This window comes from Agrobacterium sp. InxBP2 (genome assembly GCF_026191755.1).
In the GTDB taxonomy this organism is placed as follows: Bacteria; Pseudomonadota; Alphaproteobacteria; order Rhizobiales; family Rhizobiaceae; genus Agrobacterium; species Agrobacterium pusense.
In genome coordinates this window covers 56,237-113,907 of sequence record NZ_JAINDY010000019.1, presented here as the reverse complement: position 1 = coordinate 113,907, position 57,671 = coordinate 56,237, and the positions used below count along the sequence as shown (strand labels likewise).

Annotated in this window: 50 protein-coding genes (2 of these 50 running past the window's edge); 16 read left to right on the top strand and 34 right to left on the bottom strand. The window is 60.4% G+C overall.

Going from position 1 to position 57,671, the window contains the following annotated elements; translation table 11 throughout:
• The 6 genes from argE to K7A42_RS02670 form a co-directional block, all read left to right on the top strand.
• Positions 1–564, top strand: partial view of an acetylornithine deacetylase gene (gene argE, locus K7A42_RS02695; RefSeq protein ID WP_035208573.1) — the 3' portion only. Its footprint begins 561 nt before the window's first position; only the last 564 of its 1,125 coding nucleotides appear in the window; its start codon lies off the left edge, out of view; its stop codon occupies positions 562–564.
• 21 nt (positions 565–585) lie between these two features.
• Positions 586–1,509, top strand: a complete 924-nt coding sequence (locus K7A42_RS02690; RefSeq protein WP_112555507.1) for a 2-hydroxyacid dehydrogenase — start codon at positions 586–588, stop codon at positions 1,507–1,509.
• 30 nt (positions 1,510–1,539) lie between these two features.
• Entirely contained in the window at positions 1,540–1,896 is a 357-nt protein-coding gene (locus K7A42_RS02685) for a cupin domain-containing protein (RefSeq protein WP_004438300.1), read from the top strand.
• A 191-nt stretch (positions 1,897–2,087) separates the two neighbouring features.
• Positions 2,088–3,551 carry an aldehyde dehydrogenase family protein gene (locus tag K7A42_RS02680; RefSeq protein WP_035208479.1) on the top strand — a complete coding sequence of 488 codons (1,464 nt, stop codon included), beginning with the start codon at positions 2,088–2,090 and terminating at the stop codon, positions 3,549–3,551.
• 13 nt (positions 3,552–3,564) lie between these two features.
• Positions 3,565–4,608 carry a tartrate dehydrogenase gene (locus tag K7A42_RS02675; RefSeq protein ID WP_111813441.1) on the top strand — a complete coding sequence of 348 codons (1,044 nt, stop codon included), beginning with the start codon at positions 3,565–3,567 and terminating at the stop codon, positions 4,606–4,608.
• 15 nt (positions 4,609–4,623) lie between these two features.
• Positions 4,624–6,081, top strand: coding sequence for an NAD-dependent succinate-semialdehyde dehydrogenase (locus K7A42_RS02670; protein ID WP_112555505.1), 1,458 nt, complete (start codon positions 4,624–4,626; stop codon positions 6,079–6,081).
• 115 nt (positions 6,082–6,196) lie between these two features.
• Here the strand turns inward: K7A42_RS02670 and K7A42_RS02665 are convergent, their stop codons facing one another.
• From K7A42_RS02665 to K7A42_RS02635, 7 genes are all read right to left on the bottom strand, one after another.
• On the bottom strand, positions 6,197–6,823 hold the full coding sequence (locus K7A42_RS02665; protein WP_006698657.1) for a dual specificity protein phosphatase family protein: 627 nt from the start codon (positions 6,821–6,823) through the stop codon (positions 6,197–6,199).
• A gap of 32 nt (positions 6,824–6,855) precedes the next feature.
• The gene (locus K7A42_RS02660) at positions 6,856–7,785 is read right to left on the bottom strand and encodes an inositol monophosphatase family protein (RefSeq protein WP_162719230.1); all 930 of its coding nucleotides are present in this window, start codon (positions 7,783–7,785) and stop codon (positions 6,856–6,858) included.
• A 61-nt stretch (positions 7,786–7,846) separates the two neighbouring features.
• Positions 7,847–8,935, bottom strand: coding sequence for an ABC transporter substrate-binding protein (locus tag K7A42_RS02655; protein WP_161794453.1), 1,089 nt, complete (start codon positions 8,933–8,935; stop codon positions 7,847–7,849).
• A gap of 83 nt (positions 8,936–9,018) precedes the next feature.
• Positions 9,019–10,158: an ABC transporter substrate-binding protein gene (locus K7A42_RS02650; protein ID WP_113381957.1), complete on the bottom strand. Its 1,140-nt coding sequence runs from the start codon at positions 10,156–10,158 to the stop codon at positions 9,019–9,021.
• A gap of 23 nt (positions 10,159–10,181) precedes the next feature.
• On the bottom strand, positions 10,182–11,306 hold the full coding sequence (locus K7A42_RS02645; RefSeq protein WP_086132794.1) for an ABC transporter substrate-binding protein: 1,125 nt from the start codon (positions 11,304–11,306) through the stop codon (positions 10,182–10,184).
• Between the two features lie 33 nt (positions 11,307–11,339).
• On the bottom strand, positions 11,340–12,473 hold the full coding sequence (locus K7A42_RS02640; RefSeq protein WP_035208474.1) for an ABC transporter ATP-binding protein: 1,134 nt from the start codon (positions 12,471–12,473) through the stop codon (positions 11,340–11,342).
• Positions 12,473–14,326 (bottom strand): ABC transporter permease, encoded by a 1,854-nt coding sequence (locus K7A42_RS02635; RefSeq protein WP_112555501.1) that lies wholly within the window; start codon positions 14,324–14,326, stop codon positions 12,473–12,475. Before K7A42_RS02635 ends, K7A42_RS02640 begins: the two co-directional genes overlap by 1 nt.
• A 504-nt stretch (positions 14,327–14,830) precedes the next feature.
• Here K7A42_RS02635 and K7A42_RS02630 point away from each other — a divergent pair.
• Positions 14,831–15,817 carry a LacI family DNA-binding transcriptional regulator gene (locus K7A42_RS02630; RefSeq protein ID WP_044459769.1) on the top strand — a complete coding sequence of 329 codons (987 nt, stop codon included), beginning with the start codon at positions 14,831–14,833 and terminating at the stop codon, positions 15,815–15,817.
• Here K7A42_RS02630 and K7A42_RS02625 read toward each other — a convergent pair.
• From K7A42_RS02625 to K7A42_RS02610, 4 genes are all read right to left on the bottom strand, one after another.
• Complete coding sequence (locus tag K7A42_RS02625) at positions 15,814–17,457, bottom strand: Na/Pi cotransporter family protein (protein ID WP_112555499.1); 1,644 nt, start codon at positions 17,455–17,457, stop codon at positions 15,814–15,816. The two genes, K7A42_RS02630 and K7A42_RS02625, sit on opposite strands and share 4 nt — an antisense overlap.
• An 82-nt stretch (positions 17,458–17,539) precedes the next feature.
• Complete coding sequence (locus K7A42_RS02620; protein ID WP_112555497.1) at positions 17,540–19,225, bottom strand: metallophosphoesterase family protein; 1,686 nt, start codon at positions 19,223–19,225, stop codon at positions 17,540–17,542.
• Positions 19,219–19,827, bottom strand: coding sequence for a dual specificity protein phosphatase family protein (locus K7A42_RS02615; protein ID WP_006698666.1), 609 nt, complete (start codon positions 19,825–19,827; stop codon positions 19,219–19,221). Before K7A42_RS02615 ends, K7A42_RS02620 begins: the two co-directional genes overlap by 7 nt.
• Positions 19,828–19,875: 48 nt before the next feature.
• The gene (locus K7A42_RS02610; protein ID WP_035208568.1) at positions 19,876–20,715 is read right to left on the bottom strand and encodes an inositol monophosphatase family protein; all 840 of its coding nucleotides are present in this window, start codon (positions 20,713–20,715) and stop codon (positions 19,876–19,878) included.
• A 232-nt stretch (positions 20,716–20,947) separates the two neighbouring features.
• Between K7A42_RS02610 and K7A42_RS02605 the strand changes: the two genes are divergently transcribed.
• Positions 20,948–21,244 carry a PRC-barrel domain-containing protein gene (locus K7A42_RS02605; RefSeq protein WP_004438228.1) on the top strand — a complete coding sequence of 99 codons (297 nt, stop codon included), beginning with the start codon at positions 20,948–20,950 and terminating at the stop codon, positions 21,242–21,244.
• A 164-nt stretch (positions 21,245–21,408) separates the two neighbouring features.
• On the top strand, positions 21,409–22,929 hold the full coding sequence (gene proP / locus K7A42_RS02600; RefSeq protein ID WP_004438219.1) for a glycine betaine/L-proline transporter ProP: 1,521 nt from the start codon (positions 21,409–21,411) through the stop codon (positions 22,927–22,929).
• A 104-nt stretch (positions 22,930–23,033) separates the two neighbouring features.
• On the opposite strand, the gene K7A42_RS02595 is transcribed toward proP, so the two are convergent.
• The 12 genes from K7A42_RS02595 to K7A42_RS02540 form a co-directional block, all read right to left on the bottom strand.
• Positions 23,034–23,759, bottom strand: coding sequence for an SDR family oxidoreductase (locus tag K7A42_RS02595; protein ID WP_006698669.1), 726 nt, complete (start codon positions 23,757–23,759; stop codon positions 23,034–23,036).
• Positions 23,760–23,815: 56 nt separating this feature from the next.
• On the bottom strand, positions 23,816–25,426 hold the full coding sequence (locus tag K7A42_RS02590) for an FGGY-family carbohydrate kinase (RefSeq protein WP_112555495.1): 1,611 nt from the start codon (positions 25,424–25,426) through the stop codon (positions 23,816–23,818).
• Between the two features lie 88 nt (positions 25,427–25,514).
• Entirely contained in the window at positions 25,515–26,246 is a 732-nt protein-coding gene (locus tag K7A42_RS02585; RefSeq protein ID WP_004438213.1) for an SDR family oxidoreductase, read from the bottom strand.
• A 39-nt stretch (positions 26,247–26,285) separates the two neighbouring features.
• Positions 26,286–27,263: an ABC transporter permease gene (locus K7A42_RS02580; protein WP_004438211.1), complete on the bottom strand. Its 978-nt coding sequence runs from the start codon at positions 27,261–27,263 to the stop codon at positions 26,286–26,288.
• On the bottom strand, positions 27,253–28,755 hold the full coding sequence (locus tag K7A42_RS02575) for a sugar ABC transporter ATP-binding protein (RefSeq protein ID WP_112555494.1): 1,503 nt from the start codon (positions 28,753–28,755) through the stop codon (positions 27,253–27,255). The genes K7A42_RS02580 and K7A42_RS02575 overlap by 11 nt, the downstream gene beginning before the upstream one ends.
• Positions 28,756–28,826: 71 nt before the next feature.
• Positions 28,827–29,738, bottom strand: a complete 912-nt coding sequence (locus K7A42_RS02570) for an ABC transporter substrate-binding protein (RefSeq protein ID WP_004438208.1) — start codon at positions 29,736–29,738, stop codon at positions 28,827–28,829.
• Positions 29,739–29,835: 97 nt separating this feature from the next.
• On the bottom strand, positions 29,836–30,720 hold the full coding sequence (locus K7A42_RS02565; protein WP_004438205.1) for an AraC family transcriptional regulator: 885 nt from the start codon (positions 30,718–30,720) through the stop codon (positions 29,836–29,838).
• A gap of 374 nt (positions 30,721–31,094) precedes the next feature.
• Positions 31,095–32,132: an NAD(P)-dependent alcohol dehydrogenase gene (locus K7A42_RS02560; RefSeq protein WP_004438202.1), complete on the bottom strand. Its 1,038-nt coding sequence runs from the start codon at positions 32,130–32,132 to the stop codon at positions 31,095–31,097.
• A gap of 306 nt (positions 32,133–32,438) precedes the next feature.
• The gene (locus K7A42_RS02555) at positions 32,439–33,500 is read right to left on the bottom strand and encodes an ABC transporter ATP-binding protein (protein WP_034498388.1); all 1,062 of its coding nucleotides are present in this window, start codon (positions 33,498–33,500) and stop codon (positions 32,439–32,441) included.
• A complete protein-coding gene (locus K7A42_RS02550; protein WP_006698675.1) occupies positions 33,497–35,728 on the bottom strand; it encodes an ABC transporter permease in 2,232 nt (743 codons plus the stop codon). The genes K7A42_RS02555 and K7A42_RS02550 overlap by 4 nt, the downstream gene beginning before the upstream one ends.
• Before the next feature lie 85 nt (positions 35,729–35,813).
• Positions 35,814–36,839, bottom strand: coding sequence for an ABC transporter substrate-binding protein (locus K7A42_RS02545; protein WP_003503939.1), 1,026 nt, complete (start codon positions 36,837–36,839; stop codon positions 35,814–35,816).
• A 114-nt stretch (positions 36,840–36,953) separates the two neighbouring features.
• Complete coding sequence (locus tag K7A42_RS02540; RefSeq protein WP_037091000.1) at positions 36,954–37,952, bottom strand: ABC transporter substrate-binding protein; 999 nt, start codon at positions 37,950–37,952, stop codon at positions 36,954–36,956.
• Between the two features lie 239 nt (positions 37,953–38,191).
• Here K7A42_RS02540 and K7A42_RS02535 point away from each other — a divergent pair, with 239 nt between their 5' ends.
• Positions 38,192–38,932, top strand: a complete 741-nt coding sequence (locus tag K7A42_RS02535; RefSeq protein ID WP_112555492.1) for a response regulator transcription factor — start codon at positions 38,192–38,194, stop codon at positions 38,930–38,932.
• Positions 38,929–41,037 carry a sensor histidine kinase gene (locus tag K7A42_RS02530; RefSeq protein WP_112555490.1) on the top strand — a complete coding sequence of 703 codons (2,109 nt, stop codon included), beginning with the start codon at positions 38,929–38,931 and terminating at the stop codon, positions 41,035–41,037. The genes K7A42_RS02535 and K7A42_RS02530 overlap by 4 nt, the downstream gene beginning before the upstream one ends.
• Positions 41,038–41,076: 39 nt before the next feature.
• Here K7A42_RS02530 and K7A42_RS02525 read toward each other — a convergent pair whose 3' ends face one another.
• The gene (locus K7A42_RS02525) at positions 41,077–41,670 is read right to left on the bottom strand and encodes a TetR/AcrR family transcriptional regulator (protein WP_004438189.1); all 594 of its coding nucleotides are present in this window, start codon (positions 41,668–41,670) and stop codon (positions 41,077–41,079) included.
• Positions 41,671–41,790: 120 nt separating this feature from the next.
• Here K7A42_RS02525 and K7A42_RS02520 point away from each other — a divergent pair, with 120 nt between their 5' ends.
• Positions 41,791–43,017: an MFS transporter gene (locus K7A42_RS02520; protein WP_112555489.1), complete on the top strand. Its 1,227-nt coding sequence runs from the start codon at positions 41,791–41,793 to the stop codon at positions 43,015–43,017.
• A gap of 93 nt (positions 43,018–43,110) precedes the next feature.
• Here K7A42_RS02520 and K7A42_RS02515 read toward each other — a convergent pair whose 3' ends face one another.
• The 9 genes from K7A42_RS02515 to K7A42_RS02475 form a co-directional block, all read right to left on the bottom strand.
• Positions 43,111–43,872 carry an SDR family NAD(P)-dependent oxidoreductase gene (locus tag K7A42_RS02515; protein ID WP_034498395.1) on the bottom strand — a complete coding sequence of 254 codons (762 nt, stop codon included), beginning with the start codon at positions 43,870–43,872 and terminating at the stop codon, positions 43,111–43,113.
• A gap of 3 nt (positions 43,873–43,875) precedes the next feature.
• On the bottom strand, positions 43,876–45,627 hold the full coding sequence (locus K7A42_RS02510) for an SMP-30/gluconolactonase/LRE family protein (protein WP_174151624.1): 1,752 nt from the start codon (positions 45,625–45,627) through the stop codon (positions 43,876–43,878).
• Positions 45,555–46,535, bottom strand: a complete 981-nt coding sequence (locus K7A42_RS02505; RefSeq protein ID WP_044459759.1) for an NAD-dependent epimerase/dehydratase family protein — start codon at positions 46,533–46,535, stop codon at positions 45,555–45,557. Before K7A42_RS02505 ends, K7A42_RS02510 begins: the two co-directional genes overlap by 73 nt.
• A complete protein-coding gene (locus tag K7A42_RS02500; RefSeq protein ID WP_022563544.1) occupies positions 46,532–47,614 on the bottom strand; it encodes an ABC transporter ATP-binding protein in 1,083 nt (360 codons plus the stop codon). Before K7A42_RS02500 ends, K7A42_RS02505 begins: the two co-directional genes overlap by 4 nt.
• Positions 47,615–47,616: 2 nt before the next feature.
• Entirely contained in the window at positions 47,617–48,447 is an 831-nt protein-coding gene (locus tag K7A42_RS02495) for a carbohydrate ABC transporter permease (RefSeq protein ID WP_112555486.1), read from the bottom strand.
• Positions 48,448–48,457: 10 nt separating this feature from the next.
• Entirely contained in the window at positions 48,458–49,384 is a 927-nt protein-coding gene (locus tag K7A42_RS02490; RefSeq protein ID WP_112555485.1) for a carbohydrate ABC transporter permease, read from the bottom strand.
• Between the two features lie 66 nt (positions 49,385–49,450).
• A complete protein-coding gene (locus K7A42_RS02485; protein WP_004438170.1) occupies positions 49,451–50,722 on the bottom strand; it encodes an ABC transporter substrate-binding protein in 1,272 nt (423 codons plus the stop codon).
• Positions 50,723–50,746: 24 nt separating this feature from the next.
• Entirely contained in the window at positions 50,747–51,913 is a 1,167-nt protein-coding gene (locus tag K7A42_RS02480; RefSeq protein ID WP_044459757.1) for a mandelate racemase/muconate lactonizing enzyme family protein, read from the bottom strand.
• Entirely contained in the window at positions 51,910–52,818 is a 909-nt protein-coding gene (locus K7A42_RS02475) for a dihydrodipicolinate synthase family protein (RefSeq protein ID WP_004438166.1), read from the bottom strand. The genes K7A42_RS02480 and K7A42_RS02475 overlap by 4 nt, the downstream gene beginning before the upstream one ends.
• Before the next feature lie 116 nt (positions 52,819–52,934).
• Here K7A42_RS02475 and K7A42_RS02470 point away from each other — a divergent pair, with 116 nt between their 5' ends.
• Positions 52,935–53,846, top strand: coding sequence for a 2-dehydro-3-deoxygalactonokinase (locus K7A42_RS02470; RefSeq protein ID WP_112555483.1), 912 nt, complete (start codon positions 52,935–52,937; stop codon positions 53,844–53,846).
• A 55-nt stretch (positions 53,847–53,901) separates the two neighbouring features.
• Positions 53,902–54,528 (top strand): GDSL-type esterase/lipase family protein, encoded by a 627-nt coding sequence (locus K7A42_RS02465; RefSeq protein ID WP_112555481.1) that lies wholly within the window; start codon positions 53,902–53,904, stop codon positions 54,526–54,528.
• A gap of 30 nt (positions 54,529–54,558) precedes the next feature.
• Here the strand turns inward: K7A42_RS02465 and K7A42_RS02460 are convergent, their stop codons facing one another.
• Positions 54,559–55,893: an aspartate aminotransferase family protein gene (locus K7A42_RS02460; RefSeq protein ID WP_112555479.1), complete on the bottom strand. Its 1,335-nt coding sequence runs from the start codon at positions 55,891–55,893 to the stop codon at positions 54,559–54,561.
• Between the two features lie 103 nt (positions 55,894–55,996).
• Between K7A42_RS02460 and K7A42_RS02455 the strand changes: the two genes are divergently transcribed.
• On the top strand, positions 55,997–56,845 hold the full coding sequence (locus tag K7A42_RS02455) for a LysR family transcriptional regulator (RefSeq protein WP_044459754.1): 849 nt from the start codon (positions 55,997–55,999) through the stop codon (positions 56,843–56,845).
• Between the two features lie 454 nt (positions 56,846–57,299).
• On the top strand, positions 57,300–57,671 hold the start of the coding sequence (locus tag K7A42_RS02450) for an EAL domain-containing protein (RefSeq protein WP_112555475.1). The gene runs 1,224 nt beyond the window's last position; 372 of the gene's 1,596 nt are visible here — the first part of the coding sequence; its start codon is at positions 57,300–57,302; its stop codon lies beyond the right edge, outside the window.

The following is a 57,671-nucleotide window of genomic DNA, read 5'->3' as shown; positions in this document are numbered from 1 at the left end:
TCTTCACGGCCCGATCAGGGAGTGAACGCCATTCATCTGATGGCAGGCATCATCGCGACGGCGGTGGAGGCGGCAGACGCGTTGACCCGGGGTCCTTTAGAGAAGACCTTCGAGCCGCCCTACTCTTCCCTGCAGATCGGTACCGTCAACGGCGGACAGGCGATCAACATCATTCCCGATCATTGCGCCATCGAACTGGAGGCAAGGGCTATTTCAGGTGTCTCGCCAATCGACCTGCTGGAGCCGGTACGACGTAGCGTGGAGGCGCTCACCGCGACAGGTGTCGATATCGAATGGCTGCCGATGAGCGCCTATCCGGCGCTGTCGCTTCTCGCCGAGGCCCCGCTTGCCTCGCTTTTGGAGGAACTGACCGGCACTCCCGGTCTCGCGGCCGTCAGCTATGGCACGGAGGCCGGGCTCTTTCAGGCTGCGGGCATCGACGCCATCATCTGCGGCCCCGGCGATATCGGCCGCGCCCATAAACCGGACGAATTCATAACAGCGGGCGAACTTTCCGCCTGCCAGTCGATGCTGGAAATGCTCGGCCGGCGCTGCACGGCATGAACCCTCGAGACCACGGATCAGATGACATTTCTCTTTAACTCCGACGCCAGACGCGGCGAAATCTTCCGGCAGGCCCTGGCTGACGAATTGCCGGATCTCCCCTTCGCAATGGATGCCTCCAAGGTCGATCCCGATGCAGTCCGTTACCTCATCACCTGGACGGTGCCGGAGGATATAGCGCGTTATCGTAACCTCGAAATCCTCTTTTCGATCGGGGCCGGTGTGGACCAGTTTCACATCGATACGGTCCCGCAGACGGTGAAAGTCGTACGCATGGTGGATGAGGGGATCATCCGCATGATGCAGGAATATATCTGCCTCGGCGTGCTCGCCCTTCACCGCAATCTCCCCGCCTATCTGAAACAGCAGCGGCAGCAGTTGTGGAAGGCGCTGCCGCAACGGCAGGCAGAAGACTGCCGGATTGGCGTCCTTGGCCTCGGCATGCTGGGCGTCGCAGCGCTGGAGCGGTTAAGAACTTTCGGCTTTCCGCTCGCCGGCTGGAGCCGGTCGCCGCGCGAGATCGATGGCGTCACCTGTCACCATGGCGATCACGGGCTGAAAGCCATACTCTCCACCAGCGACATCCTCATCTGCCTGCTGCCGCTGACGGACGAGACCACCGGACTTCTCAACGCCCAGCGCCTGAGCCTTTTACCCGATGGCGCGGGACTTGTTCACGCCGGACGTGGCAGACAGCTCGATCACGGCGCACTCCTCGATGCGCTCGATAAAGGCCGGCTCTCGGGTGCAGTGGTCGACGTTACGGATCCCGAACCGTTGCCCGAAGACCATCCTTTCTGGACCCACCCCAAAATTCTCCTGACGCCGCATATCGCCAGCGTCACTCAGCCCCATTCCGCGGCACGCACCGTTGTCGAAAACATCAAACGCCACGAGTCCGGTCTTCAACCGCTCGGCCTTGTCGACCGCCGCCGCGGATATTGATCATCACGCCTGTTTCAGAAAGGAAAATCCATGCCGCTTCTCAAGCCCATCGATACCAACCCCGATTTCGAGCCCAAGGCCTCCAAGGCGCTGCCAGAACGCCTCATTGCAGGCGACCCGTCGTTCAAGACCTGGGCGCTTGACGAAGCTCGCGACGGAACCGTGAAGACAGGCATTTGGGAAGCGACACCGGGGGAAAGCCGTTCCATCAAAGGTGAGACCTTCGAGTTCTGCCATATTCTGGCCGGCGTCATCGAAATCACCCCTGATGGCGGCGAACCGCAGCGTTATACGGCGGGCGACAGTTTCGTAATGAAACCCGGTTTCGTCGGCGTCTGGAAGACCATCGAGACGGTGCGCAAAATCTACGTCACAGTGAACGGATGAGGCGTATCTCGCCGGTTTTCCAGGTTGCCCGCGACAACGGAACCGGCGAGAGACCACAGGCAGCACGCACCAAAGATTGCGCTGTCTGGCAACGGTAAAACGGGATTTTCGTTCACTGCCACGGCTGCAGTCGGTCGATTTCGCTTGCCGACAGGAATTAGCTTTGAGGGCATATTCAAAGGGGATTTCCCATGACGCTCAGCTTCGATCCAGACAGCCTGTCCCTGCCAATCGGCCACTTCATCGGCAGCAGGCTCGTCACCGCTGAAAACGGTATCGACATGCACCGCCCATCGGACGGGGCCCCATATGCCGGGTGCCCGAAGGCGGATGCAGCCCTGGTGGATGAAGCGGTGCAAACGGCCAAGGCCGCACTGAAAAGCAGCAACTGGGGCGGGGTGCGCCCGCGCGAGCGCACCCGGGTCCTGCAACGCTGGGCTGACCTGATAGAGCAGGAAGCCGAGACGCTGGCAAAGATCGAGGCGCTGTCCTCGACCCGGCCGGTGGGCCAACTGATCGCCGGCGATATCGCCGTGACCGCCGAGCAAATCCGCTTCTTCGCCGAATTCGCCGACAAGGAAGGCGGCGATCTGGTGCCGACCGACGACACGAGCCTCGGCATGATCATGACGGAGCCATATGGCGTGGTGGGTGCGATTACACCGTGGAATTTTCCGGTCTCCATGGCTGGCTGGAAGCTCGGCCCGGCGCTTGCGGCAGGCAATGCCGTGGTGCTGAAACCTTCGGAGATGACGCCCTTCTCCAGTATTTTCATGGCGCAGCTGGCGATCAAGGCCGGGTTACCCGCCGGCCTCATCAACATCGTGCTGGGCGACGGTCCCGTCACGGGCAACGCCATCACCGGCCATCCCGAGATTTCGAAGGTGAGCTTCACCGGCTCCACCGCCGCGGGAGCCGCCATCATGGCCAATATCGCCCGTACAGGGATCAAGCCCATGACGCTGGAACTTGGTGGCAAGAGCCCACAGATTGTCTTCGCCGATGCGGATATCGAAAAGGCGGCGACGGCCATCGCCGGCAATATTCTCTCCAATGCCGGGCAGGCCTGTGTGGCCGGCTCGCGCATCCTCGTGGAGGACAGTGCGGCAGATGCCCTCTCCGCCGCAATCATCGCCCGCATGAAGGCGGTGAAGCCCGGGCCCACCTGGGACGAGACAACACAATATTCGCCTATTATCTCCGAGGTGCAGCGCAAGCGCATCGACGGCATCGTGCAGGCAGCGGTCTCCCATGGCGGCCAATGCCTCACCGGCGGCGCGATCATGGACGGCCCCGGCTATTTCTACCAGCCGACACTGATCGCAAACGTCGACCAGACCTCCCCCGCCGTGACCGAGGAAATCTTCGGGCCGGTGCTGACGCTGCAGACCTTCCGCACGGAAGAAGAGGCTCTTTCGCTTTCCGATCATCCGACCTACGGTCTGGCGGCGGGTCTTTTCAGCCGTGACGTCTCACGCGTCATGCGCCTGTCCCGCGCCATCCAGGCGGGTACGATCTGGGTCAACCGTTACGGCCGCTCGCGCGACCACATTCTGCCTACCGGCGGCTACAAACGTTCCGGCATCGGCAAGGATCTCGGACGGGAAGCCTATCTCGCCAACCGCAAGAGCAAGAGCGTCCTGATTGGACTGTGACAGGGGAAATTTCTTGAAAACGCATCGCATCGCACTCATTCCCGGCGACGGCATCGGCAAGAGCGTCACTCATGCCGCATGGCAGGTCCTCAATGCCGCCGCCAGAACCTCCGGTTTTGCGCTTGAAGGAACGGAGTTCCCCTGGTCCTGCGCCTTCTATCAGGAAACCGGCGCGATGATGCCCAAGGACGGTATTGAGACCCTGCGCGGTTTCGACGCCATACTCCTCGGGGCCGTAGGCTGGCCGGCCGAAGTTCCGGATTCGGTATCTCTGCACGGCCTGCTGCTGCCGATCCGCAAGGCCTTCGTGCAATATGCCAATATCCGACCGCACCGATTGCTTCCCGGTGTCGAAGGTCCGTTGAAGGCGGATCGATTCGATATCCTCTGCATTCGCGAAAATACCGAGGGCGAATATTCCGGCGCCGGTGGCCGGGTCCATCAGGGCACGGACGATGAGGTGGCCGTGGAAACCTCGATCTTCACCCGGACGGGCGTGGAGCGCATCCTGCGTTTCGGCTTCGAACAGGCGCAGAAACGTCGCGGCAAGCTGGCCTCCATCACCAAGTCGAATGCCCAGAAATATTCGATGGTGTTCTGGGATGAGGTAACGCACAGGCTTGCCGCCGAATATCCCGGTGTCGAGGTTTCCAGCTACCACATCGACGCCATGGCGGCGCGCATGGTGATGGCGCCGGAAAGCCTCGATGTCGTCGTCGCCTCCAATCTCTTCGGCGATATTCTGACCGACCTGGGCGCGGCCATTCAGGGCGGTCTCGGATTTGCCGCCTCCGCCAATATCAATCCCGACCGCAGCGCGCCCTCCATGTTCGAGCCGGTGCACGGTTCAGCGCCTGACATCGCCCATCTCGGCATCGCGAACCCAATCGCCGCCATCTGGTCGGGGGCGATGATGCTCGAGCATCTCGGGGAAAAGAATGCCGCGGCTCGGATTATGGCCGCACTGGAAACGACGACCGGCCGGGGTATCGGCACCGTGCCGGGCAGGGATGAGACGGACGCCATAACGGCTGCAGTTCTCGCAGCGCTCGACTGATTTCGGAGACAGATGATGCAAGGTTTGAAGGATAGGGATCTCTTTCGCCAGGCCGGCCTGATCGGCGGCGCATGGAAGGCAGCGGCATCGGGCAAGGCGGTCGACGTGATCGACCCGGCAACGCAGGCAGTCATCGGCAGCGTGCCGGATATGGGCGGAGGGGAAACCCGGGCGGCGGTCGAGTCCGCCGATGCGGCCTTCGGCCCCTGGAGAAAAAAGACCCATGCCGAGCGGGCGGCCCTTCTCGAAAAATGGTTCGCCCTGATGATCGAGCATATGGACGATCTTGCGCTGATCCTGACCACGGAACAGGGCAAGCCGCTTGAGGAGGCGAAGGGAGAAATCCGCTATGGCGCATCCTTCGTCAAATGGTTCGCGGAAGAAGCTCGCCGTATTGGCGGCAGCACCATCCCTTCACCGACACCGGACCGGCGCATCGTGGTGCTGAAAGAACCGGTCGGCGTCTGCGGCATCGTCACCCCGTGGAACTTCCCGAACGCGATGATCACGCGCAAGGTTGCACCCGCGCTTGCCGCCGGCTGCACCGTCGTCATCAAGCCTTCCGAATTCACGCCCTATTCGGCACTGGCGCTCGGTGTTCTCGCCGAACGGGCCGGTATTCCCGCTGGCGTCATCAACATCGTGACGGGCATGCCGACCGATATCGGCAACGAAATCATGGCGAATGAGACGGTGCGGAAAATTTCCTTCACGGGCTCAACCCGCGTTGGCTCACTCCTGATGCGAGGCGCTGCCGACAGTGTAAAGCGGCTCTCGCTGGAACTGGGCGGCAACGCGCCCTTTATCGTTTTCGACGATGCCGATCTCGATCTGGCCGTGGAAGGCGCGCTCGTTTCGAAGTTCCGCAATGGTGGGCAGACCTGCGTCTGCGCCAACCGCATTCTCGTTCAGGCAGGCGTTTATGACGCCTTTGCAAAAAAACTGGCGGATCGCGTTGATGCCATGCGGGTCGGTCCCGGAACGGAGGCCGGTGTGTCCATCGGCCCGATGATCAATGAGCCGGCCATAACGAAGATCCGCGCCCATGTGGAAGATGCCGTGGCCAAAGGTGCGAAGATCATCACCAGACCCCGCCCTCTACCGGAAGGTCCGCAATACACCGCCCCCATTGTGCTGATCGGCGCAACGACCGGCATGCGTCTGGCAAGCGAAGAGACCTTCGGCCCGGTCGCTCCCCTCTTCCGTTTTGAAACGGAAGAAGAGGCGATCGCCATCGCCAACGGTACCCCGTTTGGGCTTGCGGCCTACTTCTACACTGAAAGCCTCAGACGCGCCTGGCGCGTGGGTGAAGCGCTGGAATTCGGAATGGTGGGCCTCAACACCGGCGCGATTTCCACCGAGGTCGCGCCTTTTGGCGGGGTCAAGCAATCCGGCCTTGGCCGCGAAGGCGCGCAGGTCGGCATCGAAGAATATCTGGAAATAAAGACGTTCCATATCGGCGGACTTGCCTGATACTTCTTTCCCATCCCCGACTAAAGGGTCGCCCAGCGACCCTTCTTTTTTGCAGATCGACAAGAAACGAGATGCCTGTGCGGAATGGGAAGCGCGGCCCGAATGAGCGCCTTCTTCAGTGGGCCGCGTCGATCATCGCGATCCAGCCGGCAGCCCGCCGAGCGGCTTCGGCCAGGACGGGTTTCGGAGCCTTATACCACTCATTTTCCGGCAGTTCTCGTTTCAGACGAACGAAGCTTATCGCGTCGTCCAGGGTCGGAAACTCCGCTGGCAGTGTGAGATGGAGGAAGAGCGCGACGACGGCGACAGAGCGGGAACGGCCGCCCCGGCAATTGATGAGCACATTGCCGCGCTCCCGGCGGGGGTAAGATGGTTTTTCCGGCAGAATCTGCTCCAGCGCCGCCCGCAGAATATAATGGGCTGCCACCATCTGAGTATCAGGATTTCCGGCCCCGTCGATCAGACCGATCTTGTAATATCGGATTTCGCCCGGCCCATAGACGCTGCCTTCATGATCTGAAACCACATCGGACTGTTCCACGAAATTGAAGTCCAGATTGACGGCGCAATTGACGACGGTGGTGATGCCGTTCTGACGCAGAAGATTGAGATCGCTCGCACCCTCTTTGCCCGAAATGAAGAGATCGACACCATAAAGCGGATGCCGTTCATAGATGCGGCTGAGCTTCGGCAGTTCGCCGCTCTCCTGCTCTCGGGCTATGGTCTGTTGCGGTTGCGGCATGTCATGTCTCCCCGGCACCGGTACGGCAGCCGTCATATCTTTGCTTTTTCAGTTTCTGCGGCGGTTGGCCCGTGTTGCACCGACGTCTTGGCGCTGCGGCTTGCGGATATGGCTCGTGCCACCCGCTGCAATGTCGGATAGTTGGCCCCCTCACCCGTGGCTATATAACCCGGGCAAAGGAATTCGGCGGCGCCTTCCGCCACCTTTCCAAGAGTGAGAGGTTCATAGGTGCCGCCGGCATTTTTGAGAATGAGGATGGCGGCTGCCACATCCCAGGCGTTGACGCCGAAACCAGCGGCCGCATCCGTCCAGCCCGCCGCGACGTGAGCAATGCTGAGCGCAGCGCTGCCGGGCCGGCGCAATGTAGAAAAGGTCTCAGTAAGAGTACCGAAATTGGCCAGCGCCGCTTCCCGCCCATCCAGCCGGAAATCGCGCGAGACGGGATAGCCGGTGATGAGCGTCGCCCGTGTCTCGTCCGAGACGCTACGCGAGCGCAGCCTTTCGCCGTTCAGATAAGACGCCTGGACATCGGCCGAAAACATCTGCTCCGCGACAGGGTCATAAACCACGCCGGCAACAACCTTCCCGTCGATAACGGCGGCAATGGACACGCACCAGAAGGCAAGGCCGCGGGCGAAATTTGCCGTGCCGTCGATGGGGTCGACATACCATTGCACCTCACCGCTACCGATCTGGCCGCCCTCCTCACCCATGATGGCCGAGTTGGGTTCCCGTTCGAGAATGATGGTGCGAATGGCGACCTCAGCGCGCTTGTCGTGGATAGTCACGATATCGTGGAGATCGACCTTGTAGTCCACTGTCATATCCGATCGGAATGCCGCAAGCAGAGGATCGCGCACGGCACGCGCCGCTGTTTCGGCGATTTTCATCAACCGCACGGAGCGGGAAAATGCGCCCTCATCTCCAGGATTTCGTTCGCTCAATGAGGTCTGCATCGGCATGTCCATTCCGTTCATTCGCAAAAAGGAGGAGGCGGCGCGGCCAGGACCGCGCCAGCCGGGATTACTTCGTGTAGTTGACGCGCCAGAAATCCTGCCATTCCTCGCGCCGATCGAAATCATCGAGACCCGTAGCAGAATTGTATCCCATCAGCCGGTCGGCAACCTTCATCAGCCCCGAAGGCTCATCATCCGGCATCTTGATGTCGGTATTGGTCGGCAGCTTACCGTCCTTCATCTGCGGGGCGATGCCCTCTTCCGTCAGGATATAGTGGATAAAGAGCTTGGCCGTGTTCGGGCTTTTGGTCTTGGAGGCCATCAGGCCGAGCTTGATATAGGTCCAGCCGACCCAGGGATCGAGGTCGGTGCAGAGGCCGAGCTTGTAGCCCTTGTCGGCATTGTCGCGAAATTTGGCTGAACTTAGCAGGCCGAAGAAGGGCTGGTTCTGGCCGGGCGCGCCGACCGCTTCCGCAACCGGGTCGTCGCCGTCGGTGGCGAGCGGGCCATTCGCAGCCAGCGCCTTTATCCACGCAGCTGCCGCACTCTTTTCCTCCGTCTCCCTGCCGAAATGAGCCTTATAGGCCGCCGCTATCTTTTCATTACCGTGGGCTTCAAGCTGGTTGAACCAGTCGGTATAGGTGCTCTTGCTGAGCGGATCGACCATGGCGACCTTGCCTTTCCATTTCGGCTCGGTCAGTTCCCAGATATTCGTCACCGGGCATTTGTCATAGGCTTCGGTATTATACGCCCAGACGTTGGCGTTGGTGGAAATGGCCAGTGGGTTTTGAAACTGCGCCGGAATTTTCGAGGTCATGTCGCCCGGCAGGTAATTTTCCACAAAACCCGCCGGCAGAAGCTGGGCAAGTGCAGAGGGCGCATCGGTAATCAACACCACATCCCCCTGCACATTGTTCGACTGGCTTTCGCGGATGATCATCTCCAGCTGGCTATTGGCGGAGACCTTTACGCCCGTCGCCTTCAGCCCGTATTTGGCGCTGAATTTATCCGCCATCTCAACGATCTTGCCGGTGCTGTCATAGATGTTGATCGGCTTCTCCTGCTTTGCCGCCGCAAGGACAGCGTCGAGATCGAAGGGCTCTTCAGCCGCGGCGGGCAGAGCGGAAGCGCCTATAATCATTGCACCTGCGGCCATGGCCGAGGCAGCCCTCAATTTCATTTTTCGCATCGTTTCCCCTCCCAAGGAAAAGACAGGCGGGTTTGCACCCCGCCTTCCGTTTATTTTTTGTAATTCACACGCCAGAAATCCTGCCAGCCTTCGCGCTTGTCGAGATCGTCGGCCGCCGTTGCGGCGTCGAAAGCCATCAGCTCATCGAGATGATCGGCGACCCTCGAAGGCTCATCCGCCGGCAGGGCGATTTTCATATTGCCGGAAAGCTTGCCGTCAGCGGTCTGAGGCGCGATGCCTTCTTCCGTCATCAGATAATGCAGGAAGAGTTTCGCGGCATTCGGGCTTTTCGTTTGCCCGGCAATCAGGCCGAAACCGGGATAGAGGAATCCGGAAAATGGCTTTACACCGCTGCAAAGACCGAGCTTCAGCCCCTTGGCTTCATTGTCACGATACTTCGCGACCGAGGTGATGACGAAGAAGGGATCGGTCTGTCCCGGAGCACCGGCAGCGTCCGCCACCGAACTGGAATCCGTCAAGAGCGGCGCATTTTCGGCAAAGGCTTTCACCCAGGCAGCCGTTGCGCTTTTTTCGCCCGTTTCCAGCTTCTTGCCGTAGAGGTCCTCGTAGGCTTTGGCGACATCGGCATCGTGGTGGGTTTCGATTTGGTTGAACCAGTCGGCATAAAGCGGTTTGTCGAATAGATCGAGCATGGCAAGCTTGCCCTTCCAACGCGGCTCCGTTAGCTGCCAGATGTTGGTGACCGGGCATGTGTCGTATTTCTCGGTATTGTAGGTCCAGACATGCGGGTCTGAGACGACCACGAGCGGATCCCGCAGCTTCTGCGGAATATCGCCTTCGATATCAGGCGGCGTCCAGCTGGTAGCGATACCTGCCGGCAGAAGCTCGCCCATGGCGGAGGCAACATCCGTGGCCACGCTCACATCGCCGACGACATTGCCAGCCCGATGTTCGCGGATCATCAACTCGACCTGCGTCGCCTCGTTCACCTTCTTGCCGCTGGCCTGCACGCCATACTTGGCCGTAAACGCCTGCGCGGTATCCACGATCTTACCGGTCACCGCATAAACCGTAATCGGCTTTTCCTTCTTCGCGGCAGCGATGAGCTCATCGAGATTGAAGGCTTCCTGCGCATGCGCGGCCCCGCCAAGTGCCAGCGAGACGCCGAGGCAAAGTGCGGAGGCGGTCCCCCGCCGCCTGCGCTCGTTGCCATTATTATTCCTAGCCATGATCGTCACGAGTTGACCCCCCATTATTTTTTGTAGTTCACACGCCAGAAGTCCTGCCAGGTTTCACGCGCATCCCAGTCTTCAAGACTGGTCGCCATGCTGTAGGGCAGGATGTTATCGAGGACGGCGCCAATACCCGATGGCTCGTCGGCGGGCAGACTTACCTCCCTGTTGGTCGACATTTTGCCGTCGATCGCCTGCGGCGCGATGCCTTCGGCAGTCATGATGTAGTGAATGAAAAGCTTCGCCGCATTCGGGCTGTTCGTGCCCTTGGTGATCAGCCCAACGCCCGGATAGAGCCAGCCGACCCAGGGTTTCAGCTCCTTGCAGAGGCCGAGTTTCGTGCCCTTCTCGGCATTGTCGCGGAACTTGGCCGAGCTGATGAGGCCCATGAAGGGTTCTTTCTGACCGGGAGCACCAACGGCTTCGGCAGCAGCCGCATCGGCGTCGGTCAGAAGCGGAGCATTGGCGGCAAGCGCCTTCACCCAGGCTGCCGTCGCGCTCTTTTCCCCGGTTTCGAGGTCCTTGCCGTAAAGCGCCTTATAGGCCGCTTTCACTTCACCGTCGCCGTGGCTGGCCATCTGGTTGAACCAGTCGACATAGGATGCCTTGCCGAGCGGATCCTGCATCGCCACCTTCCCCTTCCACTTCGGGTCGGTCAGTTCCCAGATATTGGAAACGGGGCATTTGTCGAAGAGTTCGCTATTATAAGCCCAGACATTGGCGCTGGTGACGACGGTCAGCGGGTCCTGATACTCCGGCGGAATATTGCCGGCCATATCCGGCGGCAGCCAGCTTTCGACAAAACCGAGCGGAATAAGCTGCGCCATCGCGGCTGGCGCATCGCTGATGATCGAGACGTCGCCCTGAATATTGTTGGCGCGCGCCTCGCGGATGATCATCTCCAGCTGGGCGGAGGCCTTCACCTTCGCGCCCTCAGCGCCGACACCGTATTTCGCGGCGAAGTTCTTCGCCATTTCAACGATCTTTCCCGTGCTGTCATAGACGGTGATCGGTTTTTCCTTTTTCGCCGCCTCGATCAGGGCATTGAGGTCGAAAGGCTCTCCCGCTTTCGCCACGCCGCCAAGCGTTGCGGCAATCGCCGTTGCGCATAAGAGCCGGCTCAGGCCCGCTATTGTCCGCTTCATCCTGCTTCTCCTTCAGCCGTCTCGGCGGCGTTTTCAGTTGTAGGTGCTGTGGCGCAGAACGGCGTCCGCCTCGGTGATCCTCTGCCCCCTGGCATCGAAGGCGTGAAGGGCTTCGGGCGGCACGTGAAAGAACACGCGGTCGCCGCTGTCGATACGCGGCAGGGAGTGGGTGGTCAGGAACAGCGTGTGGTTCTCGCTTCTGAGTTCGAGAATCCAGCTGCCGCCGGTCGGCAGCACGCCGGTCACCGTCATCTCGCCGGCGAAGCTGCCTTGCGGCACATCCTCGGACTTCATCACATAGCCCATGGCTTCCGGCCGCATGCCGATCGAGGCAATGCCGCGCAGTTGCGGATAACGGGTTGCGAAATAGGCTTCCGCCCTGTCCGCTATGTCCGACACCCCGGGCTGGCCGAAAGTCAGTATGTTGATCGGCGGGCTGCCGACGAATTCGGCGACGAAACGATTGGCCGGACGGTCGTAGATATCGTTCGGCGTGCCCATCTGCTGCAGCGTGCCTTCGTTCATGACGGCAATGGTGGTGGCAAGTGTCATGGCTTCCCACTGGTCATGCGTCACGAAGACGATGGTCGTCTTGAATTCCTTGTGCAGCCGCTTCAGCTCGGCGCGCATTTCAAGCCGCAGCCGGGCATCCAGATTGGAGAGCGGCTCATCGAGAAGCAGAACGCCCGGATTGACGGCGAGCATGCGGGCAAGCGCCACACGCTGCTGCTGACCACCGGAAAGCTGCGACGGATAGCGGTCGCGATATTTGGCGATGTCGAGCGCCTGCATGACGCGCTCGACACGGGCTTCACGCTCGGCCTTCGGCAGCTTGCGCAGGCGCAGGCCGAAATCGGTATTGCGCTCGATGGTCAGATGCGGCCATAGCGCGTAGCTCTGGAAAACAAGGCCCATTTCACGTTTTTCCGGCGGCACGAAAATGCCTTCGGTCACGGAATCGATCACCCGGTCGCCGACGCGGATCTCTCCGCCCGAGAGGTTTTCGAGGCCAGCTATCATGCGAAGCGTGGTGGTCTTGCCGCAGCCGGAAGGCCCGAGCAGGCACATGAACTCGCCGTCGCGGATTTCGAGATCGAGATCAGAAACCGCATTCGCGGAATTCACGCCGTAGTTTTTCTGCGCACCGCGCAGGTTGATGGTAGGCATCAGCTTCCAAGTCCTTCTGCAAGATTTGTGCGGGTCAGCTTCTGGGCCAACAGCGTGCCGAAATAGGCAATGGCGGCGATGATCAGCACCACGGCGTTGGCAGCCTGCGTGTAGTGGTAGTCGACCAGCCGCAGCGAATAGGTGGTCAGAACATCCGTGCTCGGCACGGCGAGGATCACGAAGAGGCTGAGACCCTTGATGCCCGAAATGAAGGGCAGGAGAACCCCGGTCACCAGCGATCCTTTCTGGATCGGGATGACGATCGAGATCATGCGGCGGAACCAACCTGCACCGGCGATCTGGGCAGCCTCTTCCGGGTCCTTTCCAAGCTGCGTCATGGCGGAAATGCCGGCTCGCGAAGCGTAGGGCATCTGGTCAGCGATCAGCGCCAGGATGAGGATCGTCACCGTACCATAGAGCGCCGGCATCGGCCCACGCGGAACGGCAAAGAGCGACAGATAGGCGGCGGCAAAGGCAATGCCGGGCACGAGATAGGGCAGGAACGTCACCTGTCGCAGGTAGACGGACAGGGCACGCACCGGCGTGCGGATGACGACATAACCGACGAGCAGGCCAAGAATGCCCGATGTGAGCGAGGCAAGCCCGACGATCATCATCGTGTTTTTTGCTGCAGCCCATAGGTCGGGGCTCAGGAGCACGCCGGTCTGCAAGGCGACGGTATTGAGGTTGCTGCCAATCCAGTAATCGAGGGTGAAGTTGTCGAACGTGAAGCGGGCCGGCATTTTCATGACCGTCGAGAGCGCCAGGGTCAGAAGCGGCAGGCCGACACTGAGAACGAAGATGGCAGCCGCGAAGCCCGTCGCCAGAAGCCGCATCTTGCCGAGACGGCTCTGTCTGTTCATCGAGCCTTTCGAACCAATGGTCACGAAACGGCGGGCTTCGCGAACGAGGCGGGCGTCGATCATGAGCGTGATGATGCCGATGAGCATGATCGAGGCCGCGACGACACCGGCAACACCCGTCTGGCGCGACGCAATGCTGCGGAACAGCGATGTGGAGAGAACCTCGAACTTCACGGGCAGCCCGAGAACATAGGGTACGCCGAACTCGCCAAGGCATTTCGCAAAGATCAGCACCATCGAGGACAATAGCGCCGGGCGCATCAGCGGCAGGATGACCTGCAAGGCGACCTGATAACGATGGGCACCGAGAATGCGGGCGGAATCTTCAAGCTGCGAGTCGAAGCGGCGAAGCGCCGAGCCGAACAGCAGGATGACGAAAGGCGTGTAATGCAGGGCAAGGATTATGGTGATCGGGAAACGCCCGTAAGCCACCCAATCCGGCGGCGTGAGGCCTATCGCCTCGAACCAGCCGGGCTGGCCGCCAACGGTGCGATTTTTAAACAACGTCGTCCAGGCGAGCGCGAAGGTCCAGGCCGGCAGCATATAGGGCACGATCAAGGCGGTGGCGAACCAGCGGCGGCCGAACATGTCCGTTCTGCTGATAAGCCAGGCAAGAACGGTGCCGATGACGAGCGAAAGCGCAATCGCCCCGAATGCGACGGTCAACGTATTGAAGAGCGGACGCCAGAAAAGATCCGATGCAACGGGCGAAAAAAACGCCCTGTCGAGATAATAAAGCGTGAGATCGCCGACATCCTTGCCGAGGCGCCGTTCGTGGCCGAACTGGACGCGGACGGCATCGAGAATGATCGAAATGATCGGAACGACGATCAGATAGGTGAAAAGCAGAGCCGTCAGAACGCCGATCAGCGTCGTCGGCTCCCTGAGTGCGACCTTGAGACGATACCGCCAGGCCTGCCATGCCGAAGGCGCGGTCGTCGGGGGACTTCCCAGCGCCTCCGCCTTCGTCGATTCGCTTAAAAGAGCCATTCTCTCTCCCCATATGGCCACGCTTTGCCCTCACGCGCCGGCAAAAACCTGCCTTCGCGCGACCCGTAGAACAGGCGGCGCGTGCGTAACCTTCAGCAATGCATCAGTGCTTCAGAAGCGGGCGATTCACCCACTCACAACGATGATCCCAGCTCCTCCCGAAAACATCGCCGGCAAAGCGATTATGGAATAAAAATTCCATATCTCGCTCTACCTTGGAATGCATGATCCGTCTTAAACGACATTTTGTCAATGAAAAAATGCACACGTGATCATTAAGTTATTTATTTGTTTTCAAACGTGTTTTTGTCGCAAAACTGTAATTTTTGAACGGCGCCGGGCAGGAATTTTTTTTCCTGTCCCGACGCCTGTGGAACGGATTGGATATTTCCTGAAACGCCAGAGAGCTTTTCTCAAGGGTGACGGGGTGCTGGTGAAATTGGAATAGCCGACATCCCGTAGCCTGTGATATCAGGCATTGGATTTCGGAACCGGGGGAGTCGGATGGCAAGAGGGTTCGTGACGGCCGAAGAGGTGGCGAAAAAGGCCGGGGTTTCACGCTCCGCCGTCTCTCGTACCTTCACACCCGGCGGCAGCGTATCGAAGGCCGTCCGGCGCAAGGTGCTGAAAGCCGCACAGGAACTCGGCTACCGCGTCAACCGTCTGGCGCAGGGTCTCAACAACGACCGCTCCAATCTCATCGGGGTCGTCGGTGCCAATCTCAGCTCCCCATTTATTTCAAAACAGCTCGATCTCCTCAGCATCGGCCTCCTGCGCCGGGGCTTGCAATGCCTGTTGCTGAATGCGGCAGATGCCCGCAAGGACATTGCGCCGCTGATCGAGCTTCTCTTCGAATTCCGCGCGCAGGCCATCGTTGTCCTTTCCGGCGAACCGCCGGCCTCGATCGTCGATGAATGCATCGCCAATGGCGTGCGCCTCATTCTCATAAATCAGCGTCTTGATCGCACCGACACGAATATGGTGTTGAGCGACGATTCCCATGGCGCCGATCTTGCCGCCATGCGGCTTGTGGCGGCGAAATGCAGGAAAGTCGCGGTCGTTTCCAGCGGTAGCCAGACGCCGGCTCAGCTGCGCCGCGCCGGTGCCTTCACCCAGCGCATGACGGTTGAAGGTATCGAGGTCGTGCCGTGGTCCGGTGGTCCGACCAGCTATGACAGCGGCTATCAGGCCGGCTGCGAATTGCTGGCGGACAAGTCCATCGATGGCGCCTTCTGCGTGACCGATCTGCTCGCGCTCGGCTTCATGGACGCCGCGCGTCTTGAAATGGGCCGCCGGGTGCCGGAAGACATTTCGATCGTCGGCTTCGACGACATTCCGCAGGCGGGCTGGAAAAGCTACCAGCTGACGACCGTTGCCCAGTCCTTCGACGCGTTGACGGAGAAGGTCCTGACCGCTCTTGACAGCGATGAGCCGGAAACGCGGCTCCAGGTCGTGCCCGTTTCCATGGTGGAGCGCATTACCGCACGCTAACCCGCCTGCCGGATCCGGCTTTCGATCAGCAGCCCGCTCTCATCGAGGATCGGGTGGGCAACGGCTGCAAGATGGGCGTTGATGCGCTTGAGATCGCGCAACATGTCCAGATGCACCGAACTGGTCTGAATGCTGTCAACCCGGCCGTCGCGCAGGCGCTGGAGATGGCTTTCTGACGATTGTTTTTCCAGCCGCCGCACATCTTCCTTCACTTCCACCAACCGACGGGCAAGATCGGCGTTGCGAGTGGCGAAAACGGACTGTGCCATGCGGATATTATCGAGCGTGACGGCAAAAAGACGCTCAAGTTCACTTTTCCCATCATCGGAAAAGCGGAGGCCGAGATCGATCTTCTTGGCAATCTCCGGACGGATGCCTTTCTCGATGATATCGCCGATATGTTCGAGATTGATGGCATATTCGACAATATCCATCGCACGGCGCTGGTCCTTGCGGGCCAGGCCATTCTGTCCGACCTTCGAGACATAAACCTTGATTTCATGCTGCAGGCGGTCGACCCGGCCCTCCAGGCTGCTGATATCGTTGAGCTTTGCGGCATCACTATCCCGCATGGCCTCACTCGCCTGCCGCAGCATAAGCTCGATCAGGTCGCCGACCAGCAGCACCTCGCGGCTTGCGCCGGCAAGCGCCGCAACCGGTTGATCGAGATCGTGACTGTCGAGATAGCTGTGATTGTTTTCGGTGCTCTCTCTGTCCGGCAGCAGCATCGTCGTTACTCGCAGAAGCACTGGCGAGAGCGGCCACGCGAAGGCGGCAACAGCGAAATTGAAGGCGAGATGCGCATCCACCGTTAGATTCGCATGCGAAAAGGGTGACATGTCCAGCAGGGCCGCGGCATATCCGGCGAGCGGCAGCGCTGCGAGGCAGCCGATGGCCCTGACGACGAGATTTCCCACCGTCACCCGGCGTGCCGCGATCGGGGCTTTCAGCGTCGCCAGTACCGGCGGCACCGCGCCGCCGAGATTGGCGCCGAGCACCAGAACGATCACGAGGCTCGTTTCCATGCCGCCGCTGGCGGCAAGCGACAGGATCAGAACGACGATGGCGAGACTGGAGGAGGCAAGAACAGCAAGGACGGCGGAGAAGATCAGCGCCACAGGCCAGGCATCACCGAGCATGCCGATAAAGAGACCCAGTGCTGGCGACTGCCTGATGGGATCAGTTGCAGCCGAGAGAAGATGAAGGGACAGCAGCATGAGACCGACACCGGCCACCGCCGCCCCGCCTCCCTGCCGCTGCACCGATTTGCCACGCGACAGGATGACACCCGCAAGGATGAGCAACGGCGACAGCCAGCCAAGCCCGAGAGCGACAATCCACGCCGTCATCGCAGTTCCGACATTGGCGCCGAGCAGGACGATCTGCGCCATGGCCGGCGCGATGAGGTCCTTCTCGACGAAAGAGGCGACCATCAGCGCGGTGGCAGTGGAACTCTGCAAGGCGATTGTCGCCACGAGACCAGCGAAGAAGGAACGATACCGGCCGCGCGTGCCGGCGGCCAGACCGATGCGGAGCCTCGCACCAAAGGCGCGTGACATGCCATCCTTTATCTGCGCAAGCCCGAAAAGCAGCAAAGCCACGGCGCCGAACAGGTTGATGCCGACAACGACCGATTCCATTCAATCACCCCGCCTGCCGTCCCGGCGGCCGGACAGCAATCAACCCAGCCATGATAGACCGCCCCTTCCGCAAATCGTCGGATCAAACTGCAACGCGTTCACGCTGCGACCCGAGCCGAAGCGTAATGTCGCGCGGGCTGCCTTCTGCGCGCTCAAGAAACAGGCCGAGCGCTCCGAGGAAGATTTCGATAAAACTCCTGACGGACCCGTCGTGACGATCCGGCGCGCGGCCGAAACGCTGCGCCAATTTCCGATAGAGGCAGAGCCGCTCATGCGGGATATGCGGCAGGGCTAGACCCGCCGCCTGTCGCAGGCAATACCAGTCGGCGATCAGCTCGAACATGGGCAATTCGAATGACAGCGCAAGTCCATCAGACAGTTCGTGGCCATCCTGCCCAAGCAGGAGGAGAACCTCCTGCACGGTTTTGTCGGAGATTGCCGCAACGATCTCTGCCGGCCATTCCTTGCTGAAATAGCGATGTCTGATCAGCGCCCGCTTGTGGCCAAGCAGGAACCCACCATAATCACCGGCTGCAAAAGACGGGTCGTCCTCTTCACCTGCCAGTACCGTCTCCTGCGCGTAACCCTGGCAAATACGGTCATTGACCGGCAGAGCGGTCATTTCCACCGTTTCCACGCTGATGTCCTGCCGGGCTGGATGGATGACCTTGAATCCGGGAGGAAAGGCGACGAGCGAAGGGACGGCAATATTGGTGAGCGGCCTATCACCCTTCCCACCCTGCGTCACGCCCTCGACATGCAGGTGCCCGCTGAAATGGACGGTTAACCCAGCCCGCACCAGCGCGTCTTCCACCGCCTTGCGTGGCGTACGGCGCACGACATTGGTTTCACCGAACAGGGCACCTTCGGCACGGCTTGCTCCGTCGAAGGGATCGAGCACCGGATAATGGGAAAAGCCGAGCAAGGTCTTGCCGAACAGCTCCGCCCTGTGGTGCACGTCGGCAATCCAGTCAATGATGAAGGGCTTGCAACGCAGGAGCGCGTTCCAGCCACCCGAAGTGCTGTCGGTAAAGGCGGCTTCCTCACCTCGCTGAAAGACACCGTCGAGCGGCTCGAAAATATTCGCATCGATCATCAGTAGCCAGAGGCCCTCTTCCGGCTCGACAAGATAGGAGGCGTCCATCAAGCGATAGACATTCCGCCCATCGGGAGAGCGCACGTCGTAGAGCCGGTCTTCCGGCGCGTCGGACGCGCCGAAGGGCGTCTCCCAATGCAGATAATCCGGCTGGCGGAAATAACCGAAAGCCCCCATCGGATCGAGGCCGGCGGGATAACCTTCGCAGTACATGCGGTCGGTTATGACGACCCCTTCCCCGGTGCGGCGCGCATCGCTGGAAACCAGGACGCCTCTGCCGTTCTCCGTCAGGAATTCCTTGGTGTGATTTCGGCCGCAAGGGCCGAAAATGTCATGGTTCCCGGGCAGCGCATAAAAAGCGGTGCCATGGGTATCGCGATGGCGCTCCAGAATGCCCTTCAGCGTTTCAGTCGTCACCCGCTGGCCGTCATCGGTATAATCGCCGAGCAGCACCACATGGCGAATGCCACGCTGGCGCACCTCTTCCAGCGCCGCATGCAATGCATCCGCGCTCTCGTTGAAAACCCGGGTGGATTCACGCGTTTCCGACCAGCTACGCATGGTGATGCGCTCGCCTTCGATTTCGATGCCGGGAAACCCGAAATCCGCTGAAGTATCATGAAAATGCGCATCGGCAATGACGGCAACGGAAGGCAGCATATGTGTCAGCATGATTGCGCGATCTTTCTGCCCTCAACCAAGTCGATCCATTCGGAAGCACGGCGGGCGGCGGCATAAAGCATCGGTTTCGGCGTCTCGAACCATTCGTCAGGCCGCAATTCCCGTTTCGTGCGGATCACGGCCAGCGCATCGTCGAGTGTCGGATAAAGGTCGGGCTGCTGCTTGTGCAGGAAAAGCGCCACCAGCGAGACGGAACGGCTGCGGCCGCTGCGGCAGTTGACAAGCACATTGCCGCCATCGACAAAGGGATAAGTCTCCCGCTTAGGCATGGTCTGGCGAAGTGCGCCATCGAGTATGTAATAAGCGCCCAGCATCATGGTGTCAGGGCTGCCATCGCCGTCGATCAGGCCAAGCTTGTAATAGCGGATGTCACCATAACCCACAGCCCGCCGGTCGCCTTCTTCGGCCATCGTCTGCACGAGATTGATATCAAGATTGACGGCGCAATTAACGACGGTCGTAATGCCGTGCCGGCGCAGAAGCTCCCGGTCGCCAGCACCATCGCTGCCGCCGATGTAAAGGGCGGCATTATGCGGACCGAGCCCTTCCGCAATCAGGCTGATTGCCGGGCGGGCATAAACGGGTCCATCCATTTCATTCCTCCACATGCGCGAACACCCCGAACAGGTGTTCGCCTGAAATCAGGCCGAGGCGGCGCGCTGCCGGTCCGACGGCGTCCTTTCGGCAAGGGGTATATTCGCTGCCTGGCTGACGCCTCTGGCAACACCGCGGGCCGCAGCCAGAACAGGCCCGCCATCCCGAAGACTGCCAATCTCCAGAAATGGGCAGACATCGCCGCCAGCTTCGCTGACGAGTAGCAAGCCCGCAAGACAATCCCATGAATTCATATGTAATTCGAGATAGGCGTCGGAACGACCGTCGGCCACATAGGCAAGTGCCAGCGCTCCAGAGCCTGCACGACGAACATTGCTGCCCATATCGAGCAGGTTCCTGACGATATCGAGATATGTGGAATTCGCGACCCGGGTCGACCAGCCCATCTCGATCGATGACGCATCAAAGCGCGTCGTTTCCGCGGTTTGAATCGGCTGCCCGTTGCGCGTTGCTCCTTCACCGCGACGCGCGAAATAAAGCTCGTCAAGCGCAGGATTATAGATCGCGCCGATTTCCGTTCGCCCCTTCTCGACATAAGCAATGGAGATGCAGAAATGCGGGATGCCACGCGCGAAATTCGCGGTGCCGTCAACGGGATCGACGACCCACACCCGATCGCCGATCTCACCGCCGCCTTCTTCACCAAAGAAACTATCGTCTGGGAAACAAGCCGAGATCGCCCCGCGAATATGCGCCTCGGAAGCCGCATCGGTCACAGTCAGAAAATCCTGCGGCCCCTTCATGGAGAAGCTTCGTGTCGCCTCACCCTGAAAACCTTTGAGCACCAGTTCGCCGGCGGATAAAATAACGCTGCGGCACAGTTCAGCGCGAGCTGCCAATGTATCCGGATAGGGCATCGAGTCCATGCGCAAAACCATTTCTTTTGAGTGAACGCGTGTTCATATTGCACACGCGTTCATTAATTTCAAGAGGGTTTTCTCGGTCAAACATGACTATCGAATGACAAAGTATCGGCATGTTCATTCCGGAAGCTTGCAGGTCTGTTCGCGAGGCAGCGCAATGACTGCGAGCAACAGCCAATGGAACGGTTTTGCAACGCGGGAGTTTCGTTCCTGTAAACCACGACAGGAGGAAAAAATGGATCATAGCAATCACGTACGTCTGGTTGAAACCGAACTGACGCCGTCGGTTCTAGAAGGCGCGACCGTCTATGGCGCCGATGACCACAAGGTCGGGAAGGTTGACCACGTACACGGCGTCGGCGCCGGCAGCACGGCGATCATCGATGTCGGCGGCTTTCTCGGCATCGGCGCAAAGCCCGTCGCAGTTCCGCTCAGCGACCTTGACTTCATGCGCGATGAGGACGGCGATGTCCACGCAGTGACCTCATGGACGAAGGATCAGTTGAAGGACATGCCCGAGCATCGTCACTGAATGCATCCCACCAGATTTCAGAAGCGCCCGGCCATTGCCGGGCGTTCGTTTATTGGGGCACACCCCGCCCCGCACCGCTTCCGCCTGCAAATGGAACACATGCGCATGTCACGCATTTTCACGTCGCGCAATAAATGGTTGCAAGGCATTCAAGGGGACAACAATTGAACAGTCAGATTCAGGCCAGCCCACTGAGCATTGACGACGTGACCGTCATCGATGACGAGAAGGTCAAAAAAGCCGTGACGGCAGCCGCCCTCGGAAATGCCATGGAGTGGTTCGATTTCGGTGTTTACGGCTTTGTCGCCTACGCCGTTGGCAAGGTCTTCTTTCCGGAGGCTGCCCCCGCCGTTCAGACAGTGGCGGCACTTGCGACATTTTCGGTGCCGTTTCTCATTCGTCCGCTAGGTGGCGTTTTCTTCGGGGCGATGGGCGACAGGTTCGGGAGGCAGAAAGTCCTCTCTCTCACCATTATCATCATGGCGGCCAGCACCTTCTGCATCGGCCTCATTCCGGGTTATGCGACCATCGGCATCTGGGCCCCTATCCTTTTGCTGCTCTGCAAGCTCGTTCAGGGCTTTTCCGTGGGCGGGGAATATACCGGTGCGGCCATCTTCGTGGCGGAATATGCGCCCGACCGCAAACGCGGTTATCTCGGCAGCTGGCTCGATTTCGGCTCGATTGCCGGTTTTGTGCTTGGCGCGGGGCTGGTGGTGCTGCTCAGCACCGCCATGGGTGAGGCGAAATTTCTTGACTGGGGCTGGCGCATTCCGTTCTTCCTTGCCGCTCCGCTCGGACTGATCGGCCTTTATCTTCGCCACGCCGCGGAGGAGACGCCGGCTTTCACCGAACGCCTTCACCGCGCTGAAGAGGAGGACCGTCAGTCGCTGAAGGAACGGCCCATGGTCCCCATCGCGGAGATCACCAGCAAACATCTCCGTTCGCTGGCAATCTGCATCGGCATGGTTCTCGTCACCAATGTCACCTACTACATGCTGCTGACTTACATGCCCACATACCTGTCAAAGACGCTGAATTACAGCGAGGATCACGGCGTCCTCATCATCATCGCCGTCATGGTGGGTATGCTGTTCGTCCAGCCGGCCATCGGGCTTTTGAGCGACCGGATAGGCCGCAAACCTTTCCTCGCTGTCGGCAGCACGGCGATCTTTTTTCTCTCGCTACCGGCTTTCCATCTCATCGCCAGCGGGCAGGTGGTCCAGATTTTCTTCGGCTTGCTTATTCTCGCCGTCGCGCTGAACTGCCTGATCGGAATCATGGCCTCGACCTTGCCCGCCCTGTTCCCGGCGCGCATACGCTATAGCGCCCTGGCGATCGCGTTCAACATCTCGATCATCGTCGCCGGCCTGACTCCAACGGCCACGGCCTGGCTGGTGGAAGCGACCGACAACATCTATATGCCGGCCTATTACCTCATGGTCGCCGCTGTCTTCGGCATTGTCACGACCTTCTTTCTGAAAGAGACGGCGAACCGGCCTCTCTATGGCGATACGCCCAACGCCTCCAGCCGCAAGGAGGCGAAATCGCTTCTCGCCGCGCAATATCTGCACATCGAAAAAAGCGTTGAAGAGATTGACGAGGAGCTTCTCAAACTGGAACAGCAGAAGGAAATTCTGCAGGCGAAACGCAGTCAGCTCGTCGGCCGGCACCCGGACCTGAACTAACTCCATCCGTCATAGATGAAATGCGCGGGCAATGCGTATCGCACCCCGCGCATCGATTTTTTCAGGTTTCAATAGGCCTGCGCCGAGAGCAGCTGTTGTTTTGCTCAAACGGCGAGGAAGCCGCCGTCCACTGGCAATACGGCGCCGGAAATCATCTTGCTGTCATCGGAAAGCAGCAGCGCGATGCTCTGCGCCACCTCTTCCGCTTCTGCGAAGCGATTGAGCGGATGACGCACCATCATAGGCTGGCTTTTGACCGGATCGTTCCACGCTTCCGCAGCCAGTTCAGTGAGTGTGATGGTGGGCGCGACGGCATTGACGCGAATACCATGCGGGCCAAGTTCCTTGGCAAGCACGCGGGTTGCGCCCTCAAGCCCGGCCTTGGACGCCGCATAACACAGGTGATCCTGAAAGCCGCGATGCCCTGCAATCGAGGTGATGTTGACGATGGCGCCGCCGCCGCCCCTTGCAACACGCGCGCGGGCGAATTCCTGGCAGGTGACGATGGCTGCGCGCAGATTGATGCCCAGCACGGCCTCGTAGCCTGCATCGCTCATGTCAAGCACACTTTCCAGCACGTTGATGCCGGCGCTGTTGATCAGGAAATCGCAGGTGCCGGCTTCGGCCATGGCGGCGCGGGTGGCGGCGACGTCGGCAAGATCGGCTCGGATCGAACGGCCGCCGATTTCGCTTCTGAGGCTGTCGAGATCGGACTGCGTGCGGCTGATCGCCACGACCTCCGCACCACGTGCGGCCATCAGCTGCGCGCAGGCGCGGCCAATGCCTTTGCCTGCGCCGGTGATGATGACGGATTTTCCGGAAAACTGCATGGAATCCTCGTTATTTGCGGCCAATGCGGCCGGATGATCTAAGCTTGTGACGCGGCTTAGGAATGGCTGGCGGCGCGAATGGCGCGCGCTGCGTTCTGCAACGCAAGAAAGGCGTCGTAGCGTGCCTGATGAACCTTCTGGAAAGCGGGATCGGGAGCCGCACAGCTGGCGATACGCGACATCGCGGGCATCGCCGCCATCAGGTCCGGATAGGTTCCGGCGGCGACGGCGCCCAGCATGGCCGAACCAAGCAGCACCGGCTCCTCGCATTCGGTCAATTCGACGGGAAGCCCGGTCGCATCGGCCAACAACTGCCGTGCAAGCGGGTGGGCACCCGCACCGCCGCTGATACTGATGGTTTCCACCGGCGCGCCGTTGCGGGCCTGCGTTTCGATGATCTGACGAAGCCCGTAACCAAGGCCGAGAAGCCCGGCCACATAAAGCGCGACAAGGGAATCCACGCCGGTTTCCATGCCATACCCGGCAACCACCGCGCGGGCATGGGGATCGGCGAAGGGTGCGCGGTTGCCGAGAAATTCCGGCACCACATGAAAATCCTCTGCAAGCTTTGCTGCGGCGGAAGCGGATTCGGCGAGGCCGAGGGCGCGGTCGGCAAGCCAGACCGGTAAGGCTTTGCCATCCTTCTCGGCAAGCACTTTCGCTTCGGGGACTGCCGGATGTAGCTGAACCAGATAATCGATGGCCGCACCGGCAGCGGACTGACCGCCCTCATTCAGCCATGCGCCGGGAACCATCGCGGAGTAATAAGGACCCCAGACACCCGGCACGAAAGCGGGTTCGGCAGTGGTGGTCATGGTGCAGGAGGAAGTGCCGAAGACATAACCAAGGCATTTCGAAGCATCACCACCGGCAGCCACCGTGCCGACACCACCGGCATGGGCATCGATGAGGCCCGCCGCAACGGCGGTACCAGCAACCAGCCCCATAGCCTTTGCCGCATCTTCGGTTAGCCCAGCGCCCAGCGCCGTACCGGGATGGACGACGCTCTCACCGATGCGGCGAAAGCCCTGCTCCGCCAGATCTCCTAGGCCGATCTTGGCGAAATACTCCGCATCCCAGCGGTTTTCGTGGGCGAGATAGGTCCACTTGCAAGTCACCGTGCAAGCGGAACGATCGAGCGCGCCGGAAGCCTTCCATGTCAGAAAATCCGTCAGGTCGAAGAAATGCTCGGCGCGCGTATAGATTTCCGGCCTGTTTTCGCTGAGCCACAGCAGCTTGGGCGTCTGCATTTCCGGGGAAATGCGGCCGCCGACATATTTCAGGACGGCATGTTCGCCCGCATTGATGCGCTCCGCCTGTTCAACGGCGCGGTGGTCCATCCAGACGATGATATCGCGTTCGGGATGATCGGCAGCGCCGACCGGCAGGGTCTCATCATCTGGCCCGCGGACAACGAGCGAGCAGGTTGCGTCAAAACCGATGCCGGCGACCTCAGCCGGATCGATACCAGCGCGCGAAACGCTTTCCCGCACGCTATCGCAAACCGCCTGCCAAACCTCTGCGCTCGATTGCTCGGCTATGCCGCCGTCTTCTCGATGCATGCTGATCGGGCGCTTGGCGGTGGCCAGGAGCTTACCCGCCGCATCGAAGACACCGGCCCGCGCCGAGCCGGTCCCGACATCGACGCCAACAAGATAGGAAGCCATTTGCGATACTCCTCGGAGCGGATCATCCGGTGCTTGAACAGATTTGAGCGGCGGAACCGTTTCAGGCTTCCCGCCGCTCCAGACGTTTTTAAACGCGGTCAAAGTTGGTCGGCAAGACCAGCATGTCGCGGATGGTGACGGTCCGCTTGCGCGTCAGCATGTAGACGACGGCATCGGCCACTTCGCTCGCATCGATCAGGCTGCCGGATTCCTTGGCCTTGCGGAGGTTTTCCTCCGGCCAATCGGCCAGCAGTGCAGAAACGACAGGACCGGGAGAGACCTGGGCAACGCGCACACCGTGCGGGATCATCTGACGGCGCATGCCCTGCACGAAGCTGGTGATCGCCCATTTCGAGCCCGAATAGACCGGTTCCCAATAGGTCGGGAAGTGGCCGGCAATCGAGCAGGTGACGATAATATCGCCCGTCTTGCGCTCCGACATGTGCGGCACGACGGCATGAACATTCTTCATGACGGCGTTGACATTGAGATTGAGCATCTTGTCGATGGCTTCAGGGGTCGTTTCGGTGAGATCGCCGCCGATATAGGTGCCGGCGTTGCAATAGAGAATGTCGATATGATCGACCTTCTTGAGGATCTCAGGGATCATCGCGTTGCAGCTGTCGGCATCCAGCAGATTGGTGACCTGCGGGATGGCACGGTCGCCGAGCTTGGCGACCAGATCGTTCAGGGCTTTCTCATTCCAGTCGACCATCACAACTGTCGCGCCCTGTTCCAACAGCGCTTCTGTGGTGGCAAGCCCGATGCCGGATGCGGCGCCGGTGATGACCGCAATCTTGCCTTGCAGCGATTCAGACATTTAATTCTCCTGCGTTTATGAAGATATTTCCGGGCCGGCTCAGCGCCATTCCCGTCCGATATAGATGGCCAGCAGGATGATGCCGCCCTTGATGACATCCTGCAGATAGGGGTTGATGCCCATCAGGTTGAGGCCGTTATTGAGAATGCCGAGCAGCACCGCGCCGATGAGCGTGCCGAGAATGAGGCCCCTGCCGCCGGCAATCGCCGTGCCTCCGAGAACAACGGCCGCGATGGCATCGAGTTCGAAGCCGACACCGGCATTGGGCTGACCGCTCATCAGGCGGCCGGTGAGGATCAGTGCCGCAAATGCTGCCGTGACGCCGGAGATGCCATAGACGGCAAGCTTGACGCGCTGGGTCTTCACGCCCGAAAGACGGGCTGCCAGTTCGTTTCCACCGAGCGCATAGACGTGGCGGCCGAAAGCGGTGCGCTGCAACAGCACCCAGGCGATGGCGTAGATCACCACCATGATGACGACTGGGACGGGAACCACACCGATACGGCCGACACCGAACCAGGAAATCCAGCTCGGAATACCGCTGACGGGGTAGCCGCCGGAATAGATAAGGCCAAGGCCACGGGCCATGCCCATGGTGGCGAGTGTGACGATGATGGCGGGCATCTTGCCCCAGGCGACAAGCGCCCCGTTGAAGATGCCGATACCGAGACCGATGAACAGGCCGGCCGGCAGCGCAATTGCAGGCGAGAGGCCGGTGTTCACCATCAGGCCAGCGGAAAGCGTTCCGATAAGCGCCATGACCGCCCCGACCGACAGGTCGATGCCGCCGGTCAGAATGACGAAAGTCATGCCAACGGCCAGAATGCCAACGACGGAAACCTGCCGCAGCACGTTCATGATGTTGTTGAGGCTGAAGAAATTGTCGCTCGCAAGCCCCATCAGGATGGATACGACAATCAGACCCGCCAGCGGCAGGGCGAGCGGCGAGCGCAGCATGGCACTGAGACTGAAACCGCCCGTTTTCGCGGCAACGCCGGTGTTTGCATCAAGCGACATGTTCAACTCTCCCGGTGGTGGCGTTTGTCATTATTGTTTCTGAATTGATGTCGTCTCCCTCGACCGTGGCAACGATGCCGCCGGACCGGAAAACGCAGACCCTGTCGGACATGCCGATGACTTCCGGCAGTTCCGAGGAGATCATGATGATCGAATGGCCCCTGGCAGCAAATTCGCGCATCAGCGAATAGATTTCTGCCTTCGCTCCGACATCGATGCCACGTGTCGGCTCATCGAAGATCAGCACGCGCATGTCGTGGTTCAGCCAGCGCGCGATAACGATCTTCTGCTGGTTGCCGCCGGACAGCGTGTCGACGCGGGCGTAAGGCCCTTGTGCCTTCACCTGCACCTGCGCCATGGCCTTTGTCGTGTACTCCAGTTCCTTCTTGAGATCGAGGAACCAGTGCGCCTTGCGGTATTTGCCGTAATTGTTGAGCGAGATATTCTGCAGGATGGAGAAGCTGGTGATCAGTCCCTCCTCCTTGCGGCTTTCCGGCAGCAGGCCAATGCCGCGCGTCAGCGCATCATCGGGGCCTGACAAACGCGTATCGACGCCATCGAGCTTGATCTTTCGGCGCGTCGCGGAATGCGCGCCGAGCATGGCGAGAACTGTTTCCGTGCGGCCTGAACCAACGAGCCCGGCAAAACCAAGAATTTCGCCCTTGCGCAGCGCGAAACGCGAAACAGGGCCGCCCTTCTTCAGTTGCAGCTCCTCGACTTCGATCACCTTCGCGGCGGAAGGATCGAGTTGCGGCTTCGGCGGGAAGCTGGCTTCGATGCGCCGGCCGACCATCATTTCAACCAGGCGGTCATTGTCGACCTCCGACGTCAGGCAAGAGCCGATCAGCTCGCCATCGCGCAGGACGGTAATGCGGTCGCAAATCTCGAATATTTCTTCGAGGTGGTGCGAAATGAAGATGATTGCCACGCCCTGACGGCGCAGCTCGCGCATGACCTTGAAAAGGTGCTCCGTCTCGGAAGGCGTCAACGTGGCGGTGGGTTCGTCCAGTATCAGAATGCGGGCATCCAATGACAAGGCCTTGGCGATTTCGACAAATTGCTGCTGGGCGACGGAAAGGCGGTGCACCGGGACGTCAAGCGGAACATCCACGGCGAGCCGGCCCATGATTTCGGCTGCGCGCTTGCGCATCGCGCCCTTGTTCAGAAGGCGCAGCGGCCCGCGGATTTCGCGGGCAAGGAACATGTTTTCAACGGCGTTGAGATAAGGGATCAGGCTGAATTCCTGAAACACGATGCCGACACCGGCGGCAATCGCCTCATCGTAATTGGCGAAGCGGCGATCCTTGCCGTCAATGCGGATCGTTCCTTCCGAGGGCTGCAGGATGCCGCTCAGGATCTTCATCAGAGTCGACTTGCCGGCGCCGTTTTCGCCCAGAAGCGCATGCACCTCGCCGGCGCGCGCCTCAAGGTCGACGCCACGCAGGACTTCGATCTTGCCAAAGCTTTTTCTTATTCCATTCAGTTCCAGCATTTCACCCTCCTCAATGGTCGGGATTTAACCCCGCCCCCGCATAAAGCGGGGACGGAGCCTGGGAGGAGTTCTTACCAGCTGAACTCGCCGGCGTTCTTGCTGTCGACGACCATAACGTCGATCGGGACTTCCTTCGGCACGACGCGAGCGCCCCACTTCTGGGCGAGCGCCATGGCAAGGCCGACACGCACCTGGTCACGCGGGAACTGCGCGGTGGTTTCGATGAAAGGACCACCCTCGGCAATCGCCTTCACAGCTTCCGGAGCACCGTCGACCGAGGTCAGCTTGATGTCCTTGCCGGAACCCTGAATAGCAGCCAGAGCGCCCATCGCACCGCCATCATTCACCGAAAAGATGCCGGCGAGGTTCGGACGCGACTGGATCATGTTTTCAACGACGCCCAGAGCGACGGAGCGGTCCTGACGGCCGTTCTGTGTATCGACCAGCTTGATCTCGGGGAATTCGGCGAGTGCGGCCTTGCAACCTTCGACGCGCTGAAGGATCGGCACGACCGGGATACCGTCGAGGATCGCGACTTCACCCTTGCCGCCGAGCGCGTCACCGAGATGCTTGCACGACTTGTAGCCCGCGTCACGGTTCTTCGAGCCGACGAAGGTATCGACCGGGCCATTGGCGTTGGCGTCAACCGCAACGACGATTGCGCCGGCAGCCTTGGCAGCGTGCACGGCGGCTTCGATGCCGGCGCTGTCGGTTGGGTTGAGAAGCAGGATGTCGATCTTCTGCTGAAGCATATCTTCAACGTCGGAAATCTGCTTTGCCACATCGTGGCCGGCATCGGTCACGACAACGTCAGCGCCGATGCTTGCCGCAGCTTCCTTCAGCGCTTCCTGCATCGACACGAAATAGGGGTTGTTCAGCTCCTGGAAGGTCATGCCGATCTTCAGCTTTTCCTGCGCCAGCGCCGGAGCGGCCATCATTGCAATTGCGGCTGTCGCCATCAGAAACTTGGATTTCATTTTCATCTCACTCTTCCTCCCATTAGGAAAGTTGGGGCAACAAGTGCCCGTTTCCGGACAGACCTCTGCCCGAATTGGTAAAAATCGGCGATGTGTCGCTGGTTTACTCCGCCATAACAGCTGCCTTCTGGGCCGCAAAAATGGTTCGGAACCTCGACGGTGACATTCCCTTGAGTTTCAGGAAATGCCGGTTGAAATTGGAAAGATTGGAAAAGCCAACATCGTAGCAGACCTCGGCCACCTTCACATCCTGATCCGCCAGCAACATCTGGCAGGCAAGATCGATCCTTAACTGATTGCGATAGCGCACCAGCGTCGTGCCGGTATGACGCTTGAAGGCCCGGGAGAAGGCGCTCGGGCTCTGGCCCACCATGTCGGCGAGATCGATTTCCTCCACCTGTTCGGTCAGATGCTCGCGCAGATGAGAGAGGGCGCGATTGATGCCGCTGTCGCCAATCCCGGTCAGATCCAGTTCGTAGCTGAGGCTTGCCAGCACCTCGGATGTCGGCGCATTGACCAAGAGATCGAGAATTTCCCAGAAAAGTGCCAGACGCGTCAGGCCCTGCGCCTCGATAAGCCGAAGGATCAGCGGACGAACGCGATCGCTCGTCTCGTCGTCAAAGAGAATACCGCGACGGCTGCGATCCAGCAGGCCGCGCACCACTTCCATCTCGGACATGGAGGCGCAGGCATCCTCGATAAAACTCTCCGGAAACTGGATCACGAGGGAACGCGTCGGCACGATTTCGTCCGGCTCGATCTCGCTGATCCAGTTCTGGGGGAGATTGGGGCCGGTCATGATGAGCTGGCCGGGGCCGAAACGGCCGACGAAATCACCGATATAGAAGGTGCCTGACGTCGCGACGACCAGATGAATTTCATATTCGGGATGATAATGCCAGCGCACGGTACGGAACGGATAGCCATGCCGCCAGGCAGCGAAAGATTCGCCCTTGCGGATGTGCACCAGTTCCAGATCGGGCTGCATCATGGTTCCTCCCATCAGTCACGTCCGCCGCATTTGCGAAGCGAAGCCATTCCTCTTTATGGCTCGTCCCAGGCGTTGATGAGGAGCATAGGGCGGGCCGCGGCAAAACATCCACATCACGCCGGAGAAATTACCGATACTTTTTTGACTGTTTTTTGCGAGAAATTGAATAGTGCCTCAACGTGATTGACAGCCAACGTTGCGGAGAGCCTGTTTTTTTTGCTCAATTTGCCGTGATGCGCCCAAACAATTCTCAACAGGAGGCGATCTGTGATGAATTTTTGGAGTAGGGCCTGCCTGCCACAGGCAGACCCTACTTATACTTTTCCGCGCACCTTTCGCCGCTTATGCATCAGCGAGCGAATGTCTGGCACTTATTGCGGCATCACTATCTGCAGTTTGACGTCCGTTTCCCGCGCTTCCACCGCACGGTCGAAACCGGCAATACTGTCTTCAAAGGGAATGGTCGCAGAAATCAGCGGCTTCAGATCGACCTTGCCGGATGCGATGAGCGCTACGGCGCGATCATAGACATTGGCGTAGCGGAAAACCGTTTCGACCCGAAGTTCCTTGGCCTGAAGGCCGACAATATCGACCGGAACCGGATCGACCGGCATACCGACGAGCACGATTGCGCCGCCCGGTCGTGCGAGGGCGGCAACGCCAAGAATGGCAGGGGCAGCGCCCGAGCATTCAAAGACGATATCGCAGCCCCAGCCGTCCGTCGCCTCAGCGATCGCTTCGGCGAGGTTGCGCTCGCGGATATTGACGGTCTCGATGCCATCGTAAGAGGCGATGATATCGAGCTTGGGCTGGGCAAGATCGGCTACGATGACCTTCGCGCAGCCGCCCGCGAGCGCGGCAAGCGCCACCATCATGCCGATCGGACCGGCGCCTGTTACCACGGCGACATCGCCCGGCTGGATGCGGGCACGCAGCGCCGCCTGCATGCCGATGGCAAAGGGCTCCACCATGGCGCCTTCCGCAAAGGACACATTGTCCGGCAGCTTGTACGTAAAAGCAGCGGGATGAATGACTTCCGGCGTCAGGCAACCATGCACAGGGGGCGTCGCCCAGAAACGGACGGCCGGATCCACATTGTAGATGCCGAGCTTCGACGCGCGAGACGTTGCGTCGGGAATACCCGGCTCCATGCAAACACGGTCGCCAGCCTTGAGATGCGTTACCTCGGCGCCGGTTTCGATCACCGTTCCAGAGGCCTCGTGCCCGAGCACCATCGGGGCGTTGACGACGAAATGTCCGATTTTGCCATGTGTATAATAATGGACGTCGGAGCCGCAAATGCCGACCGTGTGGGTGCGGATACGCACATCCTTCGGTCCGAGTTTACCGGGAATGTCAAAGTCCCTGAGCGCGAGCTTCCCTTTTTCTTCCAGCACCAGTGCCTTCATCTCATCCTCCGTGGTTTACGATACGCCTGGCAGCGAATTCAGTCAGCGTGATGGCGCGTAACCTCGGCAAAAGTAAACAGAAATCCGCCGGAACAACCGGTTTTTCTTCGCACAGGAAAAACTGTATCGAGGAGCCTGCAATTTCTCATCACTGCCGCGATGTCGTGTCCTTTCCCGAGCCGGACATGAGGACTGATTCGTCTGCCGGAGCTATTCGCCCGGCACGGCGGCGATCTGGAATGCGGCGTGCTGACAGCGCGTCGACAGCCAGAAGCAGGCCGGAACCGCATCTGGCTTGCCTGGGGATCAGGCCTGGATCAAAGCGATACCGCGGCTCCTGAAGCCGAGTGTGACGTCGCTTGCCGGCGGCAGGCCGGTTTCCGCCATATGATCGATGATGAAAAGCGTGCCGATCTCGGTTTCCACCTCGTATTCCACGTGGCCGCCCAGATAGGCGCTGTGCAGCACCCGCCCGGCAACCCCCTGCCCGCCGGGCTGACCGATTGAAATCGAGCCCGGGCGAACCGCAAGCTTCGCCGGCCCCAGCCTGGCGTTGCCTGCGGAAAGCCGATAATCGATGCCCCCAACGCGGACCATTGCGTCCGGCCCATCCAGCCTTATCACTTCGCAGCCCACGACATTCGCCTCACCCATGAAATCGGCAATGAAGGCGGAGGCTGGAGCCTCATACAGCTCGCGGGGGGCGCCAGACTGGGCGATCTCTCCATCCTTCATCACGATGATGCGGTCGGAAACGGCGAGCGCCTCATCCTGATCATGCGTCACGTAAACCGCAGTGAAGCCAAGTCTTTGCTGCAATTCACGGATTTCGGTGCGGACCCGGCGACGAAGGCGGGCATCGAGGTTCGAAAGAGGTTCGTCCAGCAGCAGCACCTGCGGCTCCAGTACCAGGGCACGGGCAACCGCGACACGCTGCTGCTGCCCACCGGAAAGTTCGGCAGGCAGGCGATGCCCCATGCCGGCAAGGCCGACAAGCTTCAGCCCCTCTTCCGCCTTTTCCCGCGCTTCCGCCTTGCGTAGCCCGGAGGATTGCAGGCCATAGGCAACATTGTCGAGCGCCGTCATGTGCGGGAACAGCGCATACGACTGGAAGACCATCGAGACATCGCGCTCGTTGGCTGGCAGCATCGTGACATCCTGATCGCCGATGAGAATGCGGCCGGACGTCGGGTGTTCGAGGCCCGCCAGCATGCGCAACGTCGTCGTCTTGCCGCAGCCGGATGGGCCGAGCAGAGTTACCAGCGTGCCTGGTTCGATGGTGAGCGACAGGTCCGGTATGGCGGTGAAAGCACCGAAGGTCTTGCGGACATTCTTGAAGGTAACGGAGCCGGGCTTAACGGAAATCATGCGGTTTTCTCCTGGGCAAGAGGAACGGGGGAAGCGGATGGTAGGCCAGCGACGCGGTTTTCGCGCCGCAGCCGACGCTCGCCAACGAGGAACTGGAAGCCGGCAATGACGGTGATCATCACCACGATCAGCATGGAGGAATAGGCAATCGCAACCCCATATTCGCCGTTTTCGACGAGGCCGACGATGTAGGACGTCGCCATGTTGTATTCGGCGCTGACGAGGAAGATGACGGCGCTGATGGAGGTGATGGCGCGCACGAAGGAATAGACCAGTGCGGCCGTGATCGCGGGCCTCAGGAGCGGCAGGATGACCTTGCGAATGGTGCGGAAACTGTTGGCCCGCAGCGTCAGCGAGGCCTCGTCGAGGCTCTTGTCGAGTTGGCTCATCGCCGCAATGCCGCCGCGCACACCGACCGGCATGTTGCGGAACACAAAGCAGGCGATCAGGATCAGCGCCGAGCCGGTCATTTCTACCGGCGGCAGGTTGAAGGCCATGATGTAGCTGACGCCGATGACTGTGCCGGGAATGGCAAAGCTCATCATCAGCGCAAATTCAAACAGGTTCCGCCCGGCAAATTTCTGCCGCACGATGATATAGGCCGTCAGGAGACCGACTGCGGCGGTGAGCGGAGCGGAAATCAGCGCGATCTTCATGGTCGTCCAGAACGAGTTCCAGGCAACGCCGGTCCACGCGATGGAGCCGTTGGAGAAACTCACGGAAAATGCGCGGAGGTAATGGTCGAAGGTGAGGGAATTGTCGAGACCCCAGGTCTTCACGAAACCGCCCACAAGGATCATGCCATAAACGACGATTGTGAAGACCATCCACGGCACGACAACGGCATGAACGCCGATGGACAGGCCACGCGGAAGCGCGATATGCGCGCCGCTGTCGCCCTTTCCCGTCACCGTGGCGAAATTCTTGCCTGCCAGCCAGAAGCGTTGGGCAAGGAAGGCCGAAAGCGTGAAACACAGCAGGATGATCGCCAGGACCGCGGCGCGCGACGGATCGTTCTGCGAACCAACGACAGCAAAGAAGATTTCCGTCGACAGGACGCCGTGTGTGCCGCCAAGCACCAGCGGGTTGCCGAAATCCGCCATGCTTTCGATGAAGCCGATGAGAAAGGCATTGGCGAGACCGGGCTTCATCAGCGGCAGGGAAACCCGCCAGAAAGTGCGCCAGCGGTCGGCGCGCAGCGTCTGAGAGGCTTCTTCCATGGAGGGGCTTACCCCTTCGACTACACCGATCAGCACCAGAAACGAGATGGGCGTGAACGAAAGAACCTGCGCGATCCAGATGCCGGTCATGCCATAAAGCCAGCGACCCGGCTCGATGCCGAAGAGATAGGAAAGCCATTCGGTGACGACGCCGGCGCGGCCGAAGAGCAGCGTCAGGGCAAGACCGATAACGAAAGGCGGCGTTATGATTGGCAGCACCGTCAGGAGCCGCAGTCCCTTCTTGAAGGGAAAGCGCGTGCGGGTGGCGATCAGGGCAAAGCCAAGGCCGAGCACGGTCGAACCGAAAGCGGTCATCAGCGCGAGGAAGAGCGTGCGCCAGGCAACACCGCAGCGCTCCTCACCCACGACGCAGCCAAGGCTCCATATGCCGGGATCCTTGATATTGCGAATGAATCCATCGGCATTAAAGGAGCCGTCGAAATCCTGAACGGACGCAACCAGCATACTGCCGATCGGATAGAAGACAAAAACCGTAACGAGGAAAACCAGAACGGAAATGGCGCCGACGACAAAGGCATCGCCCTTCATGACACCACGTTCGGCAAGCCCGAAGGCAAAAAGAAGCACGAAGACGAACGACATGACGACGGCCCCCGCCCCCATGGACGGCTGGCCATCGGCGAGCATGCCGAAGAGATTTTCGCTGATTGTCCAGGTCCAGCCGGTAAAGCCGATGGCCAGCCCTTGCAAGGCGAGGAAGACGAGACCAGCAGCGCCAATGAATGCAAGCAAACCGCCCCGGCGCATCGGATCACGGATCGGCCGGACAAGGCATGCGGCAAGGAAGAAAATGACAATGCCGACCAGCCATGGTTTTCCATAAGACAGTATCTGCAACACACCTGGCGCATTGCTGGCGGAGGAGAAAAACCCGGACAGCCAGCGGAAGCTGTAAAAGCCGCCTTCGATGCGATACCAGGGAAGAAGAATGAGGGCGAAAGCCCCGAACGCCAGGACGATGTCCAGCCTGCGATTGCCACGTGTCATGGCCGACCTCGCTTGTTTCATGCCGATGAAAGAGTGGCGGACACCCCGGCTTCAAAAGCCGGGATGCCGATCGCCGGAGTTCAGATCAGTTGGCGACCGCACCAACTTCGCGATCCCAGCGTTCCAGCAGCGCCTTGCGCTTGGCAGGATCGCCATAGGTCTTGAAGTCGTAGTCGATGAGCTTGATGTCCTCGAACTTCGGTGCCTCTTTCGGCACTTCCGCCGTTTTGTTGGACGGCAGCTGGAAGGACTTGGCGTCCTTCATGCGCGACTGGACCTCCGGCTTCAGCGCCCAGTCGTACCAGGTCTTGGCATTGTCGAGGTTGCGGGCGCCCTTGATGATCGACATGGAGCCGATCTCGTAACCCGTGCCCTCGCACGGAGCGATTGACTTGACCGGGAAACCTTCCGCGGTCTGGGCCACCGCATCATGCATGAAGACGATGCCGAGCGCCGTCTCGCCGCGCGCCGCCGCCTTGACCGGTGCCGAGCCGGACTTGGTATATTGCGAGATATTGGCGTTGAGCTTCTTCAGGTAATCGATGGCCTGATCCTCGCCCATGATCTGCACAAGTGAGGCAAGCGCGGTATAGGCGGTACCCGAAGAGTTCGGATTGGCGATCTGGATTTCGCCCTTGAGTTCCGGCGCCAGAAGGTCGGCCCAGCACTTTGGCTCCTTGTAACCCTTGGACTTGAATATCTCGGTGTTGTAGCCCCAGCCCAGCGCACCGGCATAAACGCCGACAGTCCGGTAACCCGTGCTCTCCGCCTGCTTGACCGCCCAGTCCTGCAACTGGTCCAGCATCGGCGACTTGTATTCGAGCGTCAGGTTTTCCGAGGCTGCCTGCATGTGCGGGTCGCCCGTACCGGCCCACCAGATATCGGTTTTCGGGTTGCGGGCTTCCGCGCGCACCTTGGCATAGGTCTCGCCCGAAGACAGGCGCACCATATTGACCTTGATGTCATGAGACTTTTCAAAATCGCCCTTCATCTGTTCGCAGATGACGACATCGGCCGAGCAGATCAGGTTCAGTTCGCCGGCCGCCTGCGCGGAAACGGCGCTTAGTGCCGTACCGGCAAAAAGCAGAGTGGAAAGTATCGTCAGTCGCATGGTTATCCTCCTGTAGCTTGCGTCTGAATTTCGGGTCACGCGCAGACATGGCGCTGCCGGTCGCGGCACCTTGTGGCGCGCGTGCTGTCGTTTCGGGGTTTTTGGTATTTGGCCCTACTGGGTCTGGCTCGGGTGAATCTCGCTGTCGAAGCGGCTCAATAATCGACTTCGCTCTTCCGGCTGGCCGAAGGTGGCAAAGTCGTAATCCACCATCTTGATCATCGATATATCAGGTGCCGTCAGCGGCAATGTCGCCCGGGCGTTGGACGGCACCTGGTTCTGGCCGGCTATGGCGCCGGTTTCCTGTCCTTCAGGGCTCAGCGCAAATTCCACGAAGGTCTGCGCAAGCGCCGTATTGTGGTTGCCCTTGACAATGCTGACCGCCCCGATCTCGTAGCCGGTGCCCTCGCAGGGCGCGACGATGACCAGCGGGAAACCCTCGATCTTCTGGGTCACGGCATCATGCATGAAGGAAATCCCGATAAGAACCTCACCCCGCGCCGCCGCCTTGACGGGTGCCGAACCGACCTTGGTATAACCCACGACATTGAGGTTCAGCTTCGTCATGAAACCAAAGGCTTCTTCCTCGCCGAACAGCTGCACAAGCGTGGCGAGCATGGTGAAGGCCGTGCCGGAATAGTTCGGATTGCCGGTCAGGATATGGCCACGATAGACGTCCTTGGCCAAATCCTTCCAGCAGGTGGGAGCGGGTAAGCTGTTTTTGGCAAGCAGTTCCGAATTATAGGCAAAACCAAGCGCGCCAGCATAAATTCCAGCCGATTTCGACCCGGACATCGCATTGAAGTTCTGCGCCCAGGGCAACAGATCCTGTTGATTGGCGGGCCGATATTCGTCCAGCAGGTCTTCGGAACCTGCCTGCAAATGTGTATCGCCGGTGCCGCCCCACCACACGTCGACTGTCGGATGGGATCGCTCGGCGCGAATCTGGTCGAGAATTTCGCCGGTGCTTTTGCGAACCATCGAAATTTCAAGTCCGGTCTTGGCTTCGAATGCCCGCTGCATGGTCACGCACCAGGCCTCATCGACGCCGCACAGGACGTTCAACTTCGGTTCGGCCATGCCATGCCCTGCGCCGCACAGCCAAAGGACCATGCTCGCCGCAAGTGCGGTCAATGCTTTCAATTAAGCCTCCCTGCCTGGAACCTCCCCGTTCCAGTCTCCATCAACAGCATGTCACATCCTGTCCGCACCGCAATCGAAGAATGGTTACCAATCTTTCACCGCACTGCCGAACAAGATTACAGATATTACAATTATGACAGGAGAGATAACCAGCGAGCCTTTGAAGATAGCCGCCACCATGCCTATGATGGTGGCGGGAGGAAGTTGCAGTGCTTAATCAGAAGGTTCGCATTCTGATCGTCGAGGACGATCCGGATATGGCCGAGCTTATCTCGGATCTCGTCGAGGCTGAGGGCTGGCTGCCCACCTGTGCGCGCTCCGCAGAGGAGGCCGACGAGATACTGGCAAAGGACAGGATGCAGCTCGTCCTCGTCGATCACAATCTGCCTGGCACGTCCGGGCGCACCTTCGCCCAGCGGCTGCGCAGCCAGATCGACATCGGCATCGTCATGGTCACCGCCGCCGGAAGTGCCGCCGACCGGGTGCTCGGCCTGGAGACCGCCGCCGACGACTACGTAGTCAAACCCTTCGAACCAATCGAGCTCACGGCGCGGATCAAGGCCGTCCTGCGCCGGACAATTCCCTCGCTAAAACAGGAGAAGGACAGCGAGCGTGACCACGGGCGCGCGGCGCTGCGGCTTGGCGACTGGGCGATCGATCTTGATGCACGCCGCGCTGTCTGCCTCGCGGACCGCAGCCGGACACTGACGAGCGCCGAATTCGCGCTTCTGGAAATTCTTGCCGAGACGCCCAACCAGGCCGTCAGCCGTTCCCAGATTCTCGACAGGCTGGGTTCGGAGAGCGACCGTTATATCGACAGAAACGTCGACGTGCTGGTGCTGCGGCTGAGGCGCAAGATCGAGATAAACCCCGATCTGCCGCGCCATATCAAGACCCGGCGCGGCAAGGGTTACGTGCTCCACACCGATGAGGGCGAGCCCTACCCGTGATCAGCCGCTCCTTCCTTTCCTCCATCGCCTTTCGCCTGCCCTTTGCGATCGTCTTTACCTGCGTCCTCGTCTTTAGCCTGTCCGCCATCGCGATTTACGGATTGCAGCGCGCCCGCGATGAAATGGCGGCCTATGGATTGCAGGCCTTCTCCAGTCTCGCCAAGGCCTCGCTGGTCTCGCGGCAGGTCTCCGATCTCGTCTCCAGTGCACCTTTCCTGATGAATGCCGCCTCGCCCTATCGCGTTTCCAGCGAAAGCCGCTCCGTTGTCCAGCAGGTCGATCTGCTTCTGCAGATGACAGAGCCGGGCAGCGGCGAGCGAGCAGCACGCGGCTTTGCGAGTGAGCGTATCGTTGAACTGCTGCAGCGTATCCGAGCGCAGACACTCGATCTCGCTAAGGATGCCGATGCCGCGCAGGGCCACAAGGCGGAGGCGGCAGCCGCGCTTGGCGAAATCGCCACCGGTCAGGGTATCCTCGATCCGGAGCTGCGCCGGCGGATGAACGGCATCGTACAGGCCGCGTCCGCGTCCGACAGTCTTTTTCAGCTTGGCGAACTGCGCCGCCGCTATGTGGCGGAAACAACGGCGCGTCAGCAGGGTTATCCGGGCGAGCGCCTGCCCATTGCCGAGCTTCAGCCCTATGAGCGGGTTTTCGAGGCCCAGAGCCGTTACCTTCTGGAGATGTTCGCGATCCGCGCCTCGGTCTCGCGCCTTCACACCGTCTCGCGCGATCTTTCGCATGTGACCGAAACGCAGGGCGACGCGGTCGCGCGCAGTCTGAACGAAGACCTTATCTCCACCTCCGATGCTCTCAACCGGCTGCTGATCATTGTCGCCGTTGCCTCGCTGTTGGTTCTCATCGTGGCGATCTTTTCGATCCGGTCGGTGATGCGTGTCTCGCGCGGGATCGTGACGCTCTCCAACGGCATGAATGCCCTCGCCAAGGGGGAAACGGATGTCGGGCCGCCCTCCTATACGGGTCCCGAGACGGAGCTCATCCGCCTGCTCGACGCGTTTCGCGCCTTCCACGACAGCGTCGACCGCGTCTCTCGCCTCAGGCGTACGGCCGAAGCCGCAGCCCGCACCATCCGCTCCACATTCCGCAACATGAATGAGGGAATAGCGCTGTTCGATCCGGCCGGGCGGCCTATCACCATGAACCGCCGCATCATCGAACTTGTCGGGCGTTCCGGCTCGTCCCGAAAGCTGCCGATCCGCCGGTTCGTCGAGCCCATTCCCGAAATCGATTCGATGCTGCTGCCCTTCGATGGTGGGCATGGGAACCTGCTGGAGCGCGCCGTGGTGCGGCATCGAACCGCCGACCAGCGGGTTATAGAAATATCGATGTCGCGCCAGCCGGATGGCGGCATCGTGCTGCTTGCCCGCGATGTGACCGCGCTAGACCGGCAGGAGGCGGAAGCAGTCAAGGCCCAGCGGCTGGACGGCATCATGCGCATGACCCACCAGGTCAGCCACGAGGTGGGTAACATGATCGGCATCATCACCGGCAGCCTCGGCCTTCTGGAGCGAGAGGCCGGTTTCAATGACCGCCAGAACCGGCATATTGCCCGCATTCGCAAGGCAGCTGATCGCGGCCGCTCCCTGGCCAGCAGCATGCTGACCATCGGCAGCCAGCAGCCCATCCATCCAAGCTGCATTAACGTGGCCAATCTCCTGCGCGGCATGGCCGATATTCTCGAGATCGCGGTTGGCCCCAAATGCCGTATTGCACTCGATCTCGATGATGATCTTCCCGCCATCCCGCTCGACCCCGCCCTCTTCGAGCAATCCATCCTCAATCTCTGCCTCAACGCCGCGGCCGCCATGCCGGAGGGCGGCCTGATTTCAATCGAGGCGGCCTGCGAGAAGGATACTCTGGTGATAACCGTCTCGGACGAGGGCATCGGCATGACGCCGGAGGCCGTGGACAAGGCCTTCGAACCCTATTTCACCACCCGGGGGGACCATGGAGGCGCAGGCCTGGGACTTGCCATGGTCTATGGTTTCGTGCGCCAGAGCGGTGGCGAAGCCCACATCCATTCAAAGCCCGGTGAGGGCGCAAGGGTGCAGCTGCTTTTCCCGATTCATGCCGGGCAGGCGAGATAACATTGCAGGATCGGGTGTCGGGGCACTGGCGCCCGGGGATCAGCCCTTGCTGATGCGCAATCCATCCAGAAAGGTCCGGAAACTCCTTACGGCCCGTTCCGACGTTGTTTCCGGATCGTCAGAATTGGCAATCCACTGGGCGGCGCTGCTGCTCGCCGCATTGATGAAACGGGCACACGCCTCGGAATCGATATCGGCGATCGTTCCCTCCTGCTTGAGCGCATCGAGACTGCGCGAAACAGCGGAAATACAGCCGTTGGCATTTGGCCAGCGGGATGGATCGCCAAGTACGGCCGGTCCATCGCGAAACATGATCCTCTGGATTTCCGGTTCAAGCGCCATACGGACATAGCCGACATTCTCCTCGACGAACCCTTCCCAACGCGTCGAGGCTCTCGAAGAAATCTCGCAAAGCCGTTTTGTCATCTCCGCGTCGATCTCGGCCACCACCGCCAGCAACAAACCCTTTTTGTCCCCGAAATGATGATAGAGCGCACCACGGGTCAGCCCTGCCTCGGCGGTAAAATCATCCATGGAGGCCTCAGCATAACCAATACTGCCAAACGCCCTGCGTCCGGCAGCCAGCAGCTTTGCCCGCGTTTCAGCAATCATTTCACTGCGAGGTTTGCGCATTTTTGCTCCAGCATCCACATACGTCGCGTATATTAGTTGACATACGCCGCGTATGCAATTATTTCATTTACATACGCCACGTATGTTTGTGGTGGATACTCCCTAAACAAGGTGCATCCGATGTCTAATCCATACAGAGAAATTTTCCGGGTTCCAGGCGCCAAAGGCTTTTCAGCTGCAGGTTTCTTTGCCCGCCTCCCCATCGCCATGGCGCCGATCGGCATCGTGGCCATGTTGTCGCAAACGCATGGCGAATATTCGCTGGCAGGCGCCGTATCAGCAACCTTCGCGCTGACCAATGCCGCCGTCGCGCCGCAAATCTCGCGGCTGGTGGACCGCCGGGGCCAAAGCAGCGTTCTCATCCCCGCGACCATTCTATCCGTCCTCGCCTTTGCGGCGTTGATCATCGCCACCAATCAGCGATGGCCGGCGTGGACGCTGTTTCTTTCCGCCTTCCTCGCCGCCGCCATGCCAAGCATCCCCGCCATGATGCGGGCCCGCTGGACGGAACTCTTTCGGGACCGGCCGGAACTGAATACGGCCTTTGCCTTCGAATCCGCGGCTGACGAACTTGTCTACATTGCGGGTGCATCGCTTTCCGTCGGGCTTGCGGTTTCGCTTTTTCCAGAAGCGGGCATGATGATCAGCACGGCATTTCTGGCGGTCGGAACATTTGCCTTTCTTCTGCAGCGATCCACAGAACCCAAAGTGCGCCCGGTCGAGGGCGGCCGTCGGCAGCGTTCTGCAATATGGCTGCGTCCGGTACAGATCATCACGGTCGCACTCATCTTCGTCGGCTCGACTTTCGCCACCGCCGAGGTGAGCGCCGTCGCCATCACCAAGGAACTCGGCCAGCCGGAAGCAGCCAGCCTCGTCATCGGCGTCTATGCCATTGGCTCTTTCGTCGTCGGCCTGCTTCTTGGTGCGCTCAACCCGAAAACGCCGCTGCACCGGCAATTGCTGATCGCTGTCAGCGTTCTTGCCCTGACGGCGCTGCCGCTCCTCGTCGCGGCATCCAGTGTCGCCCTGCTTGCCTTTGCCGTGTTCCTCAGCGGTGTGGCAATCTCTCCCATTTTCATCACCGCTTTCGGCCTGATTGAACGCCGGGTGCCGGAATCGATGCTGACGGAAGGCGTGACCTGGGTCATGACCGGTATCGGTATCGGCATGGCGCTGGGCGCTTTCGTCTCGGGATGGGTGATCGACAATTTCGGCCCGGACAATGGCTTCTGGGTGTCGGTCGCCGCAAGCCTTTCAACGGTGACGATCATTGGGCTTGGTCAGCGCAGCCTCTCGGCGGAGCGAAGGCATCCGGGTGGGTCTCCGGCAGCGCAGCCCGCCGAATGATCCGGGCTGGCGGACACTGAAACGAACGGACCGCACCGCTTCTCATGAGTAGACGCTTCAAAAACGCTTCTCCGCGCAGGATATGCGGAGAAGTCAATAACCGCCCGTCAGGAAAATACTCTCGCCGGTCATAAAGCTGCAGGCCTGCGAAGACAGGAAGATGGCGGCGCCCACCATTTCCTCCGGCTGACCGGCTCGTCCCATCCAGTTCAGGGTCCGGACATATTCAGCCCAGCCTTCGGGGTCTTCGTCCCGGCGATGGGCATTGCGATCCGTATCGACCAGACCGGGCGCTAGAGTGTTGAGGAGAACATTGTCCTTCGCATAGTCGCGCGCCTGACTCTGGATCAGATTATGCTGCGCAGCCTTGGTGGCGGCATAGGCGGTGACGATGCCCTTCGGCCGCAACTGGTTGACCGAGCCGATGGAAACCACCCTTCCCCATTTTCGCGACGCCATGCGCGGCAGGATCGTCTGCAGCATGTCCACTGTCGACCCGAGATTGACCGCCAGCTGAAACGCCAGATCATCGGGGTTCAGCTCCGACAGTACCGCATTGATCTGGGCGCTCGCATTGATGACGAGAATATCAACCGGTGCGACCGTCTCAGCGCGCTCGACAAGATCGCGCCCGGCGCCCGGTTCGGAGAGATCACCGGCCAGCTCTTGGGCCAAGCCACCGCCGTCCGCGATGCGTTTCCGCACGGCGATTGTCGCACCCGGCTTCACGCCATGCAGGATGACATGCGCGCCGGCCCCCGCCAGCCCTTCCGCTATGGCCGCCCCTATGCCGCGGCTGGAACCGGTGACGAGCGCCGTGCGGCCTTTCAAACCAAAGACGCTTTCAAGACGCATAATTTATCCTTCGAACAGTGAAATGCGCGCGCCGGCAATTCCGGGGCGGCAGGAGAACAGGCCACCAGACAGCGGGGCGTCGGCGAGCGTGGATGCCGGCAGGCGCGTGCGGGCACTGGTGATGAAGAGCGTCGACAGGTCCGGCCCGCCGAAGGCCACACTCGACGGGCGCGGCACCGGCATCTCGATCACCTGATCCAGCTTGCCGTTCGGAAGATAGCGGCGCACGCACCAGCCGTCCCAGATCGCACACCACACCCCGCCTTCCGCATCCACGGCGAGGCCGTCCGGACGGCCGTCGGCCACGGGAATACGGGCAAATTCACGGCGCTGCGACAGGGCGCCCGTCGTCGGATCACAATCATAGGCATGGATAAGGCCGGGCACCGTATCGACGAAATAGAAGGTCCTGCCATTGGGGCTCCAGCCGAGACCGTTGGAGACGACGATGCCGCCTTCCTTGCGTTCGAATGCCCCATCGGCATTGATCCGATAAAGCGCGCCGGTGGGCTTGGAGGCATCGATGCGCATCGACCCGACCCAGATGGCGCCGTCCGGCCCGCATTTGGCATCGTTCAAGCGGTTATCGCCAATGCCAGCCTCCGGGCTGACGAAGGGTGTCAGCCGGCCCGAAGTGAAGTCCAGCCATTCGACGCCATCCTGCGACGCCACCAGCAATCGCCCTCCGGAGACTGGAATGACGGCACTGACCAGCTTACCTGTCTCGCAGGTTTCGTTACGGCCGGTGGCGGGATCGAAACGATGGACGGCGGGGTGCAGAATATCCACCCAGTAGAGCGCGTTTTCGCCTTCATGCCAGACCGGGCTTTCCCCAAGCTGCGCCCCCCAGGGAAGAATGCAGCTGAGTTCGGCGCTGGGGCGTCCTGTTACCGAACGCGGTCGTGGCCGCGAGCTGATGGCGACAGCCCCGGCGGCGCCGGTAATCCGGCGTGCAGCGGCAATCAGTTCGCGCCCGGCAGGATGAATGTTGGACGCATCGAGCCGCGACGACGGCCCGAGCGCGACAAGCACACCCATCGGCGTATTGTCACGGCCCATGACGGGTGCGGCAACGGAATTCACCCCTGGCAGGTGCTCCTCATAGGAGATCGAGTAACCCCTCGCCCGCGTCAGCGTCAGATCGGCCTGAAGTGCATCGAGCGTGGTAATCGTCCGCGGCGTCTGCGCATCCAGCGTCAGCCGATCGAGCAGGGAACGGCCGACAGCGGGGTCCTGAAAGGCAAGCAGCGCCTTGCCCGGCGCGGTACAATGCAAAGGAACCCGGCGTCCCACTTCTACCCGCACGGAGAGACCGTTTGGAGAACGTTCCGCAAGATATTGCGTCATGATGCCGTCCAGCCGGCAGAGCGCTACGGTCTCGCCCAGTTCGGCAGCCAACCTCTCGAGTTCGGGTGTCGCGGCCGATACCAGATCGAAGCTCTCCCAGACTTTGTGGGACATTTCGAGAAAGCGCTGGCCCAGAACATAGGTTCCACGCGCCTCATCCTGACGGACGAGCCCATAGGCTATGAGGGTGCGCAGGATGCGGGCAAAAGTCGGCTTGGGCAGGCCGGATGCGCGCAACAGTTCCGCAAAACGCGGCGGCTCCGGCGCATCGGCCACCATGTCGAGAAGGGTCAACCCCTTCGCCAGCGCAGCGGTGCCGCCCGGTGTCTCGGGTTTCATCGCGTCTCCTTCGCGAGACGCTGCCGCCTTGCGGCGGCCGCCTCTTCCAGCATCCGGTCCATCGTCCATTGTGCCTCAAACCCCAGGGTGTTTTTGATCCGCGCGTTAGACGTATGGTAATAAACGCCGTCGCCGGGAAAATCGACAGTCACGATGGGGAGGCCGGTCACCGCGGCCATTTTCGGCAGAAGCTCGGCGAAATCGGATGGCTCATCCGCGCCGAGATTGAAGATGCAGCCCGCCGCGTCAGGGTGATCGAGGGCGAGCAGGATCCCGGCCACCATATCGCGTGTATCGGTTATGTGCATGCGGTATGGCCGGCCGTTTTCATTACGCGCCAATATATGTGACGCTTCGCCGATATCCCGGGACTGTAGCAGTTCGGCAATCGCAACGTTCCCGAAATTCCGCTGCTGCCGAATGCGCGGTCGCAGGAAAAAACGCGGGCCGGAGAAGAAGCTGTCTTGATCCAGCAGCTCAGCCGCATCCTGCGTATGAGAAAAGCGCAGGATCACGGTTTCCATGCTGCCAGTCCGCTGGTGAAAGCGAACCAGTTCCTCGCCCAGAAGCTTGGTCAGGCCATAGGGCGAACTGGGGCGAAGCGGATGATCCTCGGTGACCGGCAGGAATTCGGGGCGGTTTTCCGGATAGACTTCTCCTGAAGAGGCGAAGACGAACCGCTGCACGCCTGCGGCTGCGGCCGCATCCAGAAGACGGCGCGTGCCTTCGACATTGACCGCAAACATGCGGTCCCGGTCCTCCGGCGCCCATGACATAAAGGCCCCGAGATGCAGAACGGCGCTCACACCTTCCATGGCTTTGGACAGCGCCTGCCCGTCCTCCAGCGATCCGACGACCTCCTCACCGCCCGTACCCGACGGACGAAGGTCAAAGCCGCGGACCGCCCGAGCGTCCATACGCAAGGCAGCGGCGACAGCACGACCCACACGGCCTGCCGATCCGGTGACGAGGATCATAGCCGTGCTCCGGTCTTTGCGTCGAAGAGATAAAGCTGTGCCGGATCAAAGCCGAGCTGAAGCGCTTCGTCAGCCCGAAGGTTGCCGCTATGCGAGACGCGGGCGATCAGCCCCTTGGACCTGCCCTCCTCGCCATCTGCGACCCTTGCGCCTTCCGCATCGAAATAGACGTATTTTTCCGATCCCAGACTTTCCACCAGCGTCGGGCGAACGCTGAAGGTCACCGGCCCATCGCCCAGAACGAGATGCTCTGGCCGCAAGCCCACGATCACGCTACCCTGCCTGGCAGATGCCGCCGGCAGGTTTACCTTCTGGCCGAAAACAGTCAGTGCGCCGTCACGCAGTTCCGCGTTGAGGAAATTCATGCCGGGCGATCCGATGAAACCGGCGACAAAGAGGTTGGCCGGATTGTTGAAAAGCTCATCGGGCGCCGCGATCTGCTGGATGATGCCGCCCTGCATGATAACCACCCGGTCCGCCATGGTCATGGCTTCCACCTGGTCATGCGTCACATAAACGGTGGTGACACCGATACGCTTGTGCAGGGCGCCGATTTCGGCACGCATGTGGACGCGCAGCTTGGCATCGAGGTTGGACAGCGGTTCGTCCATCAGAAAGGCCTGCGGCTGACGCACGATGGCGCGGCCGAGCGCCACGCGCTGCCGCTGTCCGCCCGAGAGATCCTTCGGCTTGCGATCGAGATAGGGCGTTACCTCGAGAATGCGCGCCGCGTCATCCACCCGGCGATCAATCTCCGTCTTGTCCGTGCCGCGCATCTTCAGGCCGAAGCCGATGTTCTGCCGGACCGTCAGGTGCGGATAAAGCGCGTAATTCTGAAACACCATGGCGATGTCGCGGTCACCCGGCGCCAGATCCGTGACTTCGTTTTCGCCGATGAAGATCTGCCCTTCGCTTGCCGGTTCAAGGCCTGCAAGGATTTTCAGCATCGTCGACTTGCCGCAGCCGGAAGGCCCGACCAGCACCACGAACTCGCCGTTTTCGATCTCGAGCGAAAAGGGCCTGAGCACGTTGAGGGCGCCATAGGACTTGCTGACATTGCGAATGGAAATATTGGCCATGCTTATTTCTCCGCGCCAGCGGTGAGTCCGCCGACCAAATAACGTTCCAGAAACAGGTAGATTGCGATGATCGGCAGCGCGATGAACACGGATGCGGCGGAAATGTCGTTCCAGTAGGTGACGTATTCGCCCTGCATCGTGGTGATGCCGAGATTGGCCGTCCAGTTGTCCGGCGAGTTGACGAGGAAGGTGCGGGCATAGGCGTAATCCGCCCAGCTGAGCACGAAGGCATAAAGTGCCGTGGCAGCAAGACCGGGTGTGGCGATCGGAAGCACGACCCGGACCATTGCACCGATCGGCGAGCAACCGTCGACCATCGCGGCCTGCTCCAGTTCCTTCGGAATGGTGTCGAAATAGCCTTTCAGCATCCATGTGGCGAAAGGAATGATCATGGTCGAATGCGCCAGCACCAGTGTCCAGAGGCTGCCGATCAGACCGAAGCTGGAAAAGATCGAAAACAGCGGAATGACGAGCAGCGTTGCAGGAAGCATCTTCGCCGTCAGGACGAAGAGACCCATGGTCGCGCCGCCCCGCATGGAATAACGCGAAAGGGCATAACCGGCGCTGACGGAGACGAGCATCGACAGCGCCACCGAACCGACGGCCGCAAGCATCGAGTTCCACAGCCATAGCAGGATCGGCTTCGCGGCCCAGACCCTGGCGAAAATGTCCCATTGCGCATCATCCGGCCAGAAGGTCGGCGGAAGGCGGTACAGTTCATCGGTGGTGGAGAGCGCCGTGACCAGAAGCCAGTAGACCGGGAACAGGATCATCACCAGCGTGAAGATGACAGTCGAGTAAAGGGCAAGGCTCTGTAAAAATGTCCGTTTCATCAAAGCCTCCTCAATAGATCGATTTCGAACGCCGGCCGAGCATCAGAAGGCTCGCGACGATACAGATCACCAGTGTCAGCACGCCGACGGCGGCGGCGCGGCCGAAATTGTGATACTGGAAGGCCTGGTCATAGGTCATGATCGACAGGGTCTGGGTCGACCTCAGCGGTCCGCCACCGGTCAGAACCTTGATGATGGAAAAGTCGCGGAACACCCACAGAAGCGTCAGCACCAGCGTCACGCCCAGCACCGGCATCAAAAGCGGCATGGTGATCCAGCGGAAACGCTGCCAGACGCTCGCGCCATCCACCTTGGCGGCCGCATAATAATCGGCCGGAATGGATTGCAGACCGGCGAGGCACATGATCGACACGAAAGGAAAACCCTTCCAGACCATGGTGATAGCGACAGCCCAGAAGGCGGCTGTCGAACTGCTCACCCACGGGATCATCTGGTCGGTGAAACCGAGCTTTATCGCCAGCCATCCGAACAGCCCGAAGGACGTATCGAACATCCACGCGAAGATGACGACCGCGATGATTTCCGGCACTGCCCAGGGCAGCGCCATTCCCAGCCGCGCAACGGTTCGGCCCTTGAAGCGGTTATTGGCCAGAAGCGCCGTGCTGAGGCCAACGGCCACGCTGCCCGCGGTGACAACGACAACCAGCTTCAGCGTCACCCAGCAGGCGAGCCAGAATTCCGGCGATGAGAAAAGCCAGGTGTAATTGCCCAGTGAAAACGGCCGGCTTGCGCCACCGAGCCGCGGTATCTTGACCTGCTGGAAAGACAGGTCGATGGCCAGCACAAGCGGCCAGACGATGATGGCGGCAACCATCAGGACCGCGGGTGCGATCAGAATATAGCCGAGGAGATGTTGCCGGCTGGGACGCGCAAGATCAAAGAACTTGCGGCGCCCGGCCCGAGCGGGTGCGGTCATGGATGGTCCTCCTGCCGGATGCGGATGGTAACCACGGCCCGCCAGGCGGGCCATGGCAAAACGGGATCAGCCCTTGATGGCCTCGGCCTTCGCCTGCATGGTCTTTGCCACCTCCGCGGGATCGAGGTCCTGAATGATCATCCGCTGGCTTTCTTCCATCACCATCTTGCTGAATTCATTGTAGAAGAGCTCAAGTCCGGTCGGAATGCGGTCGATACCCGCCTCGGATGCGGCCTTCATCGTCTCGATCAGTACCGGAAAATGCGGGATGGTCTTTTCGACACCCGACACGTCGGCCTTGGGGCTTGGCGGGGTGTTGCCGCCAAGGGTGGCATAGCTGCGCTGGAACTCCGGCGACATCGTCAGCTTGATGAAATCCCAGACGAGCGCCTTCTGGTCATCGGGAATATCGGCCGGCATGGCGAGCACGTTGGACGATCCTCCCAGCGGCGGATGAAGCGGGGGTGCCGCGTAAACGATGTCAGCCTTGGCTGAACCCTTCTCGGTGGTGCCGTAAAGCCAAGGCCCGTCGAGACGCATCGCCATCTTGCCATCGGCAAAAAGCTTGCGCACGTCGCTGGCGCTCATGTCGACCGGGCTGATCCCGCTCTTCATGACGGTTTTCCAGCGTGAAAGACCCTCCACCATCTGCGGCGTATCGATGGTGATATTGCCGTCCTTGTCGGTCCAGTATGCGCCGGCATCGAGGACATAGTTCAGCATCTCCGTCAGATATTGCCCGGGACCGCCCTTGGTCTCGTGGCCGGTCCCGAACTGGTCGATGATACCGTCACCGTTCAAATCCTTGGTGGTGGCTTTTGCGGCCGCCAGAAACTCGTCATAGGTCTTCGGAACCGCGACGCCCGCCTCATCCAGGATCTTCTTGTTATAAGCCATGACGAAGCCGAAGTAGTTCGTCATAATACACACGGTCTCACCGTTCCATTCGCATTTCTGCTGACCGGCCCAGCCGGTCATGTCGATGCCGTCCTTCTTAAGCCACGGGTCGAGCGGCTCCAGCCAGCCGCTGTCGGCGAACATCTGGAACTCGAAGGATGCGAGATGCACGATCTGCGGCGGCTGGTTGGCAGCGAAAAGCGTGGTCATCGTATCCGCGTAGGAGCTGCGTTCCGCCTTGGTGAACTCGATCTTCACGCCGGGATGCTGCTTCTCGAAGGCGGCGATTGCCGAACGCCACCATTCACCCGTTCCCGCGTCATCCGTTTGCCAGGAAATGAATTTCAGGACGGTATCGGCCATGGCAGGGGCAACGGCGCTCATCGTCATCAAAACGGCGGTCGCCGTACCCAGCGCCAGCTTCTTCATTCTTTTGGTCATGGTTTCCTCCTCCAAAGAACCAAATCAGATACGTTCAATAAGGGCGAGCGCCGCCTCCGACGGTCTTACGCCCAGTCCCGGACCCGACGGCAGGTGATACCTGCCTTCGCGGCAATCCATGTCGCCCTCCAGCAGGCGGCGGTTCGGCTCGAAGATCGAATGCTGGAATTCGTGCCCCTTCAGCGTCGGCAACGTCGACGATGCCTGCAGGCTGGCGGCAAGGAATATGCCGGCGCCAATGGTAGCGTGCGGTATGACGTCGATGCCGTGTTCGGCTGCGAGAGCGCCGATACGGATGAAATTGGTGATACCCTTATGGCCCATTTCCGGCTGCACGATCGCAATACGGCAGCGTTCGATGCGGGCGCGCATATCCCAATGGGTGCGCCATTCCTCGCCCACCGCGACCGGCACGTCGGTATTTTTCGAAACCTTTTCCAGCCCGGCAATGTCCTCCGTCCAGACGGGCGCCTCGGCGAACCATGGATCGAATGGCTGCATTTCTGCGATGAGCTCCAGCGCCCGCTCCGGTGTCTGGTTCCAGTGCATATCGGCGGCGATCTTCGCCTGCGGGCCGAGCACCTGCCGAAGATTGGCAAGTTCCGCCGCCGGCCCATCATCGGCAACGGGCGTGGCGAATTTAAAGGCGTCGAAGCCACGATCCTGCCAGTATTTCGCCAGCTCTCCGCGCGCCTTCAGCGTCTTCTCCGGCAGGCCGGAAACATAGGCCGAAAAATTGTCCACGCCGCCACCCAGCAGGTCTCGAATGGATTTTCCGGCTTCCTGTCCGGCAATATCCCAGAGGGCGATATCGATTGCAGCAAGCGCATCCACGTAAAAGCCACCGGTATAACCGCGCACGCGCATCATATCGTAAAGATCGTCGTAGATCGCCGATGGATCGGATGCATCGCGGCCGATCACGAAACCGGCCAGCAGGTCGTTGATGAGAGCCGCCACCGCACCGGGTGCTACGATGCCATAGGTCTCACCCCAGCCGACGGTGCCGGCTTCCGTCGTCATTCGCAGAAGCACGCTGCGGTCGAAGGTTGGATAGACCGTGCGGTTGCCCTTTCTGACGATGTATCCATTGGGGTTGACCACTTCACCTTCCCGCAGCGCTCCGAGATAGGGAACTTTGCGTGGCTGGGTCAGCGTGAAGACTTCGATGGTTGCAACGGGGCTGTTCATGCGGCCTCCGGGGCGACAAGGCCGAGCTCGACGAGGTTGGCGTCGATATCGGCAATCGCCGCCTTGTCGAGTTCCGGGGTGGGCGCGCGGACACCGAGACCCTCGATCACCCCACGGCGGGCCAGCACGTACTTGGTCAGCCGCATGCGATAAACCGCCTGCAGAACCAGAAGCGGAAGAGTGCGGACATAGATTTTCCGGGCCTCATCCTGACGGCCCGCGCGGAGAGCGCGATCTATTGCCACGTGTTCCTCGACGATCTCCAGCGCCGGCATGGCAGCGGTGGCGCCACGCGCATATTCATCCAGAATGTAACGGGCGCCGCCGCCGCCGATGATACCCTTCAATGTTGAGGGCGCATGGGCGATGATATGGCTGATGGCGGGACCGGCCGGCAGCGTTTCTTCCTTGACGTAGGTGACCTGCGGCAGAGACCGGACGATCTCGACAATCGCCTCCGGCGACAGATCAGACCCGCGCGGCGCAGGCGCGTTCTGCAGGATGATTTCAACCCCGGGCAGCGCCTCGACAACCTTACCCAGAAACTCGATCAGCGCCGGCGCATCAGTCCCGACCGATTTTGGCGGCTGAACCATCAGGTGGCGAATACCGAGATCAGATGCGGCGCGGCCATGTTCAACCACGTCTCTCCAGTCTGCCGCGCTCGCGCCCGCCACGACCGGCACCCGGCCAGCAACAGCATCAACAACGATCTTCAGCAGCGACGCACGCTCTGCAGCATCCAAAGTCTCAACCTCACTGGCAAAACCCGGGAACACCACACCATCCACGCCTTTTTCGAGCGCGAAGATCACCAGTCGCTCCATACCCGCTTGGTCAATACCGCCATCCGCCAGAAAAGGCGTTGGCAAAACGGGCAAAATTCCCTTCAGGCCAGCCACCATCTTACTCCTCCCAATTGAGTATCATATATTGATACCTTGAATTCACTAATTGACACTACATAGACTTGAGCCCTATGACAAGCCCCCAGATGAAATGAACGAGGAGGTTCAGGGAAATGGCAGCACGGGCGACATCGATCATCGTCGATTGGGGAACGACATCATTGCGAGCGGCGCTTGTCGGTAACGACGGGGCGGAACTTGAACATCTGGAAACCGCCGACGGCATTTCGAGCCTTGCCGAAGGGCAACATGAGCCTGCCCTCATGAACGCACTCGCCCCCTGGTTTTCAAAACACGGCGCTCTGCCCGTGGCCGCGCTTGGCATGATCACCAGCCGCAACGGCTGGGTCGAGGTGGCCTATGTGCCCTGCCCGGCGGGACCGGCGGAACTTGCCGCCGGCACGGTGCGCAGGACGTTGCCCAATGGGTCCGACCTTGTATTCCTGCCAGGCCTGAACGACCCCGGCCGCCAGCCGTTTCCGGATGTCATGCGCGGCGAGGAAACCCAGATCGTCGGCCACGGCCTTACGGAAGACGCCACCCTCATCATCCCCGGAACCCACAGCAAATGGGCACGGGTGAAGACAGGGCGGATCGATGGTTTCCAGACATTCGTGACCGGTGAAATCTTCAACCTACTCATCAATCACTCCTTCATCGCGCGCGGTTCCGCACAGCCGCCGGTCGACGATCCGGAGGCATACCTGTGGGGTTTGAAAGAGGCCAAAAAATCCGCAGCCATGCTGTCGCTGTTGTTTTCCGCACGCACAGGCGGGCTCGCCGGCAAACTGTCGGCACAGCAGCTGCGGTCTTATGTCCGTGGGCTGGTCATCGGACAGGAATTTCGGCAGGCCCGCGATGCGGGATGGTACGCAGAGGGAGACGATGCGGCGATTGTGGGCAATGATGGGCTCAACGATCTCTATCTGATTGCCGCTGGCGAATTCGGCCTCAGAATATCAATGGGCGATGACGACGCGTTGACGAAGGGAGCCCTGGCGGTTCTGCAGAAGACGCTTTCCTGAATGGAAACGCCGGCTGGACACCTGGTGTCCGGCCTTCACAATACCAGGGACCAACATGTACGATTATCCGGCCAGCATCGGCACCAGCCGTCACGAAAACGATATCCTCACCATCCTGACGCGCCTTCAGCGACTCGGGCTGCCGGTGGACCCGATTGCCTTTTATGGCTCCTCATCTTTCCGGATATGGAACTCCATCGCCGAGGATCTGGGCACGCTCGACATCGTCAATCTCGGCTTTGGCGGCGGCACCTGCCTCTCGGCCGTTCACTACATGGAAAAACTCCTGCTGCCGCTGAGACCCCGGAGAGTGGCGCTCTATTTCGGCGAGAACGACATAGCCAGCGATGGCTTAAAGGCGGCCACGGCGCTGCAACATCTGCAGGCGCTCAGACAGCGCATCCTGCAGAAGCTGCCGCAGACGCAGGTTTTTGTTCTGGCCATCAAGCACAGCCCCGCGCGCTGGATTTATCGTGGCGAATTCGACCTTTTCAACCGCATGGCGCAGGACTGGTGCGAAAACTCCAACGACGCCGTCTGGCTGGACCCGAATGCCGGCCTTATGGGGGAAAACGGCCTGCCGATGTTCCGCTATTATCTTCCCGATCTGGTTCACCTTAATACCGCAGGTTACGCGGTCTGGGCGGAGGCACTTCGGAAGACGCCGGCGCTTCTCGCCTGATTTTCAGGAAAGAAGCCCGGCATCGACATGCTACCGCGTCGCCTGGGCGGATTCGATTGAGTCCGCCAGTATTTCCAGCCCAAGGTCGATCTCGGCATCGGATACGGTGAGCGCCGGCGCAATGCGGAAAACACCGCCCATGCCGGGCAGTTTGACGATGTTCATGCTGAGCCCTCGCAGCATCGCCTCCTGCATGATGCGGGCGCCCAGCTCGAAACCGGGCGCTTTCGTATGCCTGTCGGCCACGACCTCAAGCCCCAGCAGAAGCCCGCGGCCGCGCACGTCGCCGACACATTCGAACCGCTGTTGAAGTGAAAGAAGGCCTTCCTTCAGGCGGTTGCCACGGGCGATTGCCTGCGCGACAAGGCCATCGCGGGCCACCACGTCGAGAACCGTAACGCCGACAGCCGCAGGCAACGGATCCGACACGTGCGTCGTATAGAAGAGAAAACCTCTCTCAAAGGCTTTCTGCTCCACCTCCTCGCTGGTCATTACCGCGGCGAGCGGGAGGCCGGCGCCCAGCGTTTTTGAAAGCGTCATGATGTCGGGTGTAACGCCATCCTGCTGAAAGGCGAACATGTGCCCGGTCCTTCCGACCCCTGTCTGGGCTTCATCGAGGATGAGCAGCATGCCGCGCTCGACGCACTTCTTCTTGAGGGCAGCAAGATAGCCGACGGGCAATTCGAGGATGCCACCGCTCGACAGAATTGGTTCGGCAATGAAAGCGGCAAGATTGCCGGTGGACTGGCGGTCGATCAGTTCGAAGGCGTCATCAAGCTCCGCCTTCCAGTCATTCGATCCATCAGAATTCCTGAAACGCGGACGATAGGCGTTCGGTGCGGGGATGACGAGCGAGCCAGCCGTTGCAGGGCCATAGCCCCTGCGGCCGGCGCTATAGGTCGCGGAAGCCGCTGCGCCGGTCATTCCGTGCCAGCTCTGGGCGAAAGCGACGATCTCGTGACCACCGGTGACGAGCTTCGCCATACGGATGGCCGCCTCGTTGGATTCGGCGCCCGTGGTCAGCAATTGTACCCGGTCGAGACCGGGCGCGAGGGCTGCCAGCCTCGCCGCGAGCTCGACCACGGGACGGGACAACATCCCGGAAAACAGATGCGCAACCGACGCCATCTGCCGGTTGACGGTGGCGACGATGTCGGGATGGGTGTGCCCGAGCAGGGCGCTCATCTGGCCGGAGGTGAAATCGAGGATGGCACGGTCATCCGCATCATAAACGAAACTCCCCTCGGCCCGCTCAACAATGATCTCCTCGAAGGCAGGCCCATAACGGGTGAGATGTCTGTTGGCCGCCGCCCAGAAGGCCGGCTCCTCATTCAACGATGTGAAGTTCTTCGAAAGATCGTCCATGCCGAGGTTCCCTGTGTTTGATTTTGCCGGACGATAACAGGCTCTTGCAGCGACAGTCCAATTGATAGTATTTCAAGCGGATATAGATAATTTTGATATCGCCATGCTTGATCTCACACTCCTGAAGAACTTTGTCACCGTTGCCCGCGCAGGCTCCATCAGCACCGCAGCGACGCAGGTGGGGCGCACGCAATCGGCGCTCAGCACACAGATGCAGCGGCTGGAAGAACAGGTGGGGCAACCGTTGCTGCAACGAACCGGTGCGGGCGTACGGGTGACGGCGGCGGGCGAAAAACTGCTGGCCCATGCCAGCACCCTGCTTGCTCGTCATGACGAAATCCTCGCCGACATGAACGGCGCAACCGTCCAGGGCACGGTTAGCCTCGGATGTCCCGAAGATTATTCCATCGCCTTTCTTCCCGAATTGCTCAGGGGCTTCTGCGCCACCTATCCGGAAGTGGATTTGCGTATGGTCTGCGCGCCGACGATAGAGCTGCGCCCTCTCCTTCAGCGCCGTCAGATCGACATGGCGCTGGTTTCGCGCTCGGAACCGGATCACTCCGAGGTTCTTCGAAGGGAAAGCTTCGTCTGGGTGGCGGACAGGCCGGACACGGAACTTCTTGCCAAGGATGTGCTGCCGCTCGCTCTTTCGGCACCGGCGACGCTGGATCATCGCGCGGCGTGCAACGCCATGGAAACAGCCAATCGCCGCTACAGGATCGCCTTTGCCAGCAACAGCCTAGCGGGCCTCATCGCAATTGCGCGATCCGGCCATGCCATCAGCGTGCTCACGAGAACCGCTGTTCCACCGGATCTGCACGTCGTTAAAAGCTGGCTGCCTCCGCTGCCGACAATCGGCATAGCAATCGAATGCTCCGGCCCGCAGAGCTCCCCTGCAGCCAGGGCCTTGGGTGACCACATCCGTGCCGTTCTTCCAAGGTTGACCCCTTGAAACATTCCACCCAAGGCCACCGCATTCGCGCGGCTTTTGGATGAACGCAATGCAGTTTTGCCCGAGAGCCAAAAGAGGCCCGTTGTTCTTTTCAAACAACGAGCCTCTATCGTGCCGCTTGGCGGAGCGACCGGAGACAAATTCGCCTCCTGCACATGAACCTCAGATGAACAGCGACCCTTAACAAAGCCCGAGAAACCACCCGTAAGAATCCGGCGTAACGGCAGGCCGGATCGTTGAGATAACTCCGACAGAGCTTGGAAATTGCGTCGAGGGATCAGATCGGATCAAGACCCGCTCAACGAAAACGTGTATCCAGCGATCAGGGCAGCCATCTGGTCAAACCTTCGGACGCCCCTTCCGGGTGCACGTCGGCAGGCGACCATCTGCGGCAGGAATATCTCATGGGGTTGATGGCTATGGGGCCAGCATTGCACATGCCGAGGGACCGGTGATGGAAACAAGACGAAACCGCGTCATCACGACTGGAATAATTCTGGGGCTTCTCGGCGCGATGATACCGATCGCCACCATGGCCTACGCATCATGGATCATCGCGGTCAGGAAGGATCAGGACATTTTGAAGACGCTTGCCGATCAGGCTATTCAACGGGCGTCGGACACGTTCCGGGACGCAGAGAATGCGCTCGATGAGGTGGAGGCTGCCCGCTTGCCTTCCTGTTCCAACGACCACATAGAACTGATGCGCAGACTGACGATAAATGCACCCTCAGTGGAAGAAATCGGATATTTCGAAAACGGCGTCCTGAAATGCACCTCCTGGGGAGCCACCCAGGAAACGATACGCCAATCGCCGATCGATTTT

What these genes read in the sequence shown, in the direction of transcription:
- K7A42_RS02690 (WP_112555507.1), top strand. Translation starts at nt 586, where the DNA reads ATGACATTTCTCTTTAACTCCGACGCCAGACGCGGCGAAATCTTCCGG.
- K7A42_RS02685 (WP_004438300.1), top strand. Translation starts at nt 1,540, where the DNA reads ATGCCGCTTCTCAAGCCCATCGATACCAACCCCGATTTCGAGCCCAAG.
- K7A42_RS02680 (WP_035208479.1), top strand. Translation starts at nt 2,088, where the DNA reads ATGACGCTCAGCTTCGATCCAGACAGCCTGTCCCTGCCAATCGGCCAC.
- K7A42_RS02670 (WP_112555505.1), top strand. Translation starts at nt 4,624, where the DNA reads ATGCAAGGTTTGAAGGATAGGGATCTCTTTCGCCAGGCCGGCCTGATC.
- K7A42_RS02665 (WP_006698657.1), bottom strand. Translation starts at nt 6,823, where the DNA reads ATGCCGCAACCGCAACAGACCATAGCCCGAGAGCAGGAGAGCGGCGAA.
- K7A42_RS02660 (WP_162719230.1), bottom strand. Translation starts at nt 7,785, where the DNA reads ATGCCGATGCAGACCTCATTGAGCGAACGAAATCCTGGAGATGAGGGC.
- K7A42_RS02655 (WP_161794453.1), bottom strand. Translation starts at nt 8,935, where the DNA reads ATGGCCGCAGGTGCAATGATTATAGGCGCTTCCGCTCTGCCCGCCGCG.
- K7A42_RS02650 (WP_113381957.1), bottom strand. Translation starts at nt 10,158, where the DNA reads ATGGCTAGGAATAATAATGGCAACGAGCGCAGGCGGCGGGGGACCGCC.
- K7A42_RS02645 (WP_086132794.1), bottom strand. Translation starts at nt 11,306, where the DNA reads ATGAAGCGGACAATAGCGGGCCTGAGCCGGCTCTTATGCGCAACGGCG.
- K7A42_RS02640 (WP_035208474.1), bottom strand. Translation starts at nt 12,473, where the DNA reads ATGCCTACCATCAACCTGCGCGGTGCGCAGAAAAACTACGGCGTGAAT.
- K7A42_RS02635 (WP_112555501.1), bottom strand. Translation starts at nt 14,326, where the DNA reads ATGGCTCTTTTAAGCGAATCGACGAAGGCGGAGGCGCTGGGAAGTCCC.
- K7A42_RS02630 (WP_044459769.1), top strand. Translation starts at nt 14,831, where the DNA reads ATGGCAAGAGGGTTCGTGACGGCCGAAGAGGTGGCGAAAAAGGCCGGG.
- K7A42_RS02625 (WP_112555499.1), bottom strand. Translation starts at nt 17,457, where the DNA reads ATGGAATCGGTCGTTGTCGGCATCAACCTGTTCGGCGCCGTGGCTTTG.
- K7A42_RS02620 (WP_112555497.1), bottom strand. Translation starts at nt 19,225, where the DNA reads ATGCTGACACATATGCTGCCTTCCGTTGCCGTCATTGCCGATGCGCAT.
- K7A42_RS02615 (WP_006698666.1), bottom strand. Translation starts at nt 19,827, where the DNA reads ATGGATGGACCCGTTTATGCCCGCCCGGCAATCAGCCTGATTGCGGAA.
- K7A42_RS02610 (WP_035208568.1), bottom strand. Translation starts at nt 20,715, where the DNA reads ATGGACTCGATGCCCTATCCGGATACATTGGCAGCTCGCGCTGAACTG.
- K7A42_RS02605 (WP_004438228.1), top strand. Translation starts at nt 20,948, where the DNA reads ATGGATCATAGCAATCACGTACGTCTGGTTGAAACCGAACTGACGCCG.
- K7A42_RS02595 (WP_006698669.1), bottom strand. Translation starts at nt 23,759, where the DNA reads ATGCAGTTTTCCGGAAAATCCGTCATCATCACCGGCGCAGGCAAAGGC.
- K7A42_RS02590 (WP_112555495.1), bottom strand. Translation starts at nt 25,426, where the DNA reads ATGGCTTCCTATCTTGTTGGCGTCGATGTCGGGACCGGCTCGGCGCGG.
- K7A42_RS02585 (WP_004438213.1), bottom strand. Translation starts at nt 26,246, where the DNA reads ATGTCTGAATCGCTGCAAGGCAAGATTGCGGTCATCACCGGCGCCGCA.
- K7A42_RS02580 (WP_004438211.1), bottom strand. Translation starts at nt 27,263, where the DNA reads ATGTCGCTTGATGCAAACACCGGCGTTGCCGCGAAAACGGGCGGTTTC.
- K7A42_RS02575 (WP_112555494.1), bottom strand. Translation starts at nt 28,755, where the DNA reads ATGCTGGAACTGAATGGAATAAGAAAAAGCTTTGGCAAGATCGAAGTC.
- K7A42_RS02570 (WP_004438208.1), bottom strand. Translation starts at nt 29,738, where the DNA reads ATGAAAATGAAATCCAAGTTTCTGATGGCGACAGCCGCAATTGCAATG.
- K7A42_RS02565 (WP_004438205.1), bottom strand. Translation starts at nt 30,720, where the DNA reads ATGCAGCCCGATCTGGAACTGGTGCACATCCGCAAGGGCGAATCTTTC.
- K7A42_RS02560 (WP_004438202.1), bottom strand. Translation starts at nt 32,132, where the DNA reads ATGAAGGCACTGGTGCTGGAAGAAAAAGGGAAGCTCGCGCTCAGGGAC.
- K7A42_RS02555 (WP_034498388.1), bottom strand. Translation starts at nt 33,500, where the DNA reads ATGATTTCCGTTAAGCCCGGCTCCGTTACCTTCAAGAATGTCCGCAAG.
- K7A42_RS02550 (WP_006698675.1), bottom strand. Translation starts at nt 35,728, where the DNA reads ATGACACGTGGCAATCGCAGGCTGGACATCGTCCTGGCGTTCGGGGCT.
- K7A42_RS02545 (WP_003503939.1), bottom strand. Translation starts at nt 36,839, where the DNA reads ATGCGACTGACGATACTTTCCACTCTGCTTTTTGCCGGTACGGCACTA.
- K7A42_RS02540 (WP_037091000.1), bottom strand. Translation starts at nt 37,952, where the DNA reads ATGGTCCTTTGGCTGTGCGGCGCAGGGCATGGCATGGCCGAACCGAAG.
- K7A42_RS02525 (WP_004438189.1), bottom strand. Translation starts at nt 41,670, where the DNA reads ATGCGCAAACCTCGCAGTGAAATGATTGCTGAAACGCGGGCAAAGCTG.
- K7A42_RS02520 (WP_112555489.1), top strand. Translation starts at nt 41,791, where the DNA reads ATGTCTAATCCATACAGAGAAATTTTCCGGGTTCCAGGCGCCAAAGGC.
- K7A42_RS02515 (WP_034498395.1), bottom strand. Translation starts at nt 43,872, where the DNA reads ATGCGTCTTGAAAGCGTCTTTGGTTTGAAAGGCCGCACGGCGCTCGTC.
- K7A42_RS02510 (WP_174151624.1), bottom strand. Translation starts at nt 45,627, where the DNA reads ATGGACGATGGACCGGATGCTGGAAGAGGCGGCCGCCGCAAGGCGGCA.
- K7A42_RS02505 (WP_044459759.1), bottom strand. Translation starts at nt 46,535, where the DNA reads ATGATCCTCGTCACCGGATCGGCAGGCCGTGTGGGTCGTGCTGTCGCC.
- K7A42_RS02500 (WP_022563544.1), bottom strand. Translation starts at nt 47,614, where the DNA reads ATGGCCAATATTTCCATTCGCAATGTCAGCAAGTCCTATGGCGCCCTC.
- K7A42_RS02495 (WP_112555486.1), bottom strand. Translation starts at nt 48,447, where the DNA reads ATGAAACGGACATTTTTACAGAGCCTTGCCCTTTACTCGACTGTCATC.
- K7A42_RS02490 (WP_112555485.1), bottom strand. Translation starts at nt 49,384, where the DNA reads ATGACCGCACCCGCTCGGGCCGGGCGCCGCAAGTTCTTTGATCTTGCG.
- K7A42_RS02485 (WP_004438170.1), bottom strand. Translation starts at nt 50,722, where the DNA reads ATGACCAAAAGAATGAAGAAGCTGGCGCTGGGTACGGCGACCGCCGTT.
- K7A42_RS02480 (WP_044459757.1), bottom strand. Translation starts at nt 51,913, where the DNA reads ATGAACAGCCCCGTTGCAACCATCGAAGTCTTCACGCTGACCCAGCCA.
- K7A42_RS02475 (WP_004438166.1), bottom strand. Translation starts at nt 52,818, where the DNA reads ATGGTGGCTGGCCTGAAGGGAATTTTGCCCGTTTTGCCAACGCCTTTT.
- K7A42_RS02470 (WP_112555483.1), top strand. Translation starts at nt 52,935, where the DNA reads ATGGCAGCACGGGCGACATCGATCATCGTCGATTGGGGAACGACATCA.
- K7A42_RS02465 (WP_112555481.1), top strand. Translation starts at nt 53,902, where the DNA reads ATGTACGATTATCCGGCCAGCATCGGCACCAGCCGTCACGAAAACGAT.
- K7A42_RS02460 (WP_112555479.1), bottom strand. Translation starts at nt 55,893, where the DNA reads ATGGACGATCTTTCGAAGAACTTCACATCGTTGAATGAGGAGCCGGCC.
- K7A42_RS02455 (WP_044459754.1), top strand. Translation starts at nt 55,997, where the DNA reads ATGCTTGATCTCACACTCCTGAAGAACTTTGTCACCGTTGCCCGCGCA.